Source organism: Pantoea sp. Taur (genome assembly GCF_009830025.1).
Classification (GTDB): Bacteria; Pseudomonadota; Gammaproteobacteria; order Enterobacterales; family Enterobacteriaceae; genus Pantoea; species Pantoea communis.
Window position 1 is genome coordinate 1 of the sequence record NZ_SZZZ01000012.1, and the last position, 57,671, is coordinate 57,671.

Below are 57,671 nucleotides of genomic sequence, written 5' to 3' on the forward strand. Positions count from 1 at the left end.
TAACCTTCTGAGGTTCATGATGGCGCAGATGGCGTACAGCCTGAAAGGCGTGGAACCTTATCAGATGAGTTTTAAGCAGTCCGCACTGTATCTGAGAAGTCATCTGAGCCTGCTACCGGGCATCTCACCGGGAAAAATACCGCGGATAATGGAAGAGATAATGGCGATGGCTCCAGGGCTGGTGCTGCCGGAAAGAAGAGTGCGGCATTACCCAAGGGCGGTAAAAAAGAGGCCACAACGTTATCCGTTGCGGCCTCCATTAAGATCTTAACTGACAAGCATTACCGCACGTTGCGGGGCTTTTTGTTTATGACATATCGCTCAATGGCGGATGTACGCTGGCGGCACTCTCTGCCATCGCCTTTTCACGGTTAGAAGCCTGCACATAATAGCGTTGCGATTCCCAATGCAGCAGCGTCAGCGTGCCGCCCCAGCAGCAACCGGTATCCAGGCCGATAATGTGCTCAGGCGTCCCCTTGCCCTCCAGTGAAGCCCAGTGACCAAACACCTGCGTGTAGTCACTGCTGATCTTGCCGGGAACAAGGAACCAGGGTTTCAGCGGCGGTGGAGCAGAGTTGGGGGCTTCTTTGCAGATCATATCCAACTGACCGTTGGGGAAGCAGAAGCGCATACGCGTCAGGGCATTGGTACTGAAGCGCAGACGCGCCAAGCCGCTCAATTCCGGCGTCCAGTTGTTTGGCATGTCGCCGTACATCGTATCCAGGAACAGCGGATAGGTGTCGCTGGCCAATACGGCTTCAACTTCACGTGCACAGAGTTTTGCCGTGTCGAGATCCCATTGCGGCGTGATCCCTGCGTGAGCCATCAACAACTTTTTCTCTTCATCCACTTGTAGCAGCGGCTGGCGACGTAACCAGTTGATCAGCTCATCCGCGTCCTGCGCCTCTAACAATGGCGTCAGACGATCTTTAGGTTTGTTACGGCTGATGCCCGCATAAACCGCCAGCAGATGCAGATCGTGATTGCCAAGCACCAGTCGTACGCAATCTCCCAGCGATTTCACATAGCGCAGCACATCCAGCGAACCCGGGCCACGCGCCACTAAGTCGCCGGTTAGCCAAAGCTCGTCTTGCTGCGGATCGAAATCAACCTGCGCCAGCAGCGCACGTAGCTCGTCATAACAGCCGTGAATATCGCCAATCAGGTATGTACTCATTACGTCAGTCCGATCAAAACGCGCCGCCCGGACTGGCCGGGCGGAGGGGGATTAATGTATGTGGGTTTGCACGGCGAGTCGGAACACCGGAATGTCGACGTGAAACTCTTCACCTTCATCGTCGATCATCACATAGTGACCTTGCATGGTGCCCATAGGGGTTTCCAGAATCGCACCGCTGGTGTACTGATACTCACCGCCAGCGGCAATGTGCGGTTGCTCGCCAACCACACCTTCCCCCTGAACTTCAGTCTCACGACCGTTGCCATTGGTGATAAGCCAGTAGCGACTATGCAGTTGAACGCTATTTCGTCCCAGATTACGTATGGTGATGGTGTAGGCAAACACGTAACGATCCTCGTCGGGCAAGGATTGTGATTCCACATATTGACTCAATACATGAATACAGACGCGGGCCAGTTCACTCATACACTTATTTCTCCGGGGTTTCAGCCTGATGATTGCCCAGCCAGTTCGCCAATTGGCAATACTGCGCCACGGTGACATTCTCAGCACGCAGCGAGGCATCAATGTTCAGTTCATCCAACGCACCCGCAGTAAACATATGTGCAAGGCTGTTACGCAGGGTTTTACGGCGTTGACCAAAGGCTTCAGTGGTGATGCGGCTCAGCAGGCGAATATCGCTCACCGGATAAGGTGGTTCTGGGTAAGGCATCAAACGCACCACGGCGGAGTCAACTTTTGGCGCAGGCGTGAAGGATTCGGGTGGAACTTCCAGCACCGGAATCACCTGGCAATAGTACTGTGCCATCACGCTAAGACGGCCATAGGCTTTGCTGCCTGGCCCGGCAACCAGACGGTTGACCACTTCTTTTTGCAGCATAAAGTGCATGTCTTTAATCGAACCAGTATAGCTGAAAAGGTGGAACATCAGCGGGGTCGAAATATTGTACGGCAAGTTGCCAAAGACGCGCAGTGGCTGACCTTTCTCTTGCGCCAGCGCCGAGAAATCGAAGGTCATGGCATCTTGCTGGTAAATGGTCAGCTTCGGTCCGAGGAACGGATGGGTCTGCAAACGTGCAGCCAGATCGCGGTCCAGCTCAACAACGGTCAGTTCATCGAGGCGTTCGCCCACCGGTTCAGTTAAGGCACCCAGGCCGGGACCAATCTCCACAATCGCTTCTCCCTTCTGCGGGTGAATAGCGGAGACAATGCTGTCGATAATGTACTGATCGTTCAGGAAGTTCTGCCCGAAACGTTTACGGGCAAAATGCCCCTGATGGACGCGATTATTCATTACTGCTCTTGATCATAGTGATGGCGAGATTAAGCGCCGTGATAAAGCTGCCCGGTTCCGCCTTGCCCTGGCCGGCTAATTCCAGCGCGGTACCATGGTCGACAGAAGTCCGGATAAAGGGCAGGCCAAGGGTGATATTCACCGCGCGACCAAACCCCTGAAATTTTAGCACCGGTAAGCCCTGATCGTGATACATCGCCAGGACCGCATCGGCATGCTGTAGGTACTTCGGCTGGAACAGCGTATCTGCCGGTAATGGGCCGGTAAGCTGTATACCTTGCTGACGCAGTTCGTCGAGCGCCGGAATGATAGTATCAATTTCTTCACGGCCCATATGGCCGCTTTCGCCCGCGTGCGGATTCAGGCCGCAGACAAAGATATGCGGACGGGGTAAACCGAACTTCTGCTGTAAATCCTGATGCAGAATCGTGATCACCTCATGCAGGCTGTCGCGAGTAATCGCATCAGCGACATCTTTTAACGGCAAATGCGTAGTGGCGAGCGCGACGCGTAACTCTTCGGTGGCCAGCATCATCACCACGCGATCGCCACCGGCACGCTCGGCGAAGAATTCGGTATGACCGGTAAACGGAATGCCGGCGTCATTGATGACGCCTTTGTGCACGGGTCCGGTAATCAACGCAGCAAATTCACCGTTTAGGCAACCGTCGCAGGCACGCGCCAGCGTTTCCAATACGTAATGCCCATTCGCTACGGTTAATTCACCAGGCGTGACCGGCCGCGCGGTATCAACCTGCAGCAGCGTTAACGTACCGGCCTGCTGTGCTTGTGCCGCAACACCCGGTTGGTAATCGCGCAGCGTCAGCGGTAAGCCCAGTTGCTGGGCGCGCTGACGCAGCACATGGCCATCGGCACAGACCACCAGTTCAACTGGCCAGTCGAGCTGAGCCAGTTGAACGGTGAGATCAGGACCAATCCCGGCGGGTTCGCCGGGGGTGATCACGACACGATAATTACTGACCATTGTTGTCCAGAATCTTCACGTAAGCACTGGCGCGTTGTTCCTGCATCCAGGTTTGTGCTTCTTCGGCAAATTTACGGTTAAACAGCAGACGATAAGCACGCTCTTTCTGCGCCGCATCGGTTTTATCAACCTGACGGGTATCCAGTAACTGAATCAGATGCCAGCCGAAGGATGAGTGTACCGGCTCACTGACCTGGCCTTTTTGCAGCTTCAGCAGCGCATCACGGAAGGCAGGATCGTAGATTTCCGGGGTTGCCCAGCCGAGATCACCGCCCTGATTGGCTGAACCCGGATCTTCAGAGAACTGTTTTGCTGCGGCGGCAAAGGTGGTTTTACCACTTTTGATATCTGCAGCAATCTGCTCGATCTTCGCTTGCGCCTGCGCGTCAGTGAGGATCGGAGAAGGCTTCAGCAGAATGTGACGCGCATGCACTTCGGTGACAGAGATGTTTTTGCTCTCACCGCGCAGATCGTTCACTTTCAGAATGTGGAAGCCGACGCCAGAACGGATGGGGCCGACAATGTCACCCTTCTTCGCGGTGCTCAACGCTTGCGAGAACAGGGTAGGCAGCTCTTCAATTTTTGCCCAACCCATGTTGCCGCCTTTCAGCGCTTGCGGATCGGCAGAGTAAGTCACTGCCATTTTGCCGAAATCGGCACCGCTTTTCAGTTGACCCACTAATTGACGCGCCAGCGCTTCCTGATCGTCAACCTGCTGTTGCGTCGGATTTTCTGACAGCGGCAGCAAGATCTGGCTCACGTTCAATTCAGTACCCTGAGTGTTCTGAGAACCAATCTGCGTTGCCAGCGTATCCACTTCCTGCGGCAGGATGGTGACACGGCGGCGCACTTCGTTATTACGCACTTCGGAGATCAGCATTTCCTGACGGATCTGCGCACGGTAAGCGTTGTAGTTCATTCCGTCATAGGCCAGGCGGCTACGCAACTGGTCCATACTCATCTTATTTTGTGCGGCAATATTTTGAATAGCCTGATCTAACTGCTGATCGGTGACCTGCAAGCCGGCTTTCTCGCCCATCTGAAGAATGATGGCATCCATGACCTGACGCTCAAGGATCTGATGACGCAAGGTTTTGTCATCAGGTAACTGTTGATGAGCCTGCTGCGCCTGTGATTTCACGGTGCGCATCATGTTATCAACGTCACTTTCCAGTACCACGCCGTTATTCACGACGGCAGCAACTTTATCAACCTCTTGTGGGGCTGCGAACGCAGTGTTAGCGGTGATCGCTACACCAAGAATCAGCATTCTCCAGTTCTTCATACTTTATCCATTGTTGTTTCCGCACTGCGGGATAGCCTGTCAAACATCACAACATCAGAAAGCGCGCTGGTAAGGGATGATGCCCTGACGCAGCATTTCATTGGTGCCTAAGCCATAGTTAGAACTCAGACCACGTAGCTCAATGTTGAATGAGATTTGGTTGTCGTACTTACTGTCGTTGTTTTCCCAACCGTTGATCTTGCGCTCGTAACCCAGACGAATGGCGTAGCAGCACGAGCTGTACTGCAGGCCTACCAGTTGTTCAGCCGGACGACTGTTGCGGGTATCGTAGTAATAACCGCCGACCAGTGACCAGGCATCAGCAATTGGCCAGCTCGCGGTAGCGCCAACTTGTGAAATCCCGTTTTTGTAGATCGGGTTGGTCACATAACTTGAGTTGTTCAACGCCTGCGCCACGTATTCCGGGCTGCTGTAGCGGTAGCTCAGCTGCACCATACGATCGGCATCCTGACGGTATTCCAGGATGGCGTTGCCTTGTGCAACGTTATCGAGACGGGTGTCGTACTGCAGACCGCCACGCGCCCCCCAGCGATCGCTGATTTTCCAGTAGGTGTCACCCGCCCAAATCAAACTGCCGGTGTCATCTTCTTCACTCGTCTGGTTTACGCCGGTACGAGACGGGGTAAACGAGTAGATTTGACCTACAGAAACGTTAAAACGTTCAACCAGATCGTTATCATAAATTCGCGTGGTCACGCCGGTTGAGAGTTCGTTAGCCGACGCGATACGATCCAGGCCGCTATAGGTACGATCGCGGAACAAGCCGGTGTAGTCAGTTTGCAGCAGCGTTGAGTCGTACGGATAGATATTGCTCTGGTTACGGTACGGGACATAAAGGTACTGCACACGCGGTTCCAGCGTTTGCGTGTAACCTGGTTCCCAGTCCATATCGCGGTCAAATATCAGACGGCCATCCACTTTAAACTGCGGCAGAGTGCGGTTGACGGAGCTATCTAATTGATTACCGTTGCTGGAAATATTAGAGATTTCGTTATTGTTATAACGATCAATATTGTCCTGCTGGTAGTGCGTAGCGAGGAACTTTGCTTCGGTATCCAGGCTGGCCCAGCCATTTGACAGCGGTAAATTTAACGTCGGTTCAATGTGAAGACGCGTTGCTTCAGGCATTTTGCTATTCACGTTGGTGAATTTCACTGCCTGAGCGTAGATGTGGCCATCAAATGGTCCAATATCGTTCTGATAGGCGTTCAGGTCGAGCTGTGGCATGGCACGATAGACGTTGGTCGAATCTGTGTTACCAAACACCTGGAAATCTTTGGTCGACAGCGTGGCGTCCCAGTTTGTGTCCGCGTAGCCAAAGCTGAATTTCTGCGTCGCATAACCGTCAGTAGAGTTGTAATACTTCGAGTCGAGATCGTTGAAGTAATACGGGTCACTTACCTTGGTGTAATTGGCATTGAAGCGCCAGTGCTGCTCATAGACACCAGCATGCTGCCAGTAGAACAGCCAGCGATCTGAGTTATCATTTCCGGCGATGCCACGCACCGCTTTGTCGTTGTCGTATTGCTTATCGGACGGCAGATAATCCAGTTCCATCAAACCGGCACCAAACACGGTCAGATAGCGGAATTCGTTCTGCAATTGCAGACCACGTTTGCTCATGTAATGCGGCGTAATGGTGGCATCGGCCTGTGGCGCGATGTTCCAGTAATACGGCAGCATAAATTCGAAGCCGTTGTTACTACCGTACTTCGCATTCGGGATCAGGAAACCGGAGCGACGGCGATCGCCAATCGGTAACTGCAAATATGGGCTGTAAAACACCGGCACATTGCCGAGTTTAAAGCGGGCGTTCCAGATCTCCGCCACTTCTTCCTGACGGTCCTGGATCACTTCAGAACCGACCACGCTCCAGCTGTTGGAACCCGGTAAACAGGAGGTGAAGCTGCCGTTTTCCAGAATGGTATAACGGTTATTGCCGCGCAGTTTCATCTGGTCGGCAACACCACGGCCCTGACGGCCCACCATCTGGTAATCACCGTTCCACACGTTGGTGTCTTTGGTGTTCAGATTGGACCACGCTTTCGGACCTTTCAGGATGACCTGGTTGTCGTCATAGTGCACATTACCCAGCGCATCCACGGTACGCACTGGCGTGGTCTGTCCATCCTGCTGACGCTGATGCAGTTGCATCTCATCGGCACGTAAGCGGCTGTTGCCCTGCTGCACATCAACATTGCCCGTGAATACCGCGTCATTCGGGTAGTTACCCTTGGCCGAGTCAGAGTTGATGGTGACAGGCAGGGAATTGGTGTCGCCGCTGACCAGCGGACGGTTGTAGCTCGGCACGCCCAGCATACATTGCGACATAAGATCGTCGGCGAATGACTGCTGACTGTAGAGCGCTGCACCAATCATGGTTGCCAGCAGGGTAGGTATCTGTTTTTTCATACGCGGTTCGGGATTTCCATGAGAACGGGCATCATGCCGACAATCGGCTCAGAGACTAACTTACTGCCCGGCGTTGTGCCAGTGTTAATCCTTGTCTGATCGCGTTGCTGTTAGGCACTGAAGTAAATGAAAGGTATGATAATGCAATTTTCAGCCGCAAGCATGGCGAATTGAGGAGTTTATGCGCTACTGGGGAAAAGTTATTGGTCTGGCTCTCGGCTTACTTTCCGGAGCAGGCTTCTGGGGCATTGTACTGGGTCTGATCATTGGTCATATGTTTGACAAAGTGCGCAGCGTAAAAGGACAGGGCTATTTCGCCAATAATCAGGCGCGACAGACGCTGTTTTTCAGTACCACTTTTCAGGTGATGGGCCATTTGACCAAGTCAAAAGGCCGCGTCACCGAGGCAGATATCCAGATTGCTTCCTTATTTATGGATCGTATGCAGCTGCATGGCGATGCCCGCACCGCAGCGCAGCGTGCTTTCCGCGAGGGCAAGCAAAGTGATTATCCGCTGCGTAACAAGTTGCGTGAACTGCGCAGCGCCTGCTTTGGTCGTTTTGATCTGATTCGGATGTTTCTGGAAATTCAGATTCAGGCGGCATTTGCTGACGGTTCACTGCATCCCAATGAACGCCAGGTGCTGTATGTAATCGCGGAAGAGCTGGGCATTTCGCGGGCACAGTTCGATCAGTTCCTTCGCATGATGGAAGGTGGGCAACAATTTGGTGGCGGTGGCTCCTCTTATGGCGGTGCTTATCAACAGGCGAAACGCGGACCGACGCTGGATGACGCCTGTAGTGTGCTGGGGGTAAAAAGCAGCGATGACAGCACCACCATTAAACGCGCTTACCGTAAGCTGATGAGTGAGCATCATCCGGACAAACTGGTGGCGAAAGGGTTACCGCCAGAAATGATGGAGATGGCGAAGCAGAAAGCGCAGGAGATTCAGGCGGCTTACGATTTGATTCGTAAGGAGAAAGGATTTAAATAGCCTGGAACGTTGAGCTTGCATTTGAAAGGGCCGTCATGACTGACGGCCCTTTTTTATCGCCAGCAGATTAGAAATCCGCTGGTTGCTTAAACGTCATGCTGTTGCCAAACGCCGGATGGGTAATGGTTAATGACTCCGCGTGCAGTTGCAGACGCGGCGCCATGCTCAGTGCTTCTTCATGGGCATAAAAGCGGTCGCCCAAAATCGGGTGACCCAGCGCCAGTAGATGCACGCGCAGCTGGTGCGAGCGCCCGGTAATCGGTTTAAGCCGCACGCGGGCACTGTGGTTGGCTTCGTACTCCAGCACCTGATATTCCGTCTGCGCCGCTTTGCCGTTCTCGAAGCACACCATTTGCTTAGGGCGATTGGGCCAGTCGCAAATCAGCGGCAGATCGATCAATCCTTCTTCCGCGACTGGATGACCCCAAACGCGCGCCACATAGTACTTTGACGGCTCACGCTCGCGGAACTGTCGCTTCAACTCGCGCTCTGCGGCTTTATTCAGTGCCACCACCATCACCCCGCTGGTGGCCATATCCAGTCGATGCACCGATTCCGCCTGGGGGAAATCACGTTGAATGCGCGTCATCACGCTATCTTTGTGCTCCTCCAGCCGGCCTGGCACCGACAACAATCCGCTTGGCTTATTGACCACCATAATGTGCTCGTCCTGATACAGAATATGTAGCCAGGGTTCGAGCGGCGGATTGTAGGCTTCCATCAACATGTCGTAGCGGCCTTCAGCGATTATTGGTGCGTAACGACGATCAGACGCAGTGCGTCCAGACGCCAGCCCGCATCACCGAGGCTCGCCAATACCTGCTCGCGATTGCTTTCCAGCGCTTCAACCTCATCATCACGGATGTTGGGGTTGACCGCTCGCAGCGCTTCAAGACGTGATAGCTCGGCACTCAGCTTCTCATCCGCCTCGACTTTCGCCGCTGCGATGATCGCCTGTGCTTCCGGAATCACCACTTTTTCGGCCTGGGTCAGAATCTCGTGCACTTCCTGCTGCACTGCGTTAACCAGTTTGCTACCGGTATGACGATTCACGGCGTTTAACTGGCGGTTAAAGCTTTCAAACTCCACTTTGCCTGCCAGGTTGTTGCCCGCACGATCCATCAGCAGACGCACCGGCGTTGGCGGCAGGAAGCGGGTGAGTTGCAGGCTTTTCGGAGCCTGCGCTTCAACCACGTACACCATCTCAACCAGCAGCGTCCCAACCGGCAGCGCTTTGTTCTTCAGCAGTGACAATGCACAGCTGCCGGTATCGCCGGACAGGATCAAATCGAGACCATTACGGATCAGCGGATGTTCCCAGGTGATGAACTGGGTGTCTTCACGCGACAGCGCCTGGTTACGGTTGAAGGTCACGGTGCAGCCATCTTCCGGTAAACCTGGAAAATCCGGCACCAGCATATGATCGGATGGCGTCAGCACGATCAGGCTGTCACTGCGGTCTTCCTGGTTGATGCCGACGATATCGAACAGGTTCAGCGCGAAGTTAACCAGGTCGGTGTCGTTATCCTGTTCGCCGATAGCATTCGCCAGCGCCTGCGCTGCTTCGCCGCCGTTGGAGTTCAGCTCCAGTAAGCGGTCACGACCCTGCTCCAGCTGCGCTTTCAGCGTGTCGTGCTGTTTACGACTCTCTGCAATAAACTCATCCAGCCCCTGTGGATTCTCAGGTGCGGCGAGGTATTCGATTAACTTGCTGTATTCGCTGTCATAAATGGTGCGTCCAGTTGGACAGGTATGCTCAAACGCATCCAGGCCTTCGTGGTACCAGCGCAGCAGCACCGCCTGTGCGGTTTTTTCCAGCCATGGCACCAGGATCTGAATGTCGTGCATTTGGCCGATACGGTCGAGACGGCCAATACGCTGTTCCAGCAGGTCCGGGTTAAACGGCAAATCAAACATCACCAGGCGGCTGGCGAACTGGAAATTACGGCCTTCAGAACCGATCTCCGAGCACAGCAGCACCTGCGCACCTTCTTCTTCTGAAGCGAAAAATGCCGCAGCACGGTCGCGTTCCAGAATGGATAATCCTTCGTGGAACACTGCAGCACGAATACCTTCGCGCTCGCGCAGCACCTGCTCCAGTTGCAGCGCAGTGGCAGCCTGAGCGCAAATCACCAGCACTTTCTCTTTACGGTTGCTGGTCAGGTAGCCCATCAGCCATTCTACGCGCGGGTCGAAGTTCCACCAGGTACCGCTATCACCTTCAAATTCCTGATAAATCTTTTCCGGATACAGCATGTCACGCGCGCGTTCTTCTGCGCTCTTGCGTGTGCCCATAATGCCGGAAACTTTAATCGCGGTTTGATACTGCGCAGGCAGTGGCAAACGAATCTGGTGCAGTTCGCGTTTCGGGAAGCCCTTCACGCCGTTACGGGTGTTACGGAACAGCACGCGGCTGGTGCCGTGGCGGTCCATCAACATCGAGACCAGCTCTTTGCGTGCGTCTTCTTTGCCTTCACGATCGCTGTTCGCCACCTGCAGCAGCGGCTCGATGTCCTGTTCACCGATCAAATCGTTGATCAGGTTCATCTCTTCTTTAGTAATCGCCTGATCGGCCAGCAACGAACTCACCGCATCAGCCACCGGGCGATAGTTCTGCTGCTCAGCCACAAACTGGCTGAAGTCGTGGAAGCGATTCGGATCGAGCAGACGCAAGCGAGCAAAGTGGCTTTCCAGACCCAGCTGTTCCGGCGTTGCCGTCAGCAGCAGCACGCCCGGCGTTTTTTCCGCCAGCTGTTCAATCACCTGATATTCACGGCTTGGCGCATCTTCGCTCCAGGCCAGATGGTGGGCTTCATCGACCACCAGCAGATCCCAGTCGGCATCGGCCAGCAATTCAAGACGCTGCTTGTTACGGCGTACGAAATCCAGTGAACAGATAATCAGCTGTTCGGTTTCGAAGGCGTTATCGCTGTCGTGCTGGGCTTCGGTGTAGCGGTCGTCATCAAACAGGGCAAAGCGCAGGTTGAAGCGGCGCAACATCTCTACCAGCCACTGGTGCTGCAGCGTTTCCGGCACCACGATCAGTACGCGATCGGCACGACCGGCCAGCAGCTGTTGCTGAATAATCATCCCGGCTTCAATGGTTTTACCCAGGCCCACTTCATCCGCCAGCAACACGCGTGGCGCATGACGACGGCCAACATCATGGGCGATATGCAGCTGATGCGGAATCAGGTTGGTGCGCATGCCGCGCAGGCCGCTGATCGGCAGGCGATACTGCTCACTCTGGTATTTACGCGCACGGAAGCGCAGGGAAAAACGGTCCATACGGTCGAGCTGACCGGCGAACAGGCGATCCTGAGGCTTACTGAACACCAGTTTGCTATCCAGCATCACTTCGCGCATCACCACGCCGCTTTCTTCGGTGTCGAGACGCGTGCCGATGTAAGTCATTAATTCGTTATCGTTGCGGACTTCATCGACGCTCATCTGCCAACCTTCGTGGTTGGTGATGGTGTCGCCCGGATTGAAAATCACACGGGTGACGGGAGCATCATTACGGGCATACAGGCGGTTTTCGCCGGTTGCCGGGAACATCATGGTGATCATGCGGGTATCAATCGCCACCACCGTTCCTAATCCCAGTTCACTTTCCGTATCACTAATCCAGCGCTGACCCAGTGTAAAAACCATATATTTTTAGCTCGACTCTCTGACATGCCATAAAGAAGTTCACCTGCACTCAGGCAATACAACACCGCCAAACAAGAGTTTGGTCAGGGTGTCTATGCGGTGAGAAACAGGAAGGGCGCTATGGTACTGGATGGCAGGGCATTCGTCACCTGTCAAAAAAGCCCCAGCTGCCCGGTAATAAGTGTAGCAAAGTCATCGCCGACGAAAGGTAAAATTCCATCTGCCACCGGTTGTAACTGTTTGGTGACATAGTGATCATAGTCGAGCGGCGTGGTGCGCGCTTCCAGCGGTTCCGGGCCAGCGGTCGCCATCACATAGCGAATGGACCCGCCATTTTGATGCTGTAATGGACGCTGTAATTTCCGATTTTGCTCATCGGCGAGGCGAGCAGCGCGTACATGGGGTGGCACGTTTTTTTCATAATCTTTTAACGGGCGGCGCAGGCGCTTTTTGTAGACCAGTAATTCATCCAGTTCGCCCGCCAGCAGCTGCGCCACGGTCTCACGGATATAATCCCGCCATGGCTCACCACGAAAAATTCGGCCATACAGATTTTGCTGGAACTGCTGTGCCAGCGGTGTCCAGTCGGTGCGTACTGACTCCAGCCCTTTAAACACCAGCCGCTCTGTTCCGTCGCTGCGAATCATGCCGGCGTAGCGCTTTTTACTGCCTTGTTCAGCACCGCGAATGGTGGGCATCAGGAAGCGACTGAAATGGGTTTCGTACTCTAATTCCAGTGCGCTCTCCAGCCCGTAAGTCTGCTGCAGATGTTGCTGCCACCACGCATTGACCTGTTTAGCCAGACGATGACCAATGGCGGCGGCCTCCGCCTCGCTGTGTGCGCCTTTGAGCCAGACAAAGGTGGAGTCGGTGTCGCCATAAATCACATCAAACCCTTCGGCCTCAATCAGCTCGCGTGTTTGCTGCATGATGGCGTGGCCACGCAGGGTAATTGAAGACGCAAGACGTGGATCAAAGAAGCGACAGGCGCTGGTACCAAGCACGCCGTAAAAGGCATTCATGATAATTTTCAGCGCCTGTGACAAAGGCTGATTGCCGTTGCGTTTAGCCGCTTCACGCCCTTGCCAAATCTGCTCCACAATCGCTGGCAGGCAATGGGTTTGGCGTGAGAAGCGCGCATTGCGAAACCCGGGAACGGAATCGGCATCGTCTGGATGCGCCAGCCCCTCCACCAAACCGACGGGATCGATCAGAAAGGTGCGAATAATGGAGGGATAAAGGCTTTTATAATCCAGCACCAGCACCGAGTCGTACAGGCCGGGCCGTGAGTCCATCACATAACCACCCGGGCTGGCTTCGGGTGCCACTTCACCAAGGTTAGGTGCCACGAAACCTGCGCGATGCATACGCGGAATATAAAGATGACCAAACGCCGCCACCGAACCGCCGTGACGATCGACCGCCAGGCCATTGACCGTGGCGCGTTCCAGCAGAAACGGCATGATGGCAGTGTGATGGAAAATGCGCGTCACCAGTTCGCAATCTTTCAGGTTGTACTTCGCCAGCGCGGGTTTGTCATGGGCAAAGCGCCAGTTGATCTCTTCCATACGCTGCCACGGGTTATCAATGGCTTTGCCTTCGCCAAGCAACTGACGGGATACAGCTTCGAGACTAAAGGAGGGGAAATCCCAGAAAGCGGACTTCAGCGCTTCAATACCATCAATCACCAACCTTCCTGTGGCTTGTGCGAAGAATACCCCAGGTTTAAAACCGTGCTCACGCCACTCCAGCGCCTGATTGTTACGACCTAAACGCAGCGGGATGCCGTAGCGGTCGGCGTGTTTCTGCAGGACGCGTAAATCGAACTGCACCACGCTCCAGCCGATGATCACATCAGGATCGTGGCGGGCGAACCAGGCATTGAGCTGTTCCAGCAGCTGCGGGCGGCTATCCACATAGATGAGATCGAAATCGAGCGTGCTGGCATCGCCATTGGGTGGACCCAGCATATACACCTGGCGCTGACCGCAGCCCTCCAGCCCGATGCAATACAGCTCACCGTGTTCCGTGGTTTCGATATCCAGCGAAACCCATCTTAGCTGCGGGCGGTAATCTGGATGCGGTTTCAGGCGAGCATTGACCACGCTATCGCCGCGCACCTCGCCGCTGTACCACACTGGCGCAGTGATGAAACGCTCCATCAAATAGCGCTCTGGCGGGCGGATATCGGCCTCATACAGCGCGATGCCATTTTCTCGCAGTCGCTTTTCCAGGTTTTGCAGCTGGCGATGGCTGCGACAATAAAGGCCAAACACCGGACGACGGCGGAAATCTTTCAGCTCGAGCGATTGCACACGAGTATGCCGCTCGTCACGGATCAACGCTTCGGTTTGCTGGCGGAACTCTTCTGGAATGAAAGCCACGGACTCTTGTGCCGGTAGCACCAGCCGCTGCGGACCCTCATCAGTCGCCAGCCACAGCACCACTTCGCTGCCGGTTGGGGTATCTCGCCAGTGGCGGGTAAGCAAAAAACCTGCGCGTGGTTTGGTCACGTGAACTCCAGGAAATGAATTGCCTGAAGTATACCATGGATGTTTATACAGTGCCTGCGCGTGGCGATATTGTCAGCACTCTGTCAACATCGTCCTACAATTCTTGCCTTGACGGTTTGGCGCTGGCTCCGGACAATCCAGCCTCTATATTCCGCAGAGGATAGTTATGGAAGCCTGGATTCAACATCTGTTTTCGCAATCGCTGGAGTACGCGCTGATGGCCGTGGCGCTGGTGACCTTCCTTGAGTCACTGGCGTTCGTGGGATTGCTGTTGCCAGGAACCGTATTAATGGCCAGCCTTGGGGCGCTGGTGGGCAGCGGACAGATTGGTCTTTATCCTGCCTGGGCGGCGGGTTTTGCCGGTTGCCTGATTGGTGACTGGGTCTCTTATGGCATCGGCTGGAAGTTTCAGGGGCCATTGCACCGCTGGAAATATCTGAAAAAGTATCAGGGCCTGCTGGATAAAACCGAGCACGCGCTGCATGAACACAGCATGTTTACTATCCTGGTGGGGCGATTCGTCGGCCCGACGCGTCCGTTGATTCCATTGGCGGCGGGCATGCTGGAGCTGCCGGTGCGCAAGTTCCTGCCGCCCAACCTGATTGGCTGTATTCTCTGGCCGCCGGCTTATCTGATGCCGGGTATCCTCGCCGGTGTGGCGATTGATGTGCCGCAGGCCGCGCAAGGCGGCAATTTTAAGTGGCTGCTGTTGCTGGTGGCTTTGCTGGTGTGGATGGGATTCTGGCTGATGTGGCGCTGGTGGCGCAGTGGCAAAACCACTGACTGGGCGACGAAATATCTGCCGCAGGCGCGTTTGCGCTGGCTGGCACCGCTGGCGGCGGCTATCGGCGTGGCGGCATTTATCGCCATTCAGTATCACCCGATGATGCCTATCTTCCGCCAGCTATTGTGGAAGGTGTTCTTCGCTTAAGGCTTTTTCACGCCAAGGATGGTAGCCGCTTCACTCTCTCCACTGATCAAGCTCGCCGTGCTGCCATCCCAGTAAATCCGCCCATCGACCACCACCAGACTGCGCGGCGCAATTTGCTGGGCGTCTTCCAGGCTGTGCGACACCATCAGCAGCGTGATATTGCGGCTTTCACACACCGTACGCACCAGTTGCAGCATCTCACCGCGAAGCGCCGGATCGAGCGCAGAGAAGGGCTCATCGAGCAGCAGGATCGGCCGATCGCGCAACAGGCAGCGCGCTAAGGCCACGCGCTGACGTTGACCGCCGGAAAGCTCGACGGGCAAGCGGTTCAGCATCTCCGCTAACCCGGTCTGCTCAGCGATGGTGGCCAACTGTTGTTGCTGTTCCCGCGTCAGTTTCAAGCCCGGATGCAAACCTAACCCCATATTTTGCTGCACCGTCAGGTGCGGGAAGAGATTGTTCTCCTGGAACAGCATCGACACTGGTCGCGCCGACGGCACGCTGCGCGTGTGATCGACGCCATTCATCATCAGGGTTCCCTGGCTCACTGGCAAAAAACCGCCGATCAGACTGAGCAAGGTGCTTTTGCCTGCGCCGCTGGGACCAAGGATTGCCAGACGTTCACCCGCCTGGGCTTCAAAACGGAAGCGCATTGGCAGATGCTGGTAAAGATAAGTGAGATTATTCAGTGTCAGCATGGCGACCCGGCAGTTTTTCCATCAGGGTAAAGAGTAACAGGCACAGCGATAACAGCAGCAGTGCCGTAACGGCACCGTCTGCGCCGCGGTAAGCGCCAATTTGCTGGAACAGATAGAACGGCAGCGTACGGAAATCGGCGCTGCCAAACAGGGCCACCACGCCGAAATCACCAATCGACAGCACGCAGGCAAACGCCAGCGCTTGTGCAATGGGCCGCTTCAGCGCGCGCAGTTCAATCAGTTTCAGGCGATTAATACCAGCAATGCCCAGTGATGCGCAGAGCGGGGTGTAGCGAGCGCTGATATCGCGCATCGGGTTCTCCAGTACCTTCATCGCATAAGGGATGGCAATCAGCGCATTGGTGAAAATCACTAAGCCATCGGCGCGCTGCGGCAGGCCGATGGTCGCGTTGAACAGCAGGAAAAAGCCGCTGGCCAGCACGATGCCGGGCATCGCCAGGATCAGCATACCGCTTAGCTCCATTGCCTGTGCCGCAACGTTGCGCTGACGCTGACGCAGCTCGCGACTGCTCCATAGCAACATGATGGTCAGCACCACGCACAGCAATCCGGCGCCGATGGCGATGCGCAGTGAGGTGAAGGTCGCTTGCCATAACGCGGGCTGTTGCAGCGCACCTGCAACACCACCGCGCAAGCCATCAACGATCACCGCAGCGAGCGGCGGCAGCAACAGCAGTAGCGCACAGACAATCAGTAGCGTGTCGCCGATCCGGGCATGCCAGGAATCCTGCGGATCACGCCAGCCACGAATATTTTGGCTGCCGGTAGGGATGGCTTTACTGAAACGTTGGCTGAGCAGCACCAGCAGCAAACAGCATCCGAGTTGTAACAGTGCCAGTAGCGCCGCACGGCTGGGATCGTAATCAAAACTCAGCGCCTGGTAGATGGCCAGTTCCAGCGTGGTGGCACGCGGTCCTCCGCCTAATGCCAGTACCGTGGCAAAGCTGGCGAAGCACAGCATAAAAATCAGGGCTGCGGTGGGCAGAATCTGGCGCCGCAGCCATGGCCATTCGACTAAACGAAACAGATTCCAGCCGCGCATACCAAGTTGGGCGGCTAACTGACGCTGCTCGCCGGGAATACTTTCCAGCGCCTGTAACAGCATGCGGGTGGCGAGGGGCAGATTGAAGAACACATGTGCCAGTAAAATGCCCTGCAAGCCATAGGGCGAGAAGGTGTAATCAATGCCAGGCAGGCTGCAGAGGTGCGCCAGCCAGCCGCTGCGACCGTAAACACTGAGCAAACCAAATACGGCCACTAAAACCGGCAATACCAGCGTCATGGCACACAGGCGCAGCAGCAGATTACGTCCCGGAAAGCGGCGACGATACAACGCACGTGCCAGCAGAATCGACGGCAGCACCGAGAGCAGGGCAGATAAAAGCGCCTGCTCAAACGAGAAGGCCAGGACGTGGTGCAGATAACTGTCTGACAGCAGGGCGCGCCAGTCAGTGACCGGCGCCGCCATCACTAAGGCGCCAAACGCCAGCAGTGCCACTGCGCACAATAGCAGCGCAACGGCACTTCCAGGAATTAACCAGGCTGGCATTAACGGCTAACGGCTTGTTGCCAGGTGCGAATCCAGTCCGCGCGATGATCGGCCACTTCGGCTGAGCTGTATTGCAGCGCATTCGCCGGCACGGTCAGTGACTGATAACCGGCAGGCAGATCGCTTTTGATCACCGGATACATCCAGTTGCCAGTCGGAATGGTCTGCTGGAAGGCTGGCGATACCATAAATTGCATAAACAGCTGCGCCAGTTTGGGCTGTTTGCTGCTAGCGAGCTGTGCAGCCACTTCCACTTGCAGATAATGGCCTTCGCTAAACGGCGCAGCGGCGTAGTTATCTTTCTTCTCTTCGATGATGTGATATGCCGGAGAGGTGGTGTAACTCAGCACCAGATCGCCTTCGCCTTTCAGGAACAGGCCATAGGCTTCGCTCCAGCCCTTAGTGACGGTGACCGTTTTCTGTGCCAGCTTCTGCCAGGCGTCAGGTGCTTTATCGCCATACACTTTTTGCATCCACAGCAGCAGGCCTAATCCCGGTGTGCTGGTGCGTGGATCTTCATAGATCACACGCCACTTTTCCGGGCTTTCAACCAGTTCTTTCAGGCTCTTCGGTGGGTTCTTCAGCTTGTTTTTATCGTAGACGAAGGCGAAGTAGCCGTAATCGAACGGAACGAAGGTGTCGTTATGCCAGCTATCAGGCAGTTGCAATTTACTGGTGTCGACGGTGCTTTTTGCGAACAGGCCGGTTTTTTCGGCGGCTTGCACGAGGTTGTTATCGAGGCCCAGCACCACATCGGCTTTGCTGTTTTTGCCTTCCATCCGCACGCGGTTGAGCAGCGACACGCCATCTTCCAGCGCCACATAGTTCAGTTCGCAGCCGCACTCGGCTTCAAAGGCTTTTTTAACGGCAGGGCCGGGGCCCCAATCTGCAGAGAACGAGTCGTAGGTGTAAACGGTAAGAACAGGCTTGGCAGCCAACGCCGGGGCAGAGATCAACAGCAACACGGGCAAGACTTTGTTTAACACTTTGCGCTCCTTGAGGAGAAGATAAAGTTGAGTCGCAAAGGATCTGAGTTATCGCTCATCTCAAATCCCTACGCCGGTATGAGCCGGATCAGGTTCGACGGGTTTCTCTCAGCCCAATACCAGGGCACCCCGTTGAGAACGGCTTATTTTAGACACTTCTGTGACAGCGCGAAAGTGTCACAGCTCCGGTGGTGCAAACCAGGCCGATTTAAAGTCAAACCAGCCGAGCGTGTTGAGCCGCACACCGCGCATACTGCGCTGGCCTTCCAGCAGTAACCAGTGATGGAAGAGCGGATGAACAAAGTCGCTGTTCACCAACTGTTTGCTCCACTCGGCCAGAGGCAAGGCTTTCTGTCGCCACTGTTGCGCGTCTGCGTGCCAGTCAATCGGAACGCAGTGATGCATGAGCGGCAATTCGTAGAGCTGCGCAAACAGTGCGTAGTCGAGCGGCAGAGTGAAGTTGACGCTGCCGAGCCAGATGTCACTCTCTCCTTCACCTTCGAACCACTCTTCGTAGCTCAGCTCGCGCGTGATCAGCTCAACGCCCTGTTCAGCCAGCAGCGGGCGCAGGGCGTTAGCAATGCCTTCATGCTCGACATGATGGCTGTACCAGCTGATGGTCAGTTGCGTGAGTCCATCGGGCTTTTCGGCTGGGGTGAGATCGCGGCGATGATGCCAGCGCGGTAAGAAACCGTATGCAGGGAACCAGTAGCGCTGATAGCCCACACCCGCATGGTTGAGCAGGGCAATCGGGTTAAGCAGATAGCTCACCCAGCGTCGAAAATGGGCATCCTTACCACGCTCTGAGCGCTGGTCGAACAGCAGGAAATAGCAACCTTCTTCCAGACGGCTCTCTTCGGATTTCTCATCGGCGGTTTCCCCCTGCAGCTTCACGCCGGCATACACCAGCTCGTCGCTGATTTCCGGCAGCACCCAAATCGACACGTCATCAATCAGAGCGCGATAGCCAAAATAGTCATCAAAGGCGGCGATTTTCAGCTGCGTCTGCTGGTTGCGTACCACGCTGTAAGGACCGGTGCCGATGGGTTGACGGGCAAAATGGCGCAACGTCGGCCATTCGCGCGGCAGGATCATCGCGCTGACGCTGGCCAGCAGCCAAGGCAACCAGCTATCGGGCTGTGACAGATGAATATCCAGCGTCCAGGGCGCGGGAGAGTGCAGTTTGTCGATATGCGAGAACAGCGGCTGACTGCGTACACGTTCCAGTGAAGCGATGATGTCTTCCATCTCCAGTTCACGTCCGTGATGGAAGCGAATCGCGGGTCGTAAAAAGAAGCGCCAGTGGAGTGGGGAGGTTTGTTGCCAGTGATGGGCGATATCCGCTTCGATTTCCCCCTTTTCCTCATTTATTCGCGTCAGGCCGTTAAAGATTTGTCGCGCCAGATGGGTTTCCGAACGACGCAGCGGCGAGCCCGGCAGCAGATTGGGCAGCGGACGGTAATAGAGCACGCGCAGGATGTGCTTGCCCTGGCGGAAACTGCGCCCGAGATGCGCTGCAATCATCTGCCGCACCTGATTCTTATCGCCCACCAGTTGCACCAACTGCTCTATGCGGTCCTGCTCCAGTAGATCCTCGGCGCGCTGCTGCTGCAGTGCTAAGCCGGTGTAATTGAAGCTCAGGGTCGAACGCTTACCGCGCCCGGCTTCTGCCTGCCAAATCAGCCAGCCCGCATCCTGCATGGCATTCAGCAGGTTACGCATATGGCGGCGCGAGCAGTGCAGCCGTTCAGCCAGATCGCTTAAGGTAGTTTCCTGATCCACACCCTGGCAGCTTTGCCACAGGCGGATGAACTGCTGTTGCAGTCGCGCAGAGGACATAAAAGGGGAACTCCTTCTCAGAATCGCTCAGTTTTTCCTGCCCCATATTAGAGGCATACTGCCAGGCAATGGAAGAGCGGGAGGCATTCAGCAATGAATGGCGCTCTGCCAGCGGTTCCGCCGACGTGGAGCCTTTTCTGAGTAGGGTGCATTTCACCGCCAGCAGCGTTTTCTCTGCTGGCTTTTTTCGTTTTGCTGTGAAATCTTCTACCCTCTTTGTCTTAGCCTCATTTCTCCGCAAAGGGATTTCTGCATGAAATCGCTGTTAACGCGCCAGCGTCGTATCAATCCGGTTTATCTCTCTTTTATGGCGGTGTCGTTTATGACCGGTGTCGCCGGTGCGTTGCAGGCACCCACGCTGAGTCTGTTTTTGACGCGCGAAGTGCAGGTGCGACCGTTTTGGGTCGGGCTATTTTTTACCATCAACGCCATTGCCGGGATTGTGATTAGCCTGCTGATGGCGAAACGTTCGGACAATCGCGGCGATCGTCGCAATCTGATTCTGTTTTGCTGCCTGATGGCGGTACTGAATGCGCTGCTATTCGCCTTTAATCGTCATTACCTGACGTTGATCAGTGTGGGCGTGTTGCTGTCAGCGCTGGCCAGCGTGGCGATTCCGCAGATCTTTGCGCTGGCACGCGAGTATGCCGATCAGTCGGCGCGTGAAGTGGTGATGTTCAGCTCGGTGATGCGTGCGCAACTGTCGCTGGCATGGGTGATTGGCCCGCCGCTGTCGTTCGCCTTAGCGCTTAACTATGGCTTCGTGACGCTGTTCTGCGTGGCGGCGGCGATTTTCCTGCTCAGTATGCTGCTGATTTGGCGCACTCTGCCTTCAGTGCCGCGCGTGGCCGCGACGCCAGAGCAGGTGCTGACCCAGCTCAGTCCGTGGAAAGATAGCCAGGTGCGAATGCTGTTTATCGCCTCGGTGGTGATGTGGGCGTGCAACACCATGTATATCATCGATATGCCGCTGTATATCAGCTCCACGTTGGGGTTGCCGGAAAAACTGGCGGGCTTACTAATGGGGACGGCCGCAGGATTGGAAATTCCCATCATGCTGCTGGCCGGACACTACGCGAAGCGCTTTGGTAAGCGCAAGTTGGTGCTGTTAGCGCTGGTGGCGGCGATCCTGTTCTATCTCGGACTGGTGTTGTTCCAGTCGCGCACGGCATTGATGGTGCTTCAGCTGTTCAACGCGGCGTTTATCGGCATCGTCGCGGGAATTGGCATGCTGTGGTTCCAGGATTTGATGCCGGGACGCGCGGGTGCAGCGACCACGATGTTTACCACCTCGATATCGACCGGTTTGATTATTGCAGGATTGATACAGGGCACGCTGAGCGAGCGCTTTGGCCATGAGTCGGTGTATTGGCTGGCATTAGCGATGGCGCTTGTGGCGTTGGGGCTGGCGTCGCGCGTGCGTGATGCCCAATAAATATAAAGTCGCCCGCAAAGGCGACTTTATAAACATCCAGTGCGTCTCTATTCGGTGCGTATTTAAACGCACCGAATAAGGCATTAACGCAGGAACGCTGGCTGAGTGGTCTCGTAGTTGGAGATGGACGCTTCGTGTTGCAGCGTCAAACCAATGCTGTCGAGACCGTTAATCATGCAGTGACGGCGGAAGCTGTCGATTTCAAAGCTGTAAGACTTATCACCGGCCGTGACGGTCTGGGCTTCCAGATCCACGGTAAAGGTCATGCCTGGCTGCGCGGCCACCAGTTTGAACATCTCATCCACTTCTTCATCGCTCAACTTCACCGGCAGCAGCTGGTTGTTAAAGCTGTTGCCATAGAAAATATCCGCGAAGCTGGGTGCAATCACCACGTGGAAACCGAAATCGGTCAGGGCCCATGGGGCGTGCTCACGTGATGAGCCGCAGCCAAAGTTTTCACGCGCCAGCAAGATGCTGGTGCCTTTAAATTCCGGCTTGTTCAGCACGAAACCTGGGGTAGGCACGGTGCCCGCATCATCTTCGAAGCGCCAGTCGTGGAACAGGTGCGCGCCAAAACCGGTGCGCGTCACTTTCTGCAGGAACTGTTTTGGAATGATGGCATCGGTATCGACGTTTGCCGCATCCAGTGGCGCCACAATTCCGGTGTGTTGGGTAAATTTGTTCGCCATGGCTTAAGCTCCCTGAGTCAATTCACGAATGTCGGCAAAACGACCGGTTACTGCAGCCGCTGCAGCCATCGCCGGGCTCACTAAGTGAGTGCGACCGCCACGGCCCTGACGACCTTCAAAGTTACGGTTACTGGTAGAGGCACAACGCTCGCCTGGGTTCAGACGGTCATTGTTCATCGCCAGGCACATGGAGCAGCCAGGCAGACGCCATTCAAAACCGGCTTCGAGGAAAATCTTATCCAGACCTTCTGCTTCGGCTTGCGCCTTCACTGGGCCTGAGCCAGGGACGACCATGGCAACAACGCCAGGTGCGACTTTGCGGCCTTTAGCGATGGCTGCCGCAGCGCGCAAATCTTCAATTCGTGAGTTGGTGCAAGAGCCGATAAAGACTTTGTCGATAGCGACTTCAGTCAGTTTAATACCCGGCTGCAAATCCATGTAAGCCAAAGCTTTCTCGGCAGAAGCACGCTCAACCGGATCGGCAAAGGATTGCGGGTTGGGGATCGCCTGATCCACTGCCATTACCTGACCTGGGTTGGTGCCCCAGGTGACCTGCGGCGCGATATCGGCCGCGTTCAGGGTGACAATGGTGTCGAATTTGGCATCGCTGTCGGACTTCATCGTACGCCAGTAGGCGACGGCTTCATCCCACTGCTCGCCCTTCGGTGCGAACTGCTTGTCTTTCAGATAAGCGAAAGTGGTGTCATCCGGCGCGACCAGGCCCGCTTTGGCACCCATCTCAATCGCCATGTTGCACAACGTCATACGGCCTTCCATGCTCAGCGCTTCAATCGCCGGGCCACAGAATTCCACCACGTGACCGGTACCGCCGGCGCTGCCGGTTTTACCAATAATCGCCAACACGATATCTTTCGCCGTAATGCCCGGCGCCGCTTCGCCCAGCACTTCAATCTTCATGGTTTTGGCACGGCCCTGTTTCAGGGTCTGCGTGGCAAACACATGCTCAACTTCGGAGGTGCCGATACCGAATGCCAGCGAACCGAATGCGCCGTGGGTCGCGGTGTGGGAATCGCCGCAGACGATGGTCATGCCTGGCAGCGTCATCCCTTGTTCAGGCCCGATCACGTGCACGATACCCTGGAACGGGTGATTCAGGTCATACAGCTGAATGCCGAACTCAGCACAGTTCTTGATCAGCTCTTGCATCTGAATACGCGCCATCTCACCCGACGCGTTAATGTCTTTGGTCTGGGTAGAAACGTTGTGGTCCATGGTGGCGAACGTCTTCGACGGCTGGCGCACTTTGCGGCCGTGAGCGCGCAGGCCATCGAAGGCCTGCGGTGACGTCACTTCATGGATCAGATGGCGATCGATGTACAGTAACGGGGTTTCGTTTGGTGCTTCGTGGACGACATGTGCATCAAATAACTTCTGGTATAAGCTTTTCATTTTATTATTTTTCCTCAGCGATGAAACCGGCAATGATGCTGCCCATTTCATCTGTGCTCACAGCTGGGCCGTTACCGGCTAAATCGCGGGTACGATGGCCCGCTTCCAGCGCACGGCTGACCGCACGCTCGATACTGTCTGCAGCTTCAGCGGCATTCAGGCTGAAGCGCAACAGCAGAGACAACGAGAGAATCTGAGCAATTGGGTTGGCAATGTTCTGACCGGCGATATCGGGCGCAGAACCGCCCGCAGGCTCATACAGACCGAAACCTTCTTCATTCATGCTGGCAGAAGGCAGCATGCCCATGGAACCGGTGATCATCGCGCATTCGTCTGACAGGATGTCACCGAACAGGTTAGAACAGAGCAGCACGTCAAACTGTGATGGATCTTTAATCAACTGCATGGTGGCATTATCGATGTACATGTGGCTCAACTGCACATCCGGGTAATCTTTTGCCACTTCATTAACGATTTCACGCCACATCACTGAGGTCTGCAGCACGTTGGCTTTATCCACTGACGTCACTTTGTTACGACGCTTGCGTGCGGCTTCAAAGGCGTTGCGTGCAATACGCTCGATCTCGAAACGGTGATACACCTCGGTATCAAATGCACGCTCATGTGGACCGCTACCTTCGCGCCCTTTCGGCTGACCAAAGTAGATGCCGCCGGTTAATTCACGCACGCACAGGATGTCGAAACCGCGTGCGGCGATGTCGCTGCGCAGTGGGCAAAACGCTTCCAGGCCTTTATATAAGGAAGCGGGGCGCAGGTTGCTGAACAACTTGAAGTGCTTACGCAGTGGCAACAGTGCACCACGCTCAGGCTGGCCCGCGGGCGGCAGGTGTTCCCATTTTGGACCACCGACAGAGCCGAACAGAATCGCATTCGCTTGCTCTGCACCGGCAACGGTGGCTGGCGGCAGCGGTTCACCGTGACGATCGATGGCGATACCGCCAACATCATATTCGCTGGTGGTGATACGCATGTCGAAGCGCGCGCGAATTGCGTCGAGAACCTTGATAGCCTGCGCCATCACTTCCGGGCCGATTCCGTCGCCTGGCATTACCGCAATATGATAAGACTGAGTCATAGTTACACCGTTTCCTTCTGATCTTTAAATTTACGCTGCAATTCTTTTTCTACCTGTTTGGCGCGCCAGATGTTGTTCAGGGCGTTCACCATCGCTTTAGCAGAAGATTCGACGATATCAGTCGCCAGGCCAACGCCATGGAATTTACGACCGTTGTAGTTCACCACGATATCAACCTGGCCCAGCGCGTTCTCGCCGTGGCCTTTCGCGGTCAACTTGTAGTTCACCAATTCTGCTTCAAAGCCGGTGATGCGGTTGATGGCCTGATACACGGCGTCAACCGGACCGTTACCGGTCGCAGCATCGGCTTTGGTCTCTTCGCCACAGCCCAACTGCACTGACGCGGTGGCAGTGACGCTGGAACCGGTCTGCACATTAAATTCGTTCAGCTGGAAATACTCTGGCTCTTCGTTCTGTTTGTTGATGAACGCCAGCGCTTCCAAATCGTAATCAAATACCTGGCCTTTCTTGTCGGCCAGCTTCAGGAAGGCATCGTACAGAGCATCGACGTTGTAGTCGGAATCTTTGTAGCCCATCTCTTCCATGCGATGTTTCACCGCAGCACGGCCAGAGCGTGAAGTCAGGTTCAACTGAATTTTGTGTAAGCCGATCGATTCTGGCGTCAGGATTTCGTAGTTTTCGCGGTTCTTCAACACGCCATCCTGGTGAATACCAGAGGAGTGAGCAAACGCACCCGTACCCACAATCGCTTTGTTGGCTGGAATCGGCATGTTGCAGATTTGGCTGATCAACTGGCTGGTGCGGTAGATTTCCTGATGATGGATATTGGTGTGCAGGTTCATGATCTGCTGACGGGTTTTAATCGCCATAATCACTTCTTCCAACGCACAGTTACCGGCACGTTCGCCCAGGCCATTGATGGTGCCTTCAACCTGACGCGCACCTGCTAACACCGCTGCTACGGCATTGCCGGTTGCCATGCCCAAATCATCATGGGTGTGAACAGACAAGATAGCTTTATCGATGTTCGGTACGCGTTCGCGCAACTGGCTGAAGATGTTGGCGTACTCGTGCGGCAAGGTGTAACCAACCGTATCCGGGATGTTGATGGTGGTCGCGCCGGCGTTGATCGCGGCTTCCACTACGCGGCACAGATCGTCGATAGGCGTACGGCCACCGTCTTCGCAAGAAAACTCAACGTCATCGGTATAGTTGCGGGCACGTTTAATAGAGGCTACTGCGCGGTCAATCACATCTGGCAAGGTACTGCGCAATTTGGTGGCGATATGCATTGGCGAAGTGGCGAGGAAAGTATGAATGCGGAATGCTTCAGCCACACGCAAAGCCTCGTAGGCGGCATCAATATCCTTATCCACGCAGCGAGCCAGGGCAGCAACGCGGCTGTTTTTCACCGAGCGCGCGATGGTTTGCACCGATTCGAAATCGCCAGGCGAAGAGATAGGGAAACCGACTTCCATTACATCCACGCCCATACGCTCCAGCGCCAGGGCGATCTGCAGTTTTTCTTTAACACTCAGGCTGGCCTGTAATGCCTGCTCGCCGTCGCGCAGAGTGGTATCGAAAATAATAACTTGCTGGCTCATGGTCATCTTCCTTTTGCTTTAACTCAACTTCGCCGGTGTAACGAGCATAAAAAAACCCGCGCATCGGCGCGGGTTCTTTAAACTTCTTCAGGTTCGAATCAGTGATTGATTCCACCCACAAGTCTACCGCGCAAACTGAATGCGTTTAGTAGTAGACCGAGTAGGCGGAAAGAATGGAACATGAATCAAACCTCGTAAATTTTGTGCTGCACATATTGATACTGGGATTGCTGTGGGAAGTCAACCCTAAGTGAAAGGGTATTTCTTTTGTCGGTTAAGGGCGATCTGCTGCGAATATCCCGCTACACAGAGCTTTGGCATTAATTAGCTGCATGCATAATGGCTTAAACAGCCTAAAAAATTTTTTATAAAAACGAATTAATTTTAAGTTATTGAATTTAATATGTTTAATCGGGGTTTTGGTACAATCGTAAAAACAAGATTTGGCGGGTTGCTTAGCACAATGTCATGCAAGAAGCGGATTTTGAAGTTAATCACGCCAGAAAGTAATATTCAGGAAAAATTGTGGGCTAACCGGCCAGGCAATATGAAAATCATATTTCTTAGAACACGCTGCAAATAATCATGAAACCAGCATTTTCATCTGTGGTTGTGGGATCGCATTAGTTTAATCCTCGTGAGCGATTATCACGTGTCAGTGCCTTTTGTGCCGAAATAAGCCTGTCGCAGCCTCCTGTCGTTTGCAGGCCGGGTTTTCTGCGGTTATGGTAATCGACCTACTCTTAAAAGAATCAACTCAAGTAGATTCCCTGTACCTGGAAGGCAGAAATGAATTCTGTCATCTGAGCATAAACATAAGGTTTTGATCTTAACTGGCGAATACGGGGCTGGGTGTCAGTGGCGCAGGGGCAATGCGCGTCACTGGATCCGGTTCCTCAAGCCTGGAGGCAGAAAATGGAGATGTTGTCAGGAGCCGAAATGGTCGTCCGTTCGTTAATCGATCAGGGCGTTAAGCAGGTATTCGGCTATCCGGGCGGAGCAGTGCTCGACATTTACGATGCGCTGCAAACGGTCGGTGGAATTGACCACGTATTAGTGCGTCACGAGCAAGGCGCTGTGCATATGGCAGATGGTCTGGCACGCGCGACCGGCGAAGTCGGCGTGGTGCTGGTCACCTCAGGTCCAGGCGCCACCAATGCCATTACCGGTATTGCGACGGCCTATATGGATTCGATTCCGATGGTGATTCTGTCGGGTCAGGTGCCGTCTTCACTGATCGGCTACGATGCGTTCCAGGAGTGCGACATGGTCGGGATTTCCCGTCCGGTGGTCAAACACAGCTTCCTGGTTAAAAACGCCGAAGAGATCCCAACCGTGCTGAAAAAAGCCTTCTGGCTGGCAGCAAGCGGCCGCCCAGGCCCGGTGGTGATCGACCTGCCAAAAGATATTCTTAACCCAGCGAACAAACTGCCGTACGTCTATCCTGAGTCGGTCAGCATGCGCTCTTATAATCCGACGATTCAGGGGCATAAAGGACAGATTAAGCGTGCACTGCAAACGCTACTGGCCGCACATAAGCCGGTAATTTATGCCGGTGGCGGTGCGATTATGTCAGGCTGTGAAGCGGAACTGCTGCAGTTAGCGGAACAGCTGAACATTCCGGTCACCATGTCGCTGATGGGCCTGGGCGTATTCCCGGGCACGCATCGCCAGAGCGTCGGCATGCTGGGGATGCACGGGACTTACGAAGCCAATATGACGATGCACAATGCCGATTTGATTTTCGGCATTGGTGTGCGCTTCGATGACCGTACTACCAACAACCTGGCGAAATATTGCCCGAACGCCACCATCATGCATATCGACGTCGATCCGACCTCGATTTCCAAAACCGTCAGCGCGGATATCCCGATTGTCGGTGATGCGAAGCAGACGCTGTCGCAGATGCTGGAACTGCTGGCGCAAAGCGATGCGAAGCAAGAGCTGGATAGCCTGCGCGACTGGTGGCAGACCATTGATGGCTGGCGTAGCCGTAAGTGCCTCGAGTTCGATCGCACCAGCGACAAGATCAAACCGCAGGCGGTGATCGAAACCATCTGGCGTCTGACTAAGGGGGATGCGTACGTTACCTCTGATGTCGGCCAGCATCAGATGTTCGCCGCGCTCTATTATCAGTTTGATAAGCCGCGTCGCTGGATCAACTCCGGTGGCCTTGGCACCATGGGCTTCGGCTTACCGGCTGCGCTGGGGGTGAAAATGGCGCTGCCGGATGAAACCGTCATCTGCGTGACCGGTGATGGCAGTATTCAGATGAACATCCAGGAACTGTCGACTGCGCTGCAGTACGATTTACCGGTGCTGGTGCTGAACCTCAACAACGGTTTCCTCGGTATGGTGAAACAGTGGCAGGATATGATTTATTCCGGCCGCCACTCGCAATCCTACATGCAATCTCTGCCTGACTTTGTGCGTTTAGCCGAAGCCTACGGACACGTGGGTATTTCCATCGCGCACCCCGCTGAGCTGGAAGAGAAGCTGCAGCTGGCATTGGATACCCTGGCGAAAGGGCGTCTGGTGTTTGTTGATGTGAATATCGACGGCAGCGAGCACGTTTACCCGATGCAGATTCGCGGCGGTTCGATGGATGAGATGTGGCTGAGCAAAACGGAGAGGACTTAATTATGCGTCGTGTGTTATCGGTACTGCTGGAAAATGAATCCGGCGCATTGTCTCGGGTAGTGGGTTTGTTCTCACAGCGCGGCTACAACATCGAAAGCCTGACCGTTGCGCCAACCGACGATCCAACGCTGTCACGCATGACCATTCAGACGGTCGGCGATGAAAAAGTGCTGGAGCAGATTGAAAAGCAACTGCACAAACTGGTGGACGTGTTACGTGTCAGCGAGCTGGGGCAGGGTGCCTACGTTGAACGTGAAATCATGCTGGTGAAGATTCAGGCCAGCGGTTACGGTCGTGAAGAAGTGAAGCGCAGCGCGGAGATTTTCCGTGGTCAGATTATCGATGTGACGCCAACGCTGTACACGGTTCAGCTGGCAGGCACCAGCGATAAACTCGACGCCTTCCTCAACACGGTGCGCGATGTTGCTGAGATAGTTGAAGTGGCGCGATCAGGGATTGTGGGCGTGTCACGTGGCGATCGTGTGATGCGTTAATTCCGCAGAGTTATCATCCTGCTTCAAAGCTAACCCGGCGTAATGCCGGGTTTTTTTATTTAATGCGCTTGTGAGTGCTGCCCGATAAAAGCGGTTGCTCAGCGTAGTGTTCTGCGGTTAGATGTTACAAATGTTTTACCCATAGCTACTCTGCGGACATTTGCCCAGCCCTGGCTTATCAGAATTAAGGTGTCATCGTGAAACTGGATGAAATTGCGCGCCTGGCGGGCGTGTCGCGCACCACGGCCAGCTACGTTATCAATGGCAAAGCGCGGCAGTATCGTGTCAGCGACAAAACCGTCGAAAAAGTGATGGCGGTGGTGCGTGAACATAATTATCACCCCAATGCTGTTGCGGCAGGCCTGCGCGCCGGACGTACGCGTTCAATTGGTCTGGTGATCCCGGATCTTGAGAACACCAGTTACACGCGCATTGCCAATTATCTGGAGCGCCAGGCACGTCAACGTGGCTATCAGCTGCTGATTGCCTGCTCGGAAGATCAGCCTGACAATGAAATGCGCTGTATTGAACATCTGCTGCAGCGCCAGGTGGATGCGATCATTGTTTCGACCTCGTTGCCGCCAGAACACCCGTTTTATCAGCGCTGGATCAACGATCCGCTGCCGATTATCGCGCTGGACCGTGCGCTGGATCGTGAACACTTCACCAGTGTGGTCGGTGCCGATCAGGACGATGCGCATGCTCTGGCGGCTGAATTGCGTCAGCTTCCGGTGAAAAATGTGCTGTTCCTTGGGGCCTTGCCTGAGCTTTCAGTCAGTTTCCTGCGTGAAATGGGCTTCCGCGATGCGTGGAAAGACGATGAACGCACGGTGGATTACCTCTACTGCAACAGCTTTGATCGCACTGCGGCTGCCACACTATTCGAGAAATACCTCGAAGATCATCCGATGCCAGATGCGTTGTTTACCACCTCATTCGGTCTGCTTCAGGGCGTGATGGACATTACCCTAAAGCGGGATGGCCGCCTGCCCACTGACCTGGCTATCGCCACCTTTGGCGACCACGAATTACTGGACTTTTTAGAGTGCCCGGTACTGGCGGTGGGGCAGCGTCATCGCGATGTCGCCGAGCGCGTGCTGGAATTAGTTTTGGCCTCGCTGGATGAACCGCGCAAACCGAAGCCGGGATTAACCCGTATTCGCCGCAATTTATTCCGCCGTGGTCAATTAAGCCGACGTACGAAATGAAATCGCGGGCAGATGGCTGCCCGCACTTATTAATCATTCAGATATTTTTCTGCCATAGGACTGGGGTAAAAAAGCGTAAATAGTCACCACTTTCCCTAACGAATTAACTGCGCTGAATTTTCTTATTTGTTTACATCTTCAGCAGTGACGCGTAGCAGAGCTGGCGCGATGGTGCTGGGCTTCCTTTCAGAAATCCCCTAAAATGCAGCCGCTGTCGCATATCCCGGGATAATTATCTTTTGCGATTAAAACGCTTTATTTTTCGCCATTTTTCAAATCGTGAAAATTTTTATTCCATTATTCATCAGGTTAATTTTTTATTTTGCCATTCATTCCCCTAAATTCCCCTCCACTAAATAATTCTCACCCTTGTAAAGAGTGATATTCACTTGTCGTTGCGGCTTGACAAGGATTTCATAGGCTCCGTAAACTCGTTTCGTGGTAAAAAGTGGGATAAAGTGGTGAAAACGGGTGATTGGGGGGTAGGACTGACATGTTCCGAGGAGCAACGTTAGTCAATCTCGACGGCAAAGGCCGATTGGCGGTACCAACGCGCTATCGTGAATTGCTTGTCGCGGAGTCTCAGGGGCAAATGGTGTGCACCATTGACCTCCACCAGCCATGTCTGTTGCTTTATACCCTGCCCGAATGGGAAATCATCGAGAAAAAACTGGCGCGCTTATCCAGCATGAATCCGATTGAGCGTCGCGTGCAGCGACTGCTGTTAGGACATGCGAGTGAATGCCAGATGGATAATGCAGGTCGTTTATTGCTGGCGAATACGCTACGGCAACATGCGAGCCTGACCAAAGAAGTGATGCTGGTTGGACAGTTCAATAAGTTTGAGCTGTGGGATGAACAGACCTGGTATCAACAAGTTAAGGACGATATTGACGCAGAACAGTCGGCTCAGGAGCCTTTATCTGAGCGGTTGCAGGACTTGTCGCTATAGCTATGCAGGATAATTTTAAACACACCACAGTGCTGCTGGATGAGGCGGTTAACGGCCTCAATATCAGGGAAGACGGCATTTACATTGACGGCACTTTTGGGCGCGGCGGTCACTCACGTCTGATCCTTTCGCAACTGGGCGAGAAGGGGCAGTTACTGGCGATCGATCGCGATCCGCAAGCCATAGCCGCTGCAGCTGAAATTCAGGATCCACGTTTTTCGATCGTGCACGGACCCTTTTCGGCGCTGGCAGAGTATGTCGAAGCGCGTGGTCTGACAGGCAAGATCGATGGCGTATTGCTCGATCTTGGCGTGTCATCACCGCAGTTGGATGACGCAGAGCGCGGTTTCTCGTTTATGCGTGATGGGCCACTGGATATGCGTATGGACCCGACACGGGGCCAGTCTGCAGCAGAGTGGCTGATGAACGCCGAGGAAGCCGATATCGCCTTCGTCATCAAGACCTACGGTGAAGAGAAATTTGGCAAACGTATCGCACGCGCCATCGTCGAGCGTAATCGTGAACAGCCAATGACGCGCACCAAAGAGTTAGCCACCGTGATCGCTGCTGCGATGCCGGTGAAGGACAAGTTTAAACATCCGGCCACGCGCACCTTCCAGGCGATTCGTATTTGGATCAACAGCGAACTGGAAGAGATCGATACTGCACTGAAAGGGGCAATGTCGGTGCTGGCACCTGGCGGGCGGTTATCGGTTATCAGCTTCCATTCGCTGGAAGACCGTTTGGTGAAGCGTTTTATGCGCGATCAGAGCCGAGGCCCGCAAGTTCCAGCGGGTATCCCAATGACCGAAAGCCAGCTTAAAGCGCTAGGTGGACGTGAATTGAAAACCTTAGGCAAGCTGATTCCGGGTGAAGCGGAAGTCAACGAGAACCCGCGCGCACGCAGTTCGGTACTGCGTATTGCTGAGAGGACCGCGACATGATTGGCAACGAGCGACACAGCCTGCCCGGCGTCATCGGCGGTGACCTGCTGCGATTCGGCAAGATCCCGGTGTTGCTGCTGATTGCAGTACTTGTGTCCTCGGTGTTGGTGGTGACCACCACGCACAAAACGCGGCTGTTAACGGCGCAGCGCGAACAGTTGGTGTTAGAACGTGATGCGCTCGATATCGAGTGGCGTAACCTGATTTTGGAAGAGAATGCGCTCGGCGATCATAGCCGGGTTGAGCGAATAGCAACCGATAAGCTGCAGATGCAGCATGTTGATCCTTCACAGGAAAATATCGTGGTGCAGAGATAAATAAGGAATCGCAGACCTCAATGAGCGGCGCAGGCAAAACGCTGAAGTTAAAAAAACAGGAAGATAAGGCCAGCTTTATAAGCTGGCGTTTTGCGTTGCTGTGCGGCTGTATTTTACTGGCTTTGGGCGGATTGCTGTCACGCGTGGCGTGGTTACAGGTCATTAGCCCGGATAAGCTGGTCAAAGAAGGGGATTTGCGTTCGCTGCGTGTTCAATCTGTTCCCACTGCACGTGGCATGATCAGCGATCGTGCTGGCCGTCCGTTAGCCGTCAGCGTGCCGGTGAATGCCATCTGGGCCGATCCTAAAGAGCTGATGGAACACGGCGGCGTGTCACTCGACAGCCGCTGGAAAGCCCTTTCAGATGCGTTGTCCATCCCACTCGATCAACTCGCCGCGCGCGTGAATGCCAATCCCAAAGGGCGCTTTATCTATCTGGCGCGTCAGGTGAATCCAGCGATCGGCGAATACGTCAAAAAACTCAAGCTGCCCGGCATTTACCTGCGTGAAGAGTCGCGTCGTTACTATCCAGCCGGTCAGGTCACTGCACATCTGATCGGCTTTACCAACATTGATGGTCAGGGCATTGAGGGCATCGAAAAGAGCTTCGACAAGTGGCTGACCGGCGCGCCAGGCGAGCGTACGGTGCGTAAAGACCGCTACGGTCGCGTGATTGAAGATATCTCCTCTGTCGACAGCCGCGCGGCGCACAACCTGACGCTCAGCATCGACGAACGCTTGCAGGCGCTGGTGTACCGCGAGCTGAACAATGCCGTTGCCTTCAACAAAGCGGAGTCGGGCACTGCCGTGCTGGTGGATGTGAACACCGGTGAAGTGCTGGCAATGGCCAACAGCCCGGCTTACAACCCAAACAATCTCTCCAACACGCCGAAAGATGTGATGCGCAACCGTGCCATTACCGACATCTTCGAGCCAGGCTCCACCGTCAAACCGATGGTGGTGATGACCGCGCTGCAGCGTGGCGTGGTGAAAGAGAACAGCGTACTGAATACCGTGCCGTACCGCGTCAATGGTCATGAGATCAAGGACGTGGCACGCTACAACGAATTGACCCTTACCGGGGTTTTACAGAAGTCGAGTAACGTCGGGGTTTCACGTTTGGCGTTAGCGATGCCCTCCTCAGCACTCGTAGATACTTACGCGCGCTTTGGACTGGGTAAACCGACCAATTTGGGGCTGGTCGGGGAAAGTAGTGGCTTATACCCTCAAAAACAACGGTGGTCTGACATAGAGAGGGCCACCTTCTCTTTCGGCTACGGGCTAATGGTAACACCGTTACAGTTAGCGCGAGTCTACGCAACCATTGGCAGCTACGGCATCAACCGCCCGCTGTCGATCACCAAAGTTGACCCGCCAGTGGCGGGTGAACGCGTTTTCCAGGAAGACCTGGTGAAAACGGTGATGCATATGATGGAGAGCGTTGCGCTGCCTGGTGGCGGTGGGGTTAAAGCCGCCATCAAGGGTTATCGCATCGCGATTAAAACCGGTACTGCGAAAAAAGTGGGACCGGATGGACGCTACGTCAATAAATACATTGCTTACACGGCAGGTGTTGCACCTGCCAGTCGCCCTCGTTTTGCGCTGGTGGTGGTGATCAACGATCCCCAGGCCGGTAAATATTATGGTGGTGCGGTTTCTGCACCGGTGTTTGGCGCCATCATGGGCGGTGTATTACGCACCATGAACATTGAACCAGATGCGCTGCCGACAATTGATAAAGACGAGTTGGTGAAGAACAGAAGTGAGGAATCAAGTGACCGATCGTAACCTGCGCGATTTACTGGCCCCGTGGGTGCCGGGTGCGCCGGCGCGTCCACTCCGTGACATGACACTAGACAGCCGCTCAGCGGCTGCTGGCGATCTGTTTATCGCCGTGGCGGGCCATCATGCTGATGGACGTCGTTTTATTCCGCAGGCTATTGCTCAAGGCGTGGCGGCAGTGATTGCCGAAGCCGAGGGTGAAGCCAGCGATGGAGATATCCGCGAGATGCACGGCGTCCCGGTTATCTACCTGGCGCAGTTGCAGCAGCGTCTCTCTGCACTGGCCGGGCGCTTTTATCAGCAGCCTGCTGAAAAACTTAAATTAATCGGTGTCACCGGCACCAACGGAAAAACCACCACCACGCAGCTGATGGCGCAGTGGGCCAATCTGCTGGGTGAAACCGGTGCCGTGATGGGCACGGTGGGTAATGGCTTATATGGCCAACTGGTGGCTACCGAAAACACCACCGGTTCCGCGGTAGATGTTCAACATGTGTTGAATGATTTGGTGGAGCAGGGCGCCACGCTGGCCGCGATGGAAGTCTCTTCTCACGGCCTGGTGCAGCATCGCGTGGCGGCACTGCCCTTCGCGGCTGCCGTATTCACCAACCTGAGCCGCGACCACCTCGATTATCATGGTGATATGCAGGGCTACGAAGCCGCCAAATGGCTGCTGTTCTCTGAGCATCAGGTTGGCGAAGCCATTATCAACGCTGATGACGAGGTCGGACGCCGCTGGCTGGAGAAACTGCCGGATGCCGTTGCCGTCACCCTGGCTGACAACTTGCAGCCTGGCTGTCGTGGACGCTGGTTGAAAGCCACAGCGGTGAATTATCACGATGGCGGTGCGCATATCCAGTTCAGCTCCAGCTGGGGCGACGGGAAATTTGATAGCCGTCTGATGGGCGCATTCAATGTCAGCAATCTGCTGCTGGCACTGGCCACCTTGCTGACGCTCGATTATCCGCTGGAGGCGCTGGTATCAAGCGCTGCTCAGCTGCAACCGGTATGCGGTCGCATGGAAGTGTTCACGGCGCCAGAAAAACCCACAGTGGTGGTGGATTATGCTCACACCCCCGATGCGCTGGAAAAAGCGTTGGAAGCTGCCCGTCTGCACTGTAAAGGCAAGCTGTGGTGCGTGTTTGGCTGCGGCGGCGATCGTGACAAAGGCAAACGTCCGTTGATGGGCGCGATTGCCGAACAGTTCTCTGACATCGTGGTCATCACCGATGACAATCCGCGCAGCGAAGAACCTGCCGCGATTGTGAATGACATTCTGACTGGCTTGCTTGATCCCGGTCGCGCCCGCGTGGTCGCGGGACGTGCGCAAGCGGTCACTAACGCCGTGATGCAGGCCAATGTCGATGACATCGTGCTGGTGGCTGGTAAAGGCCATGAAGATTATCAAATCATTGGTAACCGTCGTTTGGATTACTCCGATCGCGACACCGTCGCCCGTTTACTGGGGGTGATGGCATGATCCCGGTTTCTTTGAAAACACTGGCTGAAATCAGTGGTGGTCAACTGCACGGCGCTGATTTGACGCTGAATGATGTGACCAGCGACACGCGTAAAGTGGCTGATGGCAGCCTGTTTGTCGCACTGGTCGGTGAGCGTTTTGATGCGCATGACTTTGCTCAGGATGCTATTGCCCAGGGTGCCAAAGCGCTGCTGGTGAGTAAGCACTTGCCTTTAGATGTGCCGCAAGTGGTGGTGGCAGATACCCGCATTGCCTTTGGTCAGCTCGGCGCCTGGGTGCGTCAGCAATCGAAGGCGCGCGTGGTAGCACTGACCGGTTCATCCGGTAAAACCTCCGTCAAAGAGATGACCGCTGCCATTTTGCGTCAGTGTGGTGAAACCCTCTATACCGCTGGCAACCTGAACAACGACTTCGGCGTGCCGATGACGTTGCTGCGTCTGACCCCAGAACACGAGTTCGCGGTGATTGAGCTGGGTGCCAATCATCAGGGCGAGATTGCTTACACCACCGATTTAGTGCGTCCTGAAACGGCGCTGGTGAATAATCTCGCTGCAGCGCATCTGGAAGGCTTTGGTTCACTGGCCGGTGTAGCGAAAGCCAAAGGCGAAATTTTTGGTGGATTGCCAGTACACGGCACCGCCATCGTCAATGCTGACAGCAACGACCTCGCTAACTGGCAGTCGCAGTTTGTCGATAAGACCCTGTGGCGCTTCTCGCCACAGCCGATGGCAGATGCAGAATTCCGTGCCAGCGAGATCGTGCTACGCGCCGACGCCACGCTGTTTACCTTGCATACGCCGCGCGGAGACATTGCTGTTGCGCTTCCGCTGCCTGGTCGCCACAACATCGCGAACGCGCTTGCTGCTGCTGCGCTGGCACTGTCCGTTGATGCCCCGCTAAGCGCGATCCAAACCGGTTTGAAAACACTGCAGCCCGTACCGGGGCGTCTGTTCCCGATTCGTCTGGCAGACAATCAACTGCTGCTGGATGACAGCTATAACGCCAACGTCGGTTCGATGACGGCGGCCGCACAGGTACTGGGCGATATGCCAGGGTTCCGAGTGATGGTCGTCGGTGATATGGCCGAACTGGGCGATGAAGCGGAAGCTTGCCATCAGCAGGTGGGTGAAGCCGCCAGGGCAGCAGGTATTGATTGTGTTCTGAGTACCGGCACTTTGAGTCGGTTGATCGGTGAAAGCAGCGGTAAAGGCGAGCATTTCGCCACCAAAGCCGAGCTGACTGTACGTTTACGCGCATTGCTGTCCCAACATCAGGACATCACTATTTTGGTTAAAGGCTCACGTAGCGCCGCCATGGAGCAGGTCGTCGAGAGCTTACAGGAGAAAGGAACATGCTAGTCTGGCTGGCCGAACATTTGGTCGCACTTTATTCCGGCTTTAACGTCTTCTCGTATTTGACGTTTCGCGCCATTGTCAGCCTGCTGACCGCTCTGTTCCTATCACTCTGGATGGGCCCGCGCCTGATCGCCTGGCTGCAGAAACTGCAGATTGGCCAGGTGGTGCGTAACGACGGTCCGGAATCGCACTTCAGTAAGCGCGGTACGCCAACCATGGGCGGCATCATGATCCTCACCTCCATCACCGTCTCGGTGTTGATGTGGGCGTATCCATCCAACCCTTATGTGTGGTGCGTGCTGGCGGTGCTGATTGGTTTCGGCATTATCGGTTTCGTCGATGACTATCGCAAAGTGGTACGCAAAGACACCAAAGGCCTGATTGCCCGCTGGAAATACTTCTGGATGTCGGTGATTTCCCTTGGCGTGGCTTTTGCGCTTTACGCTGCGGGCAAAGGCACACCGGCCACTCAGTTGGTGGTGCCGTTCTTTAAAGACATCATGCCGCAGCTGGGATTGTTTTATGTGCTGCTGGCTTACTTTGTGATTGTCGGCACCGGTAATGCGGTCAACCTGACGGATGGTCTGGATGGCCTGGCGATTATGCCAACCGTCTTCGTGGCAGCAGGCTTTGCTCTGGTGGCATGGGCGACCGGTAACGTGAAGTTTGCTGAGTATCTGCATATTCCGTATCTGCGCCATGCGGGTGAGTTGGTGATTGTCTGTACCGCGATTGTCGGTGCCGGTCTTGGCTTCCTGTGGTTCAACACCTACCCGGCTCAGGTCTTTATGGGCGATGTGGGTTCACTGGCACTGGGGGGTGCGTTAGGCACTATCGCCGTGCTGCTGCGTCAGGAGTTTTTGCTGGTGATCATGGGCGGCGTGTTTGTGGTTGAAACGCTGTCGGTGATTCTGCAGGTGGGATCGTTCAAGCTGCGCGGCCAACGCATTTTCCGCATGGCCCCGATTCACCATCACTATGAATTGAAGGGCTGGCCGGAGCCGCGTGTCATCGTGCGCTTCTGGATTATTTCACTGATGCTGGTGCTGATTGGCCTGGCAACGCTGAAGGTACGTTAATCATGGCTGACTATCGGGGCAGAAAAGTCGTCATCATTGGACTCGGCATCACTGGCCTGTCCTGTGTTGATTTCTTCCTCGCGCAGGGCGTGACGCCTCGCGTGATGGATACCCGTGTGTCTCCGCCTGGCCTCGACAAGTTGCCTGAGGCGGTTGAACGCTATGTAGGCGGTATCAACAGTGACTGGTTGCTGGCGTCGGACTTGATCGTTGCCAGCCCAGGCATCGCGCTTGCTCATCCTGCATTAAGTGAAGCCGCGGATGCCGGTATCGAAATCGTCGGTGATATCGAACTGTTCTGCCGTGAAGCTCAGGCGCCGATTGTCGCGATCACCGGCTCGAACGGTAAAAGCACTGTCACCACCCTGGTGGGTGAAATGGCCCGTGCAGCAGGTTGGCAGGTTGGCGTGGGTGGCAACATCGGTTTACCGGCGCTAACCCTGCTGAAATCTCCGGCACAGTTGTATGTGCTGGAACTTTCCAGCTTCCAACTTGAGACCACCTACAGTCTGCAAGCAGCGGCTGCCACCATTCTCAACGTAACGGAAGATCATATGGATCGCTATCCGTTGGGCATGCAGCAGTATCGTGCGGCGAAATTGCGCATTTATGAAAACGCCCGCGTCTGTGTGGTCAATGCCGATGATGGTATGACCATGCCGGTTCGCGGTGTTGATGCACGTTGTGTCAGTTTTGGCATTAATCTCGGTGATTACCACCTGACCCAGCAGCAGGGCAACACCTGGCTGCGGGCGCAGGGTGAAAGGGTATTAAACACAGACGAAATGACGTTGGTGGGGCAGCATAACTACACCAACGCACTGGCGGCCCTGGCACTGGCAGATGCGGTGAATATCCCGCGCGCTTCCAGTCTGAAAGCGTTAACGACTTTCACCGGCCTGGCGCACCGTTTCCAACTGGTGCATGAAGCCAATGGCGTGCGCTGGATTAATGACTCCAAAGCCACCAATGTCGGCAGTACTGAAGCGGCACTCAATGGTTTGCAGGTGAAAGGCACCTTGTGGCTGTTGATGGGCGGCGATGGCAAATCTGCTGACTTCAGTGCACTGACGCGCTTTTTGCAGGGCGACAATGTTCGCATCTACTGCTTTGGTCGTGACGGCGATGCGCTCGCGGCGTTGCGCCCGGAGATCGCCACGCGCACAGAGACGATGCAGCAGGCCATGGAGCAGATTGCCCCTCAGGCGAAGGCGGGCGATATGGTGCTGCTGTCACCGGCCTGCGCCAGCCTCGATCAGTTCCGTAATTTTGAACAGCGCGGCGACATCTTCGCGCAACTGGCGAAGGAGTTGAGCTGATGCGCATTCCAGGTGTCGGTATTGCCAGCTTCCTCTCCGTGCGTTTACGCGATTGGGTGATGGGCGGCCGTGAAAATGATGATGCGCCAGTGGTGCTGTATGATCGTACGCTGCTGTGGCTGACCTTTGGTTTGGCGATTATCGGCTTTGTGATGGTGACTTCAGCGTCGATGCCGGTCGGCCAGCGTCTCAACGAAGACCCGTTCTACTTCGCTAAACGCGACGCTTTCTATATTGCCCTGGCGGTATGCATGGCGCTGGTGACATTGCGCGTCCCAATGGATTTCTGGCAGCGCTACAGCAACGTGATGCTGATGGCGTCTGTGGCAATGCTGCTGATCGTCCTGGTGGTGGGTAGTTCGGTTAACGGTGCATCGCGCTGGATTGCCCTCGGCCCACTACGTATTCAGCCGGCCGAATTGTCCAAGCTTTCCCTGTTTTGCTATCTCGCCAGCTATCTGGTGCGCAAAGTGGAAGAGGTGCGCAACAACTTCTGGGGCTTTTGTAAGCCGATGGGCGTGATGGTGGTGTTGGCCGTGTTACTGCTGGCGCAACCGGATCTCGGAACTGTAGTTGTGCTGTTTGTGACGACGCTAGCGATGCTGTTCCTTGCGGGTGCCAAAATGTGGCAGTTCCTGGCGATCATCGGCTCCGGTATTTTTGCCGTGGTGCTGCTGATTATCGCTGAACCCTATCGTATGCGCCGTGTGACTTCTTTCTGGAACCCATGGGAAGATCCTTTTGGCAGCGGCTACCAGCTGACCCAGTCGCTGATGGCCTTCGGTCGTGGTGAATTCTGGGGCCAGGGCCTCGGCAACTCGGTGCAAAAACTCGAGTATCTGCCGGAGGCACACACCGACTTTATCTTCTCCATCATTGGTGAAGAGTTGGGTTATGTCGGTGTGGTTTTGGCGCTGTTAATGGTATTCTTCGTCGCTTTTCGCGCGATGTCGATTGGTCGCCGTGCTCTGGAGATCGATCAGCGCTTTTCGGGCTTCCTCGCTTGCTCAATTGGCGTGTGGTTTAGCTTCCAGGCGCTGGTTAACGTCGGTGCGGCAGCAGGTATGCTGCCGACCAAAGGTCTGACACTGCCGCTGATCAGTTACGGTGGCTCAAGTCTGATCATCATGTCGACCGCCATCGTGTTTTTATTGCGCATTGATTATGAAACGCGTCTGGCAAAAGCGCAGGCGTTTACCCGAGGTGCTCGATGAGTAGCAAGCGGCTGATGGTGATGGCCGGCGGAACCGGCGGACATGTGTTCCCTGGTCTGGCGGTGGCACACCATCTGATCGAACAGGGCTGGCAGGTGCGCTGGCTCGGAACCGCTGACCGAATGGAAGCGGATTTGGTGCCGAAACATGGCATCGAAATTGAATTTATCCGTATTAGCGGTTTGCGCGGCAAAGGTGTTAAGGCGCAGTTACTGGCACCGGTACGCATCTTCAATGCATGGCGCCAGGCGCGTCGCATCATGAAGCGCTGGCAGCCGGACGTGGTGCTCGGCATGGGCGGATACGTTTCCGGTCCAGGTGGATTAGCCGCGTGGAGTTGCGGTATTCCCGTGGTGCTGCATGAGCAGAACGGCATTGCCGGGCTGACTAACAAGTGGCTGGCGAAAATTGCCACCAAAGTGATGCAGGCGTTTCCGGGCGCTTTCCCGAAAGCGGATGTGGTCGGCAATCCCGTGCGAACTGATGTGTTGGCCCTGCCACTGCCCGCTGAACGACTGAATGGGCGCACTGGTGCGATTCGTGTGCTGGTGGTCGGCGGAAGCCAGGGCGCACGTATCCTGAATCAGACAGTGCCGCAAGTGGCCGCAGAACTGGGTGATGCCATCACGATTTGGCATCAAAGCGGCAAAGGCGCGCTGGAGACGGTGCAACAGGCCTATCGCGATGCCGGACAGCCGCAGCACAAGGTCACCGAGTTTATCGATGATATGGCGGAAGCCTATGCCTGGGCGGATGTAGTGGTGTGTCGTTCGGGCGCATTGACGGTGAGCGAAGTGGCCGCCGCAGGTTTACCGGCGATCTTCGTGCCGTTTCAGCACAAAGACCGTCAGCAGTACTGGAATGCGTTGCCGCTGGAGCAAGCGGGCGCAGCCAAAATTTTCGAGCAGCCGCAATTTACCGCGACTGCAGTAGCGGACACGTTGCGCCATTGGGATCGCGCCACGCTGCTGGCGATGGCTGAGAAAGCCCGTCAGGTAGCGATTCCTGATGCAACCGATCGGGTTGCGCAGGAAGTGGCACGCGTCGCGAAGTAATTAATAGGTCGGTTTGACCGGCTGTACCTGAATGCAGGTACGAATGAGATCAACAGGTAATTGAGACAGATGAATACACAACAATTGGCAAAACTGCGTTCCATTGTGCCCGAGATGCGTCGCGTCCGGCACATTCACTTTGTCGGCATCGGTGGTGCTGGCATGGGCGGTATTGCCGAGGTGTTGGCGAACGAAGGTTATCACATCAGCGGGTCGGATCTGGCGCCTAACCCGGTGACCCAGCATCTGGCCTCATTGGGTGCGACCATTTATTTCAACCATCGCCCGGAAAACGTGACGGATGCGAGCGTGGTGGTGGTGTCGACTGCGGTGGCTCAGGACAACCCGGAACTGGTCGCGGCACGCGAGCAGCGTATCCCGGTGATTCGCCGTGCAGAGATGCTGGCTGAGCTGATGCGCTTCCGTCATGGCATCGCGGTTGCCGGTACGCACGGCAAAACCACCACCACAGCGATGGTTACCAGTATTTATGCCGAAGGTGGCTTAGACCCAACTTTCGTCAATGGCGGCCTGGTGAAAGCAGCGGGCACACATGCTCGTTTGGGCACCAGCCGTTACCTGATTGCGGAAGCCGATGAGAGTGACGCGTCGTTCCTGCATCTGCAGCCGATGGTGGCGATTGTCACCAATATCGAAGCGGATCATATGGACACCTATCAGGGCGATTTCGAAAACCTGAAGCAGACGTTCATCAACTTCCTGCATAACCTGCCGTTCTACGGACGTGCGGTGATGTGCGTAGATGATGTGGTGATCCGCGATTTGATCCCACGCGTGGGCCGTCAGGTCACCACTTACGGCTTCAGTGATGACGCCGATGTGCGTATCGAAAACTATGAACAACGTGGCGCGCAGGGGCACTTTACCCTGATTCGTCAGGACAAGCCGGTGCTGAAAGTGACCCTGAATGCGCCGGGCCGTCACAATGCCTTAAATGCTGCTGCTGCGGTTGCAGTGGCGACGGAAGAAGGCATTGAAGATAACGCGATTCTGGCGGCACTGGAGAGTTTCCAGGGCACCGGGCGCCGCTTTGATGTGCTGGGCGAGTTTGATACCGCAGCGGTTAACGGCAACCCAGGCAGCGCAATGCTGGTGGATGATTACGGTCATCACCCAACGGAAGTGGATGTCACCATCAAAGCCGCACGTGCCGGCTGGCCAGAGAAAAAACTGGTGATGGTATTCCAGCCGCACCGTTACACGCGAACCCGTGACCTGTTTGATGACTTCGCGAATGTGCTGTCACAGGTCGATGTATTGCTGATGCTGGATGTCTATCCTGCCGGTGAAGCACCGATTCCAGGCGCGGATAGCCGTTCACTGTGCCGCGCGATTCGCAGTCGTGGCAAGGTTGACCCGATTCTGGTCTCTGAGCACGATGCGTTGCCTGAAGCGCTGGCCCCGTTGTTGTCAGGTGACGATCTGGTCATCGTGCAGGGCGCCGGCAATATCGGCAAGATCGCCCGCAAACTGGCTGAGCTTGCGTTGCAGCCAGCTGCGAAAACGGAGGCGCGTCATGGCTGAGAAAGTCGCCGTCCTGATGGGCGGAACCTCGGCAGAGCGTGAAGTGTCGCTGATGTCGGGCAGTGCGGTGTTAGCTGGTCTGCGTGAGATGGGCATTGATGCACACGGCGTGGATACCCGTGATGTGTCAGTGCTGGACCTCAAAGCGCAGGGCTTTGATAAAACCTTTATCGCTCTGCACGGTCGCGGCGGTGAAGATGGCACGCTGCAGGCGGTGCTGGAGTTCCTCCAGTTGCCGTATACCGGCAGCGGCGTGATGGCTTCGGCGATCACCATGGATAAACTGCGCAGCAAATTGCTGTGGCAGGGCAGGGGACTGCCTTCAGGCAAATTCGTCTGGTTGACGCGTCAGCAGCAGGAGCAGGGTTTAGACGCACAAACGCAGGCTGCGATTGATGCGCTCGGTCTGCCGCTGTTTGTGAAGCCAAGCTGTGAAGGTTCAAGTGTCGGCATCAGCCGTGTGAACACGTTAGAAGCCTTGCCTGCAGCGCTGGATGAAGCGTTTCGCCACGATAATGACGTGTTGATTGAGGCTTTCCTGAGCGGTGCGGAATATACCGTTGGCATTCTGGGTGATGAAATTCTGCCTTCAATCAGAATTAAAACCGCCAGCGAGTTCTATGACTATGAAGCCAAATACATTTCTGACGATACTGAATACTTCTGCCCAAGCGGTTTGAGTGCAGAACAGGAAGCAGAATTAAAGACGTTAGTATGGGCAGCCTGGCGTGCACTGGGATGCAGCGGCTGGGGGCGTGTCGATGTGATGACGGATGCTGAGGGTAAATTCCAGTTGCTGGAAGTGAATACCTCTCCGGGCATGACCAGCCACAGTCTGGTGCCGATGGCCGCGAAACAGGCAGGATACAGTTTCCCGCAGCTGGTGGCGCGTATTCTGGAACTGGCTGACTGATATGTCTCAGGCGGCGATACGTGTACGAAATCGCGAACCCCAGGAGCGTGCGCGCACCGGGCGTAGCAACGGTGCCCGACTGTTTGGCGTCGTATTCCTGCTGATGGTGTTGGGCATCATGGCTGCCGGTGGGCTGGTGGTGCTGAAGTGGATGAATGATGCGTCGCGTTTACCGCTGTCGAAGCTGGTGGTGACCGGGGAAACGCATTACACCACGCATGATGACATTCGCCAGGCCATTTTGTCGCTCGGTGCACCTGGCACGTTTATGTCGCAAAACGTGGACATCATCCAGCAACAGATTGAGCGTTTACCCTGGATTAAACAGGTCAGTGTGCGTAAGCAGTGGCCTGATGAGCTGAAGATTAACCTGGTGGAGTATGTTCCGGTGGCACGCTGGAATGACTCACACATGGTAGACGCCGATGGCGTCTCCTTCAGCGTCCCGGCCAGTCATATCGGTAAAGAAACATTGCCGATGTTATATGGCCCGGAAGGCAGTGAAACAGAGGTGTTGGCGGGCTATCACACCATGAGTGATGTGCTCAAAGCCGGCAAGTTTACCCTGAAGGTCGCGTCGATGACGGCGCGGCGCTCGTGGCAGTTAGTGACCAGCGACGATGTGCGCATCGAACTGGGACGCAGCGACACCATGAAGCGTCTGAACCGTTTTATTGAGCTCTATCCGGAGCTGCTGCAGCAGGGCCAGAGTCAGAACAAGCGCATTACCTATGTCGATTTGCGCTACGACTCCGGTGCCGCAGTAGGCTGGGCAGCGGCCCCGCTGGAGCCACAGGACAGTAATCAGCAACAAAACCAGGCACAGGCTAAACCACAATGATCAAGGCAACGGACAGAAAACTGGTAGTAGGACTTGAAATCGGCACCGCAAAGGTTGCCGCCCTGGTTGGGGAAATTCTGCCTGATGGTATGGTCAACATTATTGGGGTGGGCAGCTGCCCGTCTCGCGGTATGGATAAAGGCGGCGTAAATGACCTTGAGTCGGTGGTGAAATGCGTTCAACGCGCCATCGACCAGGCTGAACTGATGGCTGATTGCCAGATTTCGTCGGTTTACCTTGCTTTATCGGGCAAACATATCAGTTGTCAGAACGAAATCGGGATGGTTCCGATTTCGGAAGAGGAAGTGACTCAGGATGATGTAGAGAACGTGGTACATACGGCGAAATCCGTACGCGTACGCGATGAACATCGTATCCTGCATGTTATTCCTCAGGAATATGCCATTGATTATCAGGAAGGCATCAAGAATCCGGTGGGACTTTCCGGCGTGCGTATGCAGGCGAAAGTGCACTTGATCACCTGCCACAATGATATGGCGAAAAATATTGTTAAAGCCGTTGAACGTTGCGGCCTGAAAGTTGACCAACTGATTTTTGCCGGACTGGCATCCAGTTTCTCGGTTCTGACTGAAGATGAACGTGAGCTGGGCGTCTGTGTTGTTGACATCGGTGGCGGTACAATGGATATCGCGGTTTACACCGGCGGCGCACTGCGTCACACCAAAGTGATCCCTTATGCAGGGAATGTGGTGACCAGTGATATCGCCTATGCCTTCGGCACACCGCCAACCGATGCGGAAGCGATCAAAGTACGCCATGGTTGTGCGCTGGGTTCGATTGTTGGCAAAGATGAAAACGTCGAAGTGCCGAGCGTCGGTGGGCGTCCACCGCGCAGTCTGCAACGCCAAACGCTGGCAGAAGTGATTGAGCCGCGTTACACCGAATTGCTGAATCTGGTGAATGACGAGATTCTGCAACTGCAGGAGCAACTGCGCCAGCAGGGCGTGAAACACCACCTGGCAGCAGGCATCGTGCTGACCGGTGGCGCAGCACAGATTGAAGGTTTGGCCGCTTGCGCCCAGCGTGTATTTCATACGCAGGTGCGTATTGGTCAGCCACTTAACATCACCGGCCTGACGGATTATGCGCAGGAGCCGTATTACTCAACTGCAGTCGGTCTGCTGCATTACGGCAAAGAGTCACACATGAACGGTGATGCAGAAACGGAAAAACGTGCTTCAGTGGGCAACTGGTTTAAACGTATCAATAGCTGGCTGAAGAAAGAGTTTTAATTTTTGAAAAAGGAGATCATGCAGGCAATGTTTATGATCTCCAGGCGACAGGCACACAACGGAGAGAAATCATGTTTGAACCTATGGAATTAACCAATGACGCGGTGATTAAAGTCATCGGCGTCGGCGGCGGCGGTGGCAACGCCGTAGAGCACATGGTACGCGAGCGTATCGAAGGTGTAGAATTCTTCGCTGTAAACACCGACGCGCAAGCGTTGCGTAAGACAGCGGTTGGCCAGACGATCCAGATCGGGACCGGCATCACCAAGGGTCTCGGTGCGGGTGCAAACCCGGAAGTGGGTCGTACCTCAGCTGAGGAAGATCGTGAAGCACTGCGTTCTGCGCTGGAAGGGGCAGACATGGTGTTTATCGCTGCTGGCATGGGCGGCGGTACCGGTACCGGTGCAGCGCCAGTCGTGGCAGAAGTAGCAAAAGATTTGGGTATCCTGACCGTTGCGGTGGTGACCAAGCCCTTCAACTTCGAAGGCAAAAAGCGTATGGCTTTTGCTGAACAGGGTATCGCTGAGCTGTCTAAGCATGTCGATTCACTGATCACCATCCCGAACGACAAGCTGTTAAAAGTGCTGGGTCGCGGTATCTCTCTGCTGGATGCCTTTGGTGCAGCCAACGACGTACTGAAAGGTGCGGTGCAGGGTATCGCCGAGCTGATTACTCGCCCAGGCTTGATGAACGTTGACTTCGCGGACGTGCGTACCGTGATGTCAGAAATGGGTTACGCCATGATGGGCTCCGGCGTGGCGTGCGGTGAAGATCGTGCCGAAGAAGCAGCCGAAATGGCGATCTCCAGCCCACTGCTGGAAGATATCGATCTGTCTGGTGCGCGCGGCGTGCTGGTCAACATCACGGCGGGCTTCGACCTGCGTCTGGATGAGTTCGAAACCGTGGGTAACACTATCCGCGCCTTCGCCTCTGACAACGCGACCGTGGTCATCGGTACTTCTCTGGACCCAGAGATGAACGACGAACTGCGCGTGACCGTCGTTGCTACCGGTATTGGCATGGATAAGCGTCCAGAAATTACGCTGGTGACCAACAAACCGGCTTCGCAGCCAGTGATGGATCATCGCTACCAGCAGCACGGCATGGCGCCGTTGCCGCAGGAGCAGAAGCCGGCAGCGAAAGTGGTTAACGACCAGCCAGCATCGTCCAATAAAGAGCCAGATTATCTTGATATTCCAGCCTTCCTGCGTAAGCAGGCAGACTAAGAATATCCTGAGAATTGGGATTCTCCGCTCTTTGTGCTAAAGTATTCGCCCGCTGGTAATTTATACTGGCGGTCGGATGGGTAATATTGCGAGATAATGCGATGATCAAACAAAGGACATTAAAACGTATTGTTCAGGCGACGGGTGTCGGTTTACATACCGGCAAGAAAGTCACGCTGACCTTACGCCCTGCGTCGGCTAATACCGGGGTCATCTATCGTCGCACTGACTTGAATCCACCGGTTGATTTCCCGGCTGATGCAAAATACGTGCGCGACACCATGCTGAGTACCTGCCTGGTGAATGATGAAGGCGTGCGTATATCGACGGTTGAACACCTGAATGCTGCATTGGCTGGCTTGGGTATCGACAACATTATTGTTGAAGTCGATGCGCCCGAAATCCCAATTATGGATGGCAGTGCCGCGCCTTTTGTCTACTTGCTGATGGATGCAGGCGTCGAAGAGCTGAACAGTGCGAAGAAATTCGTACGCGTTAAGCAGACGGTGCGTGTTGAAGATGGCGATAAGTGGGCCGAGATCAAACCTTACAACGGTTTCTCACTCGACTTTACTATCGACTTCAAACATCCGGCAATTGACTCAAGCTCGCAGCGTTACCAGTTAAACTTCTCGGCTGATGCGTTTGTTCGCCAAATCAGTCGTGCGCGCACCTTTGGTTTTATGCGTGAAATCGAATATCTGCAGTCTAAAGGCCTGTGCCTGGGCGGTAGCTTAGATTGTGCGATTGGTCTTGATGATTTCCGCGTACTCAACGAAGACGGTCTGCGCTTTGAAGATGAGTTCGTTCGTCACAAAATGCTGGACGCGATCGGCGATCTGTTTATGTGTGGCCACAACGTGATTGGCGCATTCTCTGCGTTTAAATCAGGCCATGCGTTAAACAACAAATTGCTGCAAGCGGTGCTAGCGAAGCAGGAAGCTTGGGAATGGGCGACCTTCGAAGACGAAGCTGAACTGCCACTGGCATTCAAAGCACCAAATTTAGTTCTGGCGTAAGTCAGTCATAAAAACGGCAGTTTCCCTGACACCCTCTCCGGTCAGTGGAAGCTGCCATTTTTTATTGCCTGTTTTTTATTCCTGCAAGACCGCTCTCAATTCTCTGCTATCACTGGCGAAAGCCTGTACAAATAAACGTGAAATCCCCCGTAAGCCCTTTAATCACTGGTGTCCTGGCCCCACATAAGTGCTATTATCTGGCGCTCATATGAGCAGGTTCGCGGATAACCGCAACGGCTTCATTACTTTATATAACTGTGGACAGGTTGTGATCGGGATTTTCTCACGCTGGCGACAATTAGGCAGACGCTACTTCTGGCCTCATCTCTTGTTAGGGATGGTGGCGGCCAGTTTGGGCTTGCCTGCCTGTGCGCAAAGTGCGGAGTCCACGGCGACAGACTCGCCCATCAGCAGCCTGTTTGTTGGCAATGTTGTTCATTTCGATCATTTAATCCGTCTGCAGGAAAGTGCGCGTCGACCCAATTTCAATGTCGATTACTGGCATCAGCATGCCATTCGCACGGTCATTCGCCACCTCTCATTTAGCATGACGCCACCAGCAGAAGCGGAAGAGAGTCATACAGTCCCGCTGGCGGTACAAAAGCTGGCGTTAATCGATTCGCTGCAGGCGCTACTCACATCGCCAGCTCAACCCGCTATTGCATTAGAGCCGCAGGAAACGCTGCGTCATCGCGAACCTCAAATTCACACTTCTGCTGACTGGCAGGCTGCTATTCATGGCATCCGCGCCGGGCCTGCCATTGCTTAACAGCTAACGATTTTCCACATCCTGTTTTAGATTTTCCAGTCCGCATGAATGCGGCTGAATTGAGAAAAATTTATCATGTTAATCAAATTGTTAACCAAAGTCTTTGGCAGCAGTAACGATCGTACCCTGCGTCGTATGCGCAAAATCGTCGATGTCATCAATAAGATGGAGCCGGATTTCGTCAAGCTCTCGGATGACGAACTGAAAGCCAAGACCGACCTGTTCCGTGAACGCCTGAAGAAAGGTGAAAGCCTTGAAAGCCTGATTCCTGAAGCCTTTGCCACGGTGCGTGAAGCCAGTAAACGTGTGTTTGTTATGCGCCACTTCGATGTACAGCTGATTGGCGGCATGGTGCTGAATGAGCGTTGCATCGCCGAGATGCGTACCGGTGAAGGTAAAACCCTGACGGCAACACTGCCGGCTTACCTGAACGCATTGAGCGGTAAAGGCGTGCACGTGGTCACGGTGAACGATTACCTGGCTCAGCGTGATGCCGAAAACAACCGTGCACTGTTCGAGTTCCTGGGTCTGTCAATCGGCATCAACCTGCCAAATATGCCCGCAGTGGCGAAACGCGCTGCCTATGCTGCGGATATCACCTACGGTACTAACAACGAATACGGCTTCGACTACCTGCGCGACAACATGGCATTCAGCCCGGAAGAGCGTGTACAGCGTAAACTGCACTACGCGTTGGTGGATGAGGTTGACTCCATCCTGATCGATGAAGCGCGTACGCCGTTAATCATCTCCGGTCCTGCTGAAGACAGCTCCGAGCTGTACACCAAAGTGAATAAAATCATTCCTCACCTGGTGCGCCAGGAGAAGGAAGACTCAGAAACCTTCCAGGGTGAAGGTGACTTCTGGGTCGATGAGAAAGCACGTCAGGCACACATGAGCGAGCGTGGTCTGGTAAAAGTTGAAGAGCTGCTGGTGAGCCAGGGCATTATGGAAGAAGGTGAGTCACTTTACTCGCCAACCAACATCATGCTGATGCACCACGTGACGGCTGCACTGCGTGCGCATGCGCTGTTTACTCGCGATGTCGATTACATCGTAAAAGATGGCGAAGTGATCATCGTTGATGAGCACACTGGCCGTACCATGCAGGGTCGTCGCTGGTCTGATGGCTTGCATCAGGCTGTTGAAGCCAAAGAAGGCGTGGAAATCCAGAACGAGAACCAAACGCTGGCTTCCATCACCTTCCAGAACTACTTCCGTATTTACGAAAAACTGGCCGGTATGACCGGTACTGCTGATACCGAAGCGTTTGAATTCAGCTCGATTTATAAACTCGATACCATCGTGGTGCCAACTAACCGTCCGATGGTGCGTAAAGATATGGCTGACCTGGTCTATATGACCGAGAAAGAGAAGATCGACGCGATCATCGAAGACATTCGTACTTGCACTGCGAAAGGCCAGCCGGTGCTGGTCGGTACCATTTCGATTGAGAAATCAGAGGTGGTTTCTAACGAACTGACGCGCGCGGGTATCAAACACAGCGTGCTGAACGCCAAGTTCCACGCCAGCGAAGCGGATATCGTGGCACAGGCGGGTCAACCAGCTGCAGTCACCATCGCAACCAACATGGCAGGTCGTGGTACCGATATCGTGTTGGGTGGCAGCTGGCAGGCCGAAGTGGCAGCGCTGGATGAACCTTCAGAAGCGCAGATTCAGGCCATCAAAGAAGCCTGGAAACTGCGCCATGATGCAGTTCTGGCATCGGGCGGTCTGCACATCATTGGTACTGAACGCCACGAATCTCGTCGTATTGATAACCAGTTGCGCGGCCGTGCGGGTCGTCAGGGTGATGCCGGTTCATCACGCTTCTACCTTTCAATGGAAGATGCGTTGATGCGTATCTTTGCTTCGGATCGTGTGTCTAACATGATGCGTAAACTGGGCATGAAACCAGGCGAAGCGATTGAGCATCCATGGGTCACCAAAGCGATTGCCAATGCACAGCGTAAAGTGGAAAGCCGTAACTTCGACATCCGTAAGCAGCTGCTGGAATACGATGATGTGGCCAACGATCAGCGCCGCGCTATCTACAGCCAGCGTAATGAACTGCTGGACGTGTCTGATGTGTCTGAAACCATCAACAGCATCCGTGAAGATGTGTTCAAAGCCACCATCGACACCTACATTCCGCCGCAGTCGCTGGAAGAAATGTGGGATGTTCCTGGTCTGGAAGAACGCCTGCGTAACGATTTTGATCTGGATCTGCCGATTGCAGAATGGCTGGATAAAGAGCCGGACCTGCACGAAGAAACGCTGCGTGAACGTATCATGAGCCGCGCGCATGAAAACTATGCGTCGAAAGAAGAAGTGGTTGGCGCTGAAATGATGCGTAACTTCGAAAAAGGCGTGATGCTGCAAACGCTGGATTCACTGTGGAAAGAGCATCTGGCGGCGATGGATTATCTGCGTCAGGGCATCCATCTGCGCGGTTATGCGCAGAAAGATCCGAAGCAGGAATACAAGCGCGAGTCCTTCTCGATGTTCGCCGCCATGCTGGAGTCACTGAAGTATGAAGTGATCAGCACCCTGAGCAAAGTGCAGGTGCGCATGCCGGAAGGAGTCGAGGCGATGGAACAGCAACGCCGTGAAGAGGCTGAGCGTCTGGCACAGCAGCAACAGCTGAGCCACGTTGATGACGAAACCGCAGCAGCTGCGGCCCTGGCTGCACAGGGTGGGGAGCGCAAAGTAGGACGCAACGATTTGTGCCCATGCGGTTCCGGTAAGAAATACAAACAGTGTCATGGCCGCCTGGCCTGATAAACGAGGAGCCTTCGGGCTCCTTTTTCTTTTGGCCGTCGCCACAGAGTTAACATTGCCTGGCGACTGCATTACTATCAGCGCTCATTAATTAAAAGCGGAATTCAGCTTATGAAACACCTGCAAGTCGCAGTGGGCATCATTCGCAATGCCAGCCGTCAGATCTTCCTTGCCCAGCGTGCGGCGAGCTCCTACATGGCGAATAAATGGGAGTTTCCTGGCGGAAAAATTGAACAGGATGAAACCGCTGAACAAGCGTTAAAACGCGAATTGATGGAAGAGACCGGCATTGAGGTGACAGCCGCGAAGGCGATTGGTTTGGCCGATCATAGCTATGACGATCTGCGCGTCACATTGCACTTCTTCCTGGTGGAAGGTTGGAACGGTGAGCCGTACGGCCGTGAAGGGCAGCCACAGCGTTGGGTGGAACAGCGTGATTTAGTCGCGGAAGAGTTTCCTCCTGCCAACCACGAACTTATCGCTCGCCTGGTGGCTGACGAAATTTAAGCAAAGGGGCGTAAGCCCCTTATCTCTTATTAATGCTGTTCTTCGCTCCAGTCATCGCTGTCGGTCAGATCGCTATCGCTGGGAATGCGCTTCTCTTCGGCGGCCCATTCGCCCAAATCAATCAGCTGGCAGCGCTTGCTGCAAAACGGGCGCCAAGGACTCAGCTCATCCCACATCACATCTTTACCGCAGTTGGGACAAGGTACGGTAATCATCTCTTCCTGCATAACAACCTCAACAACACGCTAATTCAAAATTCAATCGGGCTGGCACTTCACCACGCTCGCTGTCCAGTGGCAGGAATCGAATGGCATAACGGCTTTTATGGCCTGAAACCTGCGGGTACAGCGCATCTTCGAGGGTGAGCTGGAGGCGCAACAAATCCGAACCTTCGGCATTATCCTGATAAAAACCGTTCAGGCTGGTTTGATGGCGAAATACGCCTGACTGACGCACCAGATCAAGGATCATGGTCAGACTATTGCGCAGAGGAACCAGTGACGCCAGCCAGCCGTTAACCTGCGAATCACGCTGTGACTGCTGCTGGTGCAGCCAGATATGCAGGCTCGGCAAATCAAAACTGCAGCAGCCACCAGGAATGCTCAATCGCTGGCGTACCAATCCAATCAACCGATCTTCGCGCAATTGCTGGCCCATACGCGGTGCCGCATTCAGCTCGCTGGATTGCTGTTTCAATCGGTCACGCAGGCTACTGACGGTGTGCTCGTCCACACCTGGCACATCAAGCCAGGCGCGAAGTTTCTGCTGCTGGCGCTCCAGCTCTTTCAATAACTCGGTACGCATATCACCGCGCTCAAAGATATCTAACAGATCACCAATGATGCGAAATACCCCTAATGCAGAGACGGAATTCACCACGGGCACCGTTTCATGCAGTTGGTTAAGTAATGACTCCACGCGCAGCCAGGTGCGCATCTTCTCATTCAGCGGGTGTTCAAACAGAACGACTGTACTCATGATGTTAATCCTGTCCGGTTGCTGCCAGGCGTAAATAACGCTGGTGAAGTTCAGCAACACGCGGCAACGCCTGTTCGGGCGTACCACTGTTATCGATGATGTCATCCGCACAGGCCAGACGCTGCTCGCGGCTGGCCTGTGCGGCAAGAATATTTTTTGCCTGGCTAAGTGTGATGCCATCACGCTGCTGAGTACGCCGCAACTGCGTAGCTTCATCCACATCAACCACCAGAACCCGGTCAGCCTGATGCTGTAACCCGTTTTCAACCAATAGCGGCACCACCCACAATACATAGGGTGAAGTTGCCAGTAATTTTAGCTGCTGCGTACGGGCATTGATAAGAGGATGAAGCAGCTGATTTAGCCAGTTTTTCTCTTTTGGCTGTTGAAAAATAATCTCGCGCAACCGTGCCCGATACAACGCTCCCTCGGCGGTCAATATTGACTCACCATGGCGTTTAACGATCGCCTGCAGGGCGGGTGAACCAGGTTCAACCACTTCTCGCGCAATCACATCAGCATCAATAATATCAACGCCTAGCGCGGTGAAAGCGTTGGCAATGGTGCTTTTACCACTGCCAATTCCTCCGGTGAGCGCAACGGTAAAAGGCATAGCGTTCTCTCAAAATTGTCTTCATTGGGCGACCATCAGCCGCAATAAGATGAGAGCATGATCACAATCAATTTTCTCAGCTAAATTTAAGGGATTGTAGCTTAAATAAAGTGAAATTCGCAGTCTTGTCGCGGAACGAATGGCGCGTATGATAACGACACTGGAGCCGTGAGCGCTACCCGAACTGCGGTTCGTCGTCACTAACCAGGACACTCAGCTATGCGTATTGAAGAAGATTTAAAACTGGGCTTTAAAGATGTTTTGATCCGCCCCAAACGCTCCACCCTGAAAAGCCGTTCTGAGGTTGAACTCGAACGCACCTACACTTTCAAGCATTCAGGTCTGAACTGGACCGGCGTTCCGGTGATTGCCGCCAATATGGACACCGTGGGCACATTCACCATGGCCGAAGCACTGGCGGGCTTCAATGTCCTGACGGCAGTGCATAAACATTACAGCGTGGAAGCCTGGCAGGCATTTATCCAGCGCGTGCCGGCTGCAGTGCTTGGGCATGTGATGGTGTCATCCGGTACCTCCGAAGCCGATTTCAGTAAACTCACCGCGATTCTCGCCCTATCGCCACAGCTCAATTTCATCTGCATTGATGTTGCCAATGGTTACTCTGAGCACTTTGTTGAGTTCCTGCAGCGAGTGCGTGAAAGTTTCCCAGGCAAAACCATTTGCGCGGGAAATGTGGTCACCGGTGAAATGGTCGAGGAGTTGATTCTTTCTGGCGCGGATATCGTCAAAGTCGGCATTGGTCCCGGTTCGGTCTGCACTACGCGTGTGAAAACCGGCGTCGGCTACCCGCAGCTGTCTGCGGTGATTGAGTGTGCAGATGCGGCGCACGGTCTCGGCGGACAGATCGTCAGCGATGGCGGCTGTTCGGTGCCGGGTGATATTGCGAAAGCTTTCGGCGGCGGTGCAGATTTTGTCATGCTCGGCGGCATGCTGGCGGCGCACGATGAGTGCGAGGGGAACGTTGTCGAAGAGCAGGGCGAGCAGTTTATGTTGTTCTATGGTATGAGCTCAGAATCCGCGATGAAACGCCATGTCGGCGGTGTTGCCCAGTATCGTGCGGCAGAAGGGAAAACCGTTCGCCTGCCGCTGCGTGGCCCGGTGGAAGAGACCGTGAAGGATATCCTCGGCGGATTGCGTTCGGCCTGCACCTACGTGGGTGCAGAACGCCTTAAAGAGCTGACTAAGCGCACCACGTTTATTCGTGTGGCGGAACAGGAAAATCGGGTATTCACACGCTGATGGCTGATGGCTGATGGCTGATGGCTGATGGCTGATGGCTGATGGCTGATGGCTGAAAGTCGATTATCGGTGGTTGAAGGTTGAAGGTTGAAGGTTGAAGGTTGCAGACAGGTGCGCACCGTGCGCATCTGTCAACGAATCGCATCCCCTAAGCCAAATACCGGCAGATACATGGCAATCACTAACGTCCCGACAATTCCACCGATCACGATCATCATCAAGGGTTCGAGCGAAGCCGCCAGTGCATCAGCCCGCATCAGCGTTTGTGCTTCATGCCACTCCGCTAATCGTGCCAGCATGACATCCAGCGCCCCCGCTTCCTCACCGACACGGATCAGTTGTGCACAGAGCGCGGTGAAAAGCAGATGATGCTGCATCGCCTGATGCAGTGGTAAGCCGCCAGCGATATGCCGCTGTAACGCGATAATCGCTTCACGCCACAGTGGCGATCCCAGCGTGACCTCAACGGCTTGCAGACTTTGTAATAACGTGAGTCCAGCCTGCTGCGTTAATTGCAGGATGGCGTAAATCTGGCTGAGCTGACCACCGCGCCAGAGTGTTGAAAGCAACGGCAGACGCAATAGCCAGCGATGAACACGAATTTGCCAGAGCACAGAACCACGGTAAACCCACCTTGCGCCGAACAATAAGCACATTATCGTTATCGCCAGGGGGAGCGCTGCCTGTTGTAAAAACGCTGACAGACTCATCACGGCGGCGGTGAAGGCGGGAAGGGGGGCATCAAAACTGGCATACACGGAGACAAATTCGGGCAGCACAAACAGCAACATGCCCGAACTCACCGCCAGCGCCACCAGCAAGATAAACAATGGATAGCGCAGAGCTTTAACCACTTTCTGTCTCAAGTGCTGTTGCTTGCTTTGCTGTAACGCCAGCTGGCGACAGCATTCATCAAGCTGACCGGTGAGTTCACCCACTTCCATTAATGCCGGAAACAGCGCGGGGAAGATCTGCGGCCAGGCGCGAAGTGCAGATGAAAATGCCTCTCCTGCCATTACCCGACGTTGCAATTCATTAAGCAGTTCGCGCCAGCCAGCATGCGGGTGCCCCTCAGCCAGCAACGTCAGACTCTCCGCCAGCGGCAATCCTGCCTTGAGCAAGGTCGCCAACTGGCGAACAAGGTCAATTTTGTGCTGCCACTTCCAGTCACGCGTGCGCCAGCATTGCCCACGCTGCCAGCTAACCGGCATCATACCGCGATCTGAGAGTTGCTGCAGGAGCACTTCCTGACTGGCAACTAATGAGGTTCCTTGCCGTAACGCGCCCAGCGTGTCCAGCGCCTGCCAGCGATAATGGTAGAGATTAGCCATCCTCCAATCCCACAACCCGCTGAACTTCTTCAAAGGAGGTGTCACCGCGACTCACCGCCTCCAACCCGGCGGCGAGCAGGGTTTTCATCCCGCCTTCATTGGCCAGTGAGATGATGTGCTCCAGCGGCATATCGGCAGAAATCGCGTTCTGTAACTTGTTACTCATCGGCAGCACCTCAAATAACGCCAGGCGTCCGTAATAGCCCGAGAAGCAGTGGTCACAACCTGGGGCACGCCAGGTTTGTAAGGTGCCTGGCCAGATTTCGTGTGGCAGATGTG

Annotated in this window: 49 protein-coding genes, 1 pseudogene and 1 riboswitch (1 of these 51 running past the window's edge); of the genes and pseudogenes, 27 read left to right on the top strand and 23 right to left on the bottom strand. The window is 54.9% G+C overall.

Annotated features, from left to right (window positions below; genetic code table 11):
• Positions 1-271, top strand: a pseudogene (locus tag FD744_RS25615) (IS4 family transposase); the annotation flags it as partial.
• Between the two features lie 36 nt (positions 272-307).
• On the opposite strand, the gene apaH reads toward FD744_RS25615, so the two are convergent.
• From apaH to lptD, 6 genes are read right to left on the bottom strand one after another with little or no spacing between them, the layout of a single operon-like run.
• Entirely contained in the window at positions 308-1,177 is an 870-nt protein-coding gene (gene apaH / locus FD744_RS16215) for a bis(5'-nucleosyl)-tetraphosphatase (symmetrical) ApaH (RefSeq protein WP_160868724.1), read from the bottom strand.
• A gap of 51 nt (positions 1,178-1,228) precedes the next feature.
• A complete protein-coding gene (gene apaG, locus FD744_RS16220; protein WP_034826077.1) occupies positions 1,229-1,606 on the bottom strand; it encodes a Co2+/Mg2+ efflux protein ApaG in 378 nt (125 codons plus the stop codon).
• Positions 1,607-1,610: 4 nt separating this feature from the next.
• Entirely contained in the window at positions 1,611-2,435 is an 825-nt protein-coding gene (gene rsmA, locus FD744_RS16225) for a 16S rRNA (adenine(1518)-N(6)/adenine(1519)-N(6))-dimethyltransferase RsmA (protein ID WP_034826076.1), read from the bottom strand.
• Positions 2,428-3,420, bottom strand: coding sequence for a 4-hydroxythreonine-4-phosphate dehydrogenase PdxA (pdxA, locus tag FD744_RS16230; protein WP_160868725.1), 993 nt, complete (start codon positions 3,418-3,420; stop codon positions 2,428-2,430). The genes rsmA and pdxA overlap by 8 nt, the downstream gene beginning before the upstream one ends.
• Positions 3,410-4,705: a peptidylprolyl isomerase SurA gene (surA, locus tag FD744_RS16235; RefSeq protein ID WP_160868726.1), complete on the bottom strand. Its 1,296-nt coding sequence runs from the start codon at positions 4,703-4,705 to the stop codon at positions 3,410-3,412. The genes pdxA and surA overlap by 11 nt, the downstream gene beginning before the upstream one ends.
• 54 nt (positions 4,706-4,759) lie before the next feature.
• Entirely contained in the window at positions 4,760-7,138 is a 2,379-nt protein-coding gene (lptD, locus tag FD744_RS16240; protein WP_160868727.1) for an LPS assembly protein LptD, read from the bottom strand.
• 181 nt (positions 7,139-7,319) lie between these two features.
• Between lptD and djlA the strand changes: the two genes are divergently transcribed.
• Positions 7,320-8,132: a co-chaperone DjlA gene (gene djlA / locus FD744_RS16245; RefSeq protein WP_034826068.1), complete on the top strand. Its 813-nt coding sequence runs from the start codon at positions 7,320-7,322 to the stop codon at positions 8,130-8,132.
• 67 nt (positions 8,133-8,199) lie between these two features.
• Here the strand turns inward: djlA and rluA are convergent, their stop codons facing one another.
• From rluA to polB, 3 genes are all read right to left on the bottom strand, one after another.
• Entirely contained in the window at positions 8,200-8,859 is a 660-nt protein-coding gene (rluA, locus tag FD744_RS16250; RefSeq protein WP_160868728.1) for a bifunctional tRNA pseudouridine(32) synthase/23S rRNA pseudouridine(746) synthase RluA, read from the bottom strand.
• 20 nt (positions 8,860-8,879) lie between these two features.
• Entirely contained in the window at positions 8,880-11,786 is a 2,907-nt protein-coding gene (gene rapA, locus FD744_RS16255) for an RNA polymerase-associated protein RapA (RefSeq protein ID WP_160868729.1), read from the bottom strand.
• A 152-nt stretch (positions 11,787-11,938) separates the two neighbouring features.
• Positions 11,939-14,299 (bottom strand): DNA polymerase II, encoded by a 2,361-nt coding sequence (gene polB / locus FD744_RS16260; protein WP_160868730.1) that lies wholly within the window; start codon positions 14,297-14,299, stop codon positions 11,939-11,941.
• Positions 14,300-14,465: 166 nt separating this feature from the next.
• Here polB and FD744_RS16265 point away from each other — a divergent pair, with 166 nt between their 5' ends.
• Positions 14,466-15,230, top strand: a complete 765-nt coding sequence (locus tag FD744_RS16265; RefSeq protein ID WP_058959349.1) for a DedA family protein — start codon at positions 14,466-14,468, stop codon at positions 15,228-15,230.
• On the opposite strand, the gene thiQ is transcribed toward FD744_RS16265, so the two are convergent.
• The 4 genes from thiQ to sgrR all read right to left on the bottom strand — a co-directional run bounded on the left by thiQ (position 15,227) and on the right by sgrR (position 20,323).
• Positions 15,227-15,928: a thiamine ABC transporter ATP-binding protein ThiQ gene (gene thiQ, locus FD744_RS16270; protein ID WP_160868731.1), complete on the bottom strand. Its 702-nt coding sequence runs from the start codon at positions 15,926-15,928 to the stop codon at positions 15,227-15,229. The two genes, FD744_RS16265 and thiQ, sit on opposite strands and share 4 nt — an antisense overlap.
• Entirely contained in the window at positions 15,912-17,498 is a 1,587-nt protein-coding gene (gene thiP / locus FD744_RS16275; protein ID WP_160868732.1) for a thiamine/thiamine pyrophosphate ABC transporter permease ThiP, read from the bottom strand. The genes thiQ and thiP overlap by 17 nt, the downstream gene beginning before the upstream one ends.
• Positions 17,498-18,484 carry a thiamine ABC transporter substrate binding subunit gene (gene thiB / locus FD744_RS16280; RefSeq protein WP_160868733.1) on the bottom strand — a complete coding sequence of 329 codons (987 nt, stop codon included), beginning with the start codon at positions 18,482-18,484 and terminating at the stop codon, positions 17,498-17,500. Before thiB ends, thiP begins: the two co-directional genes overlap by 1 nt.
• Positions 18,485-18,531: 47 nt before the next feature.
• A riboswitch (TPP riboswitch) is annotated at positions 18,532-18,626 on the bottom strand.
• 35 nt (positions 18,627-18,661) lie between these two features.
• Positions 18,662-20,323 (bottom strand): HTH-type transcriptional regulator SgrR, encoded by a 1,662-nt coding sequence (gene sgrR, locus FD744_RS16285; RefSeq protein WP_160868734.1) that lies wholly within the window; start codon positions 20,321-20,323, stop codon positions 18,662-18,664.
• A 253-nt stretch (positions 20,324-20,576) separates the two neighbouring features.
• Between sgrR and FD744_RS16290 the strand changes: the two genes are divergently transcribed.
• On the top strand, positions 20,577-21,758 hold the full coding sequence (locus FD744_RS16290; protein ID WP_160868735.1) for an MFS transporter: 1,182 nt from the start codon (positions 20,577-20,579) through the stop codon (positions 21,756-21,758).
• 83 nt (positions 21,759-21,841) lie between these two features.
• On the opposite strand, the gene leuD is transcribed toward FD744_RS16290, so the two are convergent.
• From leuD to leuL, 5 genes are all read right to left on the bottom strand, one after another.
• Positions 21,842-22,447 (bottom strand): 3-isopropylmalate dehydratase small subunit, encoded by a 606-nt coding sequence (gene leuD, locus FD744_RS16295; protein ID WP_160868736.1) that lies wholly within the window; start codon positions 22,445-22,447, stop codon positions 21,842-21,844.
• Positions 22,448-22,450: 3 nt separating this feature from the next.
• On the bottom strand, positions 22,451-23,857 hold the full coding sequence (gene leuC, locus FD744_RS16300) for a 3-isopropylmalate dehydratase large subunit (protein ID WP_034826009.1): 1,407 nt from the start codon (positions 23,855-23,857) through the stop codon (positions 22,451-22,453).
• A gap of 4 nt (positions 23,858-23,861) precedes the next feature.
• A complete protein-coding gene (gene leuB, locus FD744_RS16305) occupies positions 23,862-24,953 on the bottom strand; it encodes a 3-isopropylmalate dehydrogenase (RefSeq protein ID WP_058960908.1) in 1,092 nt (363 codons plus the stop codon).
• 2 nt (positions 24,954-24,955) lie between these two features.
• Positions 24,956-26,518 (bottom strand): 2-isopropylmalate synthase, encoded by a 1,563-nt coding sequence (leuA, locus tag FD744_RS16310; RefSeq protein WP_034826001.1) that lies wholly within the window; start codon positions 26,516-26,518, stop codon positions 24,956-24,958.
• Positions 26,519-26,616: 98 nt separating this feature from the next.
• Complete coding sequence (gene leuL, locus FD744_RS25985; RefSeq protein ID WP_101749442.1) at positions 26,617-26,700, bottom strand: leu operon leader peptide; 84 nt, start codon at positions 26,698-26,700, stop codon at positions 26,617-26,619.
• 733 nt (positions 26,701-27,433) lie between these two features.
• Between leuL and ilvI the strand changes: the two genes are divergently transcribed.
• From ilvI to mutT, 22 genes are all read left to right on the top strand, one after another.
• Positions 27,434-29,158 (top strand): acetolactate synthase 3 large subunit, encoded by a 1,725-nt coding sequence (ilvI, locus tag FD744_RS16320; protein ID WP_034825999.1) that lies wholly within the window; start codon positions 27,434-27,436, stop codon positions 29,156-29,158.
• Positions 29,159-29,160: 2 nt separating this feature from the next.
• Entirely contained in the window at positions 29,161-29,652 is a 492-nt protein-coding gene (gene ilvN, locus FD744_RS16325; protein ID WP_034825997.1) for an acetolactate synthase small subunit, read from the top strand.
• A gap of 197 nt (positions 29,653-29,849) precedes the next feature.
• Entirely contained in the window at positions 29,850-30,860 is a 1,011-nt protein-coding gene (gene cra / locus FD744_RS16330) for a catabolite repressor/activator (protein WP_097118335.1), read from the top strand.
• A 493-nt stretch (positions 30,861-31,353) separates the two neighbouring features.
• Complete coding sequence (mraZ, locus tag FD744_RS16335) at positions 31,354-31,812, top strand: division/cell wall cluster transcriptional repressor MraZ (protein ID WP_034825993.1); 459 nt, start codon at positions 31,354-31,356, stop codon at positions 31,810-31,812.
• A gap of 2 nt (positions 31,813-31,814) precedes the next feature.
• Positions 31,815-32,756 carry a 16S rRNA (cytosine(1402)-N(4))-methyltransferase RsmH gene (rsmH, locus tag FD744_RS16340; RefSeq protein ID WP_034825988.1) on the top strand — a complete coding sequence of 314 codons (942 nt, stop codon included), beginning with the start codon at positions 31,815-31,817 and terminating at the stop codon, positions 32,754-32,756.
• The gene (gene ftsL, locus FD744_RS16345) at positions 32,753-33,073 is read left to right on the top strand and encodes a cell division protein FtsL (RefSeq protein WP_034825986.1); all 321 of its coding nucleotides are present in this window, start codon (positions 32,753-32,755) and stop codon (positions 33,071-33,073) included. The genes rsmH and ftsL overlap by 4 nt, the downstream gene beginning before the upstream one ends.
• 20 nt (positions 33,074-33,093) lie before the next feature.
• Positions 33,094-34,860, top strand: a complete 1,767-nt coding sequence (locus FD744_RS16350) for a peptidoglycan glycosyltransferase FtsI (protein WP_058960906.1) — start codon at positions 33,094-33,096, stop codon at positions 34,858-34,860.
• The gene (gene murE / locus FD744_RS16355) at positions 34,847-36,334 is read left to right on the top strand and encodes a UDP-N-acetylmuramoyl-L-alanyl-D-glutamate--2,6-diaminopimelate ligase (RefSeq protein WP_160868737.1); all 1,488 of its coding nucleotides are present in this window, start codon (positions 34,847-34,849) and stop codon (positions 36,332-36,334) included. The genes FD744_RS16350 and murE overlap by 14 nt, the downstream gene beginning before the upstream one ends.
• Positions 36,331-37,692 carry a UDP-N-acetylmuramoyl-tripeptide--D-alanyl-D-alanine ligase gene (murF, locus tag FD744_RS16360; RefSeq protein WP_160833549.1) on the top strand — a complete coding sequence of 454 codons (1,362 nt, stop codon included), beginning with the start codon at positions 36,331-36,333 and terminating at the stop codon, positions 37,690-37,692. Before murE ends, murF begins: the two co-directional genes overlap by 4 nt.
• The gene (gene mraY, locus FD744_RS16365) at positions 37,686-38,768 is read left to right on the top strand and encodes a phospho-N-acetylmuramoyl-pentapeptide-transferase (RefSeq protein WP_034829683.1); all 1,083 of its coding nucleotides are present in this window, start codon (positions 37,686-37,688) and stop codon (positions 38,766-38,768) included. Before murF ends, mraY begins: the two co-directional genes overlap by 7 nt.
• A 2-nt stretch (positions 38,769-38,770) precedes the next feature.
• Entirely contained in the window at positions 38,771-40,087 is a 1,317-nt protein-coding gene (gene murD / locus FD744_RS16370) for a UDP-N-acetylmuramoyl-L-alanine--D-glutamate ligase (protein ID WP_160868738.1), read from the top strand.
• On the top strand, positions 40,087-41,301 hold the full coding sequence (ftsW, locus tag FD744_RS16375; RefSeq protein ID WP_160868739.1) for a cell division protein FtsW: 1,215 nt from the start codon (positions 40,087-40,089) through the stop codon (positions 41,299-41,301). The genes murD and ftsW overlap by 1 nt, the downstream gene beginning before the upstream one ends.
• The gene (murG, locus tag FD744_RS16380) at positions 41,298-42,356 is read left to right on the top strand and encodes an undecaprenyldiphospho-muramoylpentapeptide beta-N-acetylglucosaminyltransferase (RefSeq protein WP_160833547.1); all 1,059 of its coding nucleotides are present in this window, start codon (positions 41,298-41,300) and stop codon (positions 42,354-42,356) included. Before ftsW ends, murG begins: the two co-directional genes overlap by 4 nt.
• Before the next feature lie 69 nt (positions 42,357-42,425).
• Complete coding sequence (gene murC / locus FD744_RS16385; protein WP_160868740.1) at positions 42,426-43,901, top strand: UDP-N-acetylmuramate--L-alanine ligase; 1,476 nt, start codon at positions 42,426-42,428, stop codon at positions 43,899-43,901.
• Positions 43,894-44,814, top strand: a complete 921-nt coding sequence (locus FD744_RS16390; protein WP_160868741.1) for a D-alanine--D-alanine ligase — start codon at positions 43,894-43,896, stop codon at positions 44,812-44,814. Before murC ends, FD744_RS16390 begins: the two co-directional genes overlap by 8 nt.
• Position 44,815: 1 nt before the next feature.
• Positions 44,816-45,655, top strand: coding sequence for a cell division protein FtsQ (gene ftsQ, locus FD744_RS16395; protein ID WP_160833545.1), 840 nt, complete (start codon positions 44,816-44,818; stop codon positions 45,653-45,655).
• Complete coding sequence (gene ftsA, locus FD744_RS16400; RefSeq protein WP_013507861.1) at positions 45,652-46,908, top strand: cell division protein FtsA; 1,257 nt, start codon at positions 45,652-45,654, stop codon at positions 46,906-46,908. Before ftsQ ends, ftsA begins: the two co-directional genes overlap by 4 nt.
• 71 nt (positions 46,909-46,979) lie before the next feature.
• Positions 46,980-48,134: a cell division protein FtsZ gene (gene ftsZ, locus FD744_RS16405; RefSeq protein ID WP_034829667.1), complete on the top strand. Its 1,155-nt coding sequence runs from the start codon at positions 46,980-46,982 to the stop codon at positions 48,132-48,134.
• A 101-nt stretch (positions 48,135-48,235) separates the two neighbouring features.
• Positions 48,236-49,153, top strand: a complete 918-nt coding sequence (gene lpxC, locus FD744_RS16410) for a UDP-3-O-acyl-N-acetylglucosamine deacetylase (RefSeq protein WP_058960899.1) — start codon at positions 48,236-48,238, stop codon at positions 49,151-49,153.
• 268 nt (positions 49,154-49,421) lie between these two features.
• Positions 49,422-49,922, top strand: a complete 501-nt coding sequence (gene secM, locus FD744_RS16415) for a secA translation cis-regulator SecM (RefSeq protein ID WP_370523067.1) — start codon at positions 49,422-49,424, stop codon at positions 49,920-49,922.
• A gap of 75 nt (positions 49,923-49,997) precedes the next feature.
• Positions 49,998-52,703, top strand: a complete 2,706-nt coding sequence (gene secA / locus FD744_RS16420; RefSeq protein ID WP_160868743.1) for a preprotein translocase subunit SecA — start codon at positions 49,998-50,000, stop codon at positions 52,701-52,703.
• A 111-nt stretch (positions 52,704-52,814) separates the two neighbouring features.
• Positions 52,815-53,210 (top strand): 8-oxo-dGTP diphosphatase MutT, encoded by a 396-nt coding sequence (gene mutT / locus FD744_RS16425; protein ID WP_034829661.1) that lies wholly within the window; start codon positions 52,815-52,817, stop codon positions 53,208-53,210.
• Positions 53,211-53,239: 29 nt separating this feature from the next.
• Here the strand turns inward: mutT and yacG are convergent, their stop codons facing one another.
• The 3 genes from yacG to coaE are packed head-to-tail and all read right to left on the bottom strand — an operon-like array spanning position 53,240 to position 54,801.
• Entirely contained in the window at positions 53,240-53,437 is a 198-nt protein-coding gene (yacG, locus tag FD744_RS16430) for a DNA gyrase inhibitor YacG (protein ID WP_034829659.1), read from the bottom strand.
• Positions 53,438-53,444: 7 nt separating this feature from the next.
• Positions 53,445-54,188, bottom strand: a complete 744-nt coding sequence (zapD, locus tag FD744_RS16435; protein WP_034829657.1) for a cell division protein ZapD — start codon at positions 54,186-54,188, stop codon at positions 53,445-53,447.
• 4 nt (positions 54,189-54,192) lie between these two features.
• Positions 54,193-54,801 carry a dephospho-CoA kinase gene (gene coaE / locus FD744_RS16440; protein ID WP_058960895.1) on the bottom strand — a complete coding sequence of 203 codons (609 nt, stop codon included), beginning with the start codon at positions 54,799-54,801 and terminating at the stop codon, positions 54,193-54,195.
• A gap of 219 nt (positions 54,802-55,020) precedes the next feature.
• Here coaE and FD744_RS16445 point away from each other — a divergent pair, with 219 nt between their 5' ends.
• Positions 55,021-56,061 (top strand): GMP reductase, encoded by a 1,041-nt coding sequence (locus FD744_RS16445; protein WP_160868744.1) that lies wholly within the window; start codon positions 55,021-55,023, stop codon positions 56,059-56,061.
• A 131-nt stretch (positions 56,062-56,192) separates the two neighbouring features.
• Here FD744_RS16445 and hofC read toward each other — a convergent pair whose 3' ends face one another.
• Together hofC and gspE are read right to left on the bottom strand one after the other, a co-directional pair.
• Complete coding sequence (gene hofC / locus FD744_RS16450) at positions 56,193-57,392, bottom strand: protein transport protein HofC (protein WP_160868745.1); 1,200 nt, start codon at positions 57,390-57,392, stop codon at positions 56,193-56,195.
• A protein-coding gene (gene gspE, locus FD744_RS16455) for a type II secretion system protein GspE (RefSeq protein ID WP_160868746.1) crosses the window boundary here: on the bottom strand, positions 57,385-57,671 show its end. Its footprint extends 1,102 nt past the window's final position; only the last 287 of its 1,389 coding nucleotides appear in the window; its start codon lies off the right edge, out of view; its stop codon occupies positions 57,385-57,387. Before gspE ends, hofC begins: the two co-directional genes overlap by 8 nt.

Coding starts and splice junctions, on each gene's coding strand:
- apaH (WP_160868724.1), bottom strand. CDS start 1,177: ATGAGTACATACCTGATTGGCGATATTCACGGCTGTTATGACGAGCTA.
- apaG (WP_034826077.1), bottom strand. CDS start 1,606: ATGAGTGAACTGGCCCGCGTCTGTATTCATGTATTGAGTCAATATGTG.
- rsmA (WP_034826076.1), bottom strand. CDS start 2,435: ATGAATAATCGCGTCCATCAGGGGCATTTTGCCCGTAAACGTTTCGGG.
- pdxA (WP_160868725.1), bottom strand. CDS start 3,420: ATGGTCAGTAATTATCGTGTCGTGATCACCCCCGGCGAACCCGCCGGG.
- surA (WP_160868726.1), bottom strand. CDS start 4,705: ATGAAGAACTGGAGAATGCTGATTCTTGGTGTAGCGATCACCGCTAAC.
- lptD (WP_160868727.1), bottom strand. CDS start 7,138: ATGAAAAAACAGATACCTACCCTGCTGGCAACCATGATTGGTGCAGCG.
- djlA (WP_034826068.1), top strand. CDS start 7,320: ATGCGCTACTGGGGAAAAGTTATTGGTCTGGCTCTCGGCTTACTTTCC.
- rluA (WP_160868728.1), bottom strand. CDS start 8,859: ATGTTGATGGAAGCCTACAATCCGCCGCTCGAACCCTGGCTACATATT.
- rapA (WP_160868729.1), bottom strand. CDS start 11,786: ATGGTTTTTACACTGGGTCAGCGCTGGATTAGTGATACGGAAAGTGAA.
- FD744_RS16265 (WP_058959349.1), top strand. CDS start 14,466: ATGGAAGCCTGGATTCAACATCTGTTTTCGCAATCGCTGGAGTACGCG.
- thiQ (WP_160868731.1), bottom strand. CDS start 15,928: ATGCTGACACTGAATAATCTCACTTATCTTTACCAGCATCTGCCAATG.
- thiP (WP_160868732.1), bottom strand. CDS start 17,498: ATGCCAGCCTGGTTAATTCCTGGAAGTGCCGTTGCGCTGCTATTGTGC.
- sgrR (WP_160868734.1), bottom strand. CDS start 20,323: ATGTCCTCTGCGCGACTGCAACAGCAGTTCATCCGCCTGTGGCAAAGC.
- FD744_RS16290 (WP_160868735.1), top strand. CDS start 20,577: ATGAAATCGCTGTTAACGCGCCAGCGTCGTATCAATCCGGTTTATCTC.
- leuD (WP_160868736.1), bottom strand. CDS start 22,447: ATGGCGAACAAATTTACCCAACACACCGGAATTGTGGCGCCACTGGAT.
- leuC (WP_034826009.1), bottom strand. CDS start 23,857: ATGAAAAGCTTATACCAGAAGTTATTTGATGCACATGTCGTCCACGAA.
- leuB (WP_058960908.1), bottom strand. CDS start 24,953: ATGACTCAGTCTTATCATATTGCGGTAATGCCAGGCGACGGAATCGGC.
- leuA (WP_034826001.1), bottom strand. CDS start 26,518: ATGAGCCAGCAAGTTATTATTTTCGATACCACTCTGCGCGACGGCGAG.
- leuL (WP_101749442.1), bottom strand. CDS start 26,700: ATGTTCCATTCTTTCCGCCTACTCGGTCTACTACTAAACGCATTCAGT.
- ilvI (WP_034825999.1), top strand. CDS start 27,434: ATGGAGATGTTGTCAGGAGCCGAAATGGTCGTCCGTTCGTTAATCGAT.
- ilvN (WP_034825997.1), top strand. CDS start 29,161: ATGCGTCGTGTGTTATCGGTACTGCTGGAAAATGAATCCGGCGCATTG.
- mraZ (WP_034825993.1), top strand. CDS start 31,354: ATGTTCCGAGGAGCAACGTTAGTCAATCTCGACGGCAAAGGCCGATTG.
- rsmH (WP_034825988.1), top strand. CDS start 31,815: ATGCAGGATAATTTTAAACACACCACAGTGCTGCTGGATGAGGCGGTT.
- ftsL (WP_034825986.1), top strand. CDS start 32,753: ATGATTGGCAACGAGCGACACAGCCTGCCCGGCGTCATCGGCGGTGAC.
- FD744_RS16350 (WP_058960906.1), top strand. CDS start 33,094: ATGAGCGGCGCAGGCAAAACGCTGAAGTTAAAAAAACAGGAAGATAAG.
- murF (WP_160833549.1), top strand. CDS start 36,331: ATGATCCCGGTTTCTTTGAAAACACTGGCTGAAATCAGTGGTGGTCAA.
- mraY (WP_034829683.1), top strand. CDS start 37,686: ATGCTAGTCTGGCTGGCCGAACATTTGGTCGCACTTTATTCCGGCTTT.
- murD (WP_160868738.1), top strand. CDS start 38,771: ATGGCTGACTATCGGGGCAGAAAAGTCGTCATCATTGGACTCGGCATC.
- ftsW (WP_160868739.1), top strand. CDS start 40,087: ATGCGCATTCCAGGTGTCGGTATTGCCAGCTTCCTCTCCGTGCGTTTA.
- murG (WP_160833547.1), top strand. CDS start 41,298: ATGAGTAGCAAGCGGCTGATGGTGATGGCCGGCGGAACCGGCGGACAT.
- murC (WP_160868740.1), top strand. CDS start 42,426: ATGAATACACAACAATTGGCAAAACTGCGTTCCATTGTGCCCGAGATG.
- FD744_RS16390 (WP_160868741.1), top strand. CDS start 43,894: ATGGCTGAGAAAGTCGCCGTCCTGATGGGCGGAACCTCGGCAGAGCGT.
- ftsQ (WP_160833545.1), top strand. CDS start 44,816: ATGTCTCAGGCGGCGATACGTGTACGAAATCGCGAACCCCAGGAGCGT.
- ftsA (WP_013507861.1), top strand. CDS start 45,652: ATGATCAAGGCAACGGACAGAAAACTGGTAGTAGGACTTGAAATCGGC.
- ftsZ (WP_034829667.1), top strand. CDS start 46,980: ATGTTTGAACCTATGGAATTAACCAATGACGCGGTGATTAAAGTCATC.
- lpxC (WP_058960899.1), top strand. CDS start 48,236: ATGATCAAACAAAGGACATTAAAACGTATTGTTCAGGCGACGGGTGTC.
- secA (WP_160868743.1), top strand. CDS start 49,998: ATGTTAATCAAATTGTTAACCAAAGTCTTTGGCAGCAGTAACGATCGT.
- mutT (WP_034829661.1), top strand. CDS start 52,815: ATGAAACACCTGCAAGTCGCAGTGGGCATCATTCGCAATGCCAGCCGT.
- yacG (WP_034829659.1), bottom strand. CDS start 53,437: ATGCAGGAAGAGATGATTACCGTACCTTGTCCCAACTGCGGTAAAGAT.
- zapD (WP_034829657.1), bottom strand. CDS start 54,188: ATGAGTACAGTCGTTCTGTTTGAACACCCGCTGAATGAGAAGATGCGC.
- coaE (WP_058960895.1), bottom strand. CDS start 54,801: ATGCCTTTTACCGTTGCGCTCACCGGAGGAATTGGCAGTGGTAAAAGC.
- FD744_RS16445 (WP_160868744.1), top strand. CDS start 55,021: ATGCGTATTGAAGAAGATTTAAAACTGGGCTTTAAAGATGTTTTGATC.
- hofC (WP_160868745.1), bottom strand. CDS start 57,392: ATGGCTAATCTCTACCATTATCGCTGGCAGGCGCTGGACACGCTGGGC.